Genomic DNA, 50,639 nt, shown 5'->3' with positions numbered 1-50,639 from the left:
CCCCCCCCCTCCCCCCCAACCCATCCACACCCCCCCCCCCCCCCCCCCGGCCCCCCCCCCCCCCCCCCGCGCCCCCCCCCCCCCCCCCCCCCCCCCCCCCCCCGACACTTCAATACCCGCAGCTGCGCTGGCTGCGCATCGATGGCGATACGCAAGGCAGCTGGCGAAGGATTCCTGGCCGCCTGCAACGGCCGGCTGGCGAAGCCCAGCGTCTGCCCTGATTCAGCCGCCACCTGCAGCCGTCGCAAGGCTTTGTCCTCGGCCATCTGCGGCCAGCACAGCACGGCCCCGCAGCTACCCGAACGCAGGCATTGTTCAGTAGCCCACAGCGCATCGCGTTGATCCGCCGCCTGCACCACCTGCAGCTGGCGCAGGTCGATCCCCGCAGCCTGCCAGGCCGGTGCGTACGGAATATGCGGCGGTGCCACCAGCACCACGCGCTCACCGGCCTGGGTCAAGCGGGCCAGCGAGGGCCATAGCAGCTGCAACTCACCCACGCCTTCGGCCGGCAACAGAATCTCGCTCAGTGCGGACTCGGGCCAGCCACCGGTAGGCAGCGCCTCATCCAGCAAGGCATGGCCCGTCGGCTGACGGCTGGGCGGCAGCGGCGCAGGCCGGCCACGCCAGACCCGGCGTTCGTGCAGCAGGCTGTCGAGGGCAACAACCGCGCCCATCAGCCGCGCCGCACCAGTCCACAGAACACACCTTCGATGGCGAAATCCTGATCGTGCTGCACTTCAATCGGCGCATAAGCCGGGTTGCGCGGCAGCAAGCGCAGCCGGGTGCCGCTGCGCGAGAGCCGCTTGATGGTCAGCTCACCGTCCAATCGCGCCACCACCGTCTGCCCGTTGCGCGCATCGCTGCTGCGCCTGACCCCGACCAGATCGCCGTCGAAAATACCGTCGTCGATCATCGAATCGCCCTGCACCCGCAGCAGATAATCCGGATGGGCGGCAAACAGACGTTCATCCAGCGCCAGGGTATCGACCAGTTCGGCATCGGCGCCGATCGGCGTGCCCGCCGCGACCCGGCCAAGGATCGGCACCTGCAGCAGCTCCACACGCGGCGCCAGCCCCGCGGGGCGAATCCCACGCGCCTGCCCGGCAGCCACCTCGATCAGGCCAGCCTCACTCAAGGCCAACACATGTTTGCGCGCCGCCCCGCGCGATGCCAGCCCACAGGCAGCGGCAATCTCGGCCAACGAGGGTGCCTGTCCATGCCCATTCACCTGGTCACGGATATAGCGAAGGATGGCGGCACGGCGCGGGCTGAGGTCAGTCATGGAGTACATTTGTACTCCATCTGCACAAAGCTCGCCAGAGGCTGAGCGCCGCTATTCAGGTGAATACGAAAAACACAGCGCCGCTGCTATCTTTTGCGGCATATGGACCCTAAAACCTCCATAAAATCGCCTCCGTCCCTGCCGCAGGCATTGCGCAGCGTGCCGCTGCGTACGATTGCTCCGGTCACCACGCTGGCCTTGCTGTTCTTCGCGATTTGGCTGTGGTTTGACGACAGGCACCTTGCCGCCGCCGTCGGCGGTCTGTTATCAGCACTGGCCCTGCTGGCCAGTGCATTGATACATCGGCGCAAGCCGCAGTTGGAGATTGGCGGCGTACTACTGAGCCTGGCCACAGTCGGCGGCAGCCTCCTCTCGGTCTGGCAATTGGGCACCGACGCGCTGCCTTGGACCTACCTGACCTTGATGTCCAATTTCTTCATCGTCCGCAACCAGATCGCCACCCCGCTCAATCTGTTGTTGGTTGCAGGTCTGCTGCTCATGCCAAACGTGCTGCTTGGTCACCCTGCACACCTGCAGGCACTGACCGTGATCGTGCTGGTGTTCGGCTTTGGCTACCACTTCTCACGCCGCCTGCAAGGCGACCGCACCCGTCTGGAGATGCTGGCATCACTGGATGCACTGACCGGCGTACCCAACCGGCGTGCTTTGGAAAAATCATTGCAAGCGCATATCGACGGCGTGCGCCATGAACGCTTCCGGCAAGGTCTGGTGGTGATCGATATCGACAACTTCAAAGAAGTCAACGATCACTACGGCCATGGTGCCGGCGATACCGCCCTGTCCGACCTGGCCGCGATCCTGCGTTTTGAACTGCGTGCCAACGATCAGGTATTCCGGTTTGGTGGCGAGGAATTTGTGATTCTTGCCGATACCGGCAGTCATGAAGCGCTGGTCCGTTTTACCGAGCGCCTGCGCAAGGCGGTTTATGAATCGCTGCGTGGACCAGGCGGTCGTATCACCATCTCGGTAGGAGCGGCGATGTATGCCGGTGAGCAGCGTTGGCAGGACTGGTTCGCACGCGCCGATGCCGCGCTGTATGAAGCCAAGGGCAAGGGACGCAACAGCGTGGTGGTGGCGGAATAGCTTTGACTTTGGCTTCGCCCCCTCCCTTGCGCCGCAGGCGTAGGGGAGGGTTGGGGAGGGGTAGCTTTTGCTTTTGCTTTTGTTTCTGCAGTGCATGCAGCCGGCTTTCCCGCGAGCCAAAGCCAGAGCCCCCTCATCCGTGCTGCGCACCACATTCTCCCGCAAGCGGGAGAAGGGAGCGAAAGCAGCAGCTGTCAAAGCCGAAACAATGGCCAAAACAACTGCCCTCCTCCCCCAGCCCTCCCCTACGCCTGCGGCGCAAGGGAGAAAGTAAAAAAGGGCCGCTTGCGCGGCCCTTCCTGTACATCACCAAACAACGGCTTCGATCACGAACGCAGCGGGATCACGCGGATCTCGACGCGACGGTTCTGCGCGCGGCCGGCTTCGGTGCCGTTGTCGGCGATCGGGTAAGCCTTGCCGGCACCCAGGGTTTCGATGCGCTCGCGCTGCACGCCCTGTGCGGTCAGGTAAGCGGCAACCGCATCTGCACGCTCCTTGGAAATACGGTTGTTCACCGCATCGGTACCAATGCTGTCGGTGTGACCGACCACTTCGATCATGGTCTGGTTGTACTCGCTCAAGGTGCTGGCAACGCCATTGAGCGCACCATAGAACTGCGGCTTCAGCGTGGTCTTGTTGAAGTCGAAGGTGATGCCATCGGGCAGGCTCAAGGTGATGTTGTCACCCTCGCGCTGCACGTCGATACCGGTGTTGGCGGTGCGCTCACGCAGTGCGCGCTCCTGACGGTCCTGGTAGTTGCCAACCGCGGCACCACCCAGCGCGCCGATACCGGCGCCCACCATTGCGCGCTGGCGACGCTCGGTGGCATTGCCGCCGCTGAGCAGACCTGCGGCGACACCGATGGCCGAGCCGATCAACGCGCCCTTGCCGGTCTTGTTCTGCTGCTGGGTCTGATTGCCGTACTGGTCCTGCTGCACATACGAGCCACCGGTAGCACAGGCCGAGAGGACGGCTGCCGCCACCAAGCCAACGGAAAGATTACGAACAACAGTAAGGGTGGTCATCTGAGTCTCCTGATAGGCCGGACTGGCCGCGTCGATTTGCCGGGCAAGCATAAACATCGCGAAGCATTACCTGCATGAGCTCATACCCGCACCACGGGTATCCATTCATCTAACTGTCTTGCACGTTAAGCCAGTGTCAGCGACAACGCTGGTACGCGGCCAAGGCCGCATCGCGGCCCTGCGCAAGGTCCACCAAGGGCTGGACCGGGTAGCTTGGCGCATGCGCAGCCAACAGCTGCGGGAACTGCCATGGCGCGAACCGCGCCTTCAGCGGCAATGCTGCCAGCTCAGGGACCCAGCGGCTGATATAGCGCGCATTGGGATCAAATTTCTGCGCCTGCGTCACCGGGTTGAACACGCGGAAATACGGCGCAGCGTCCGCGCCGGTACCGGCGATCCACTGCCAGCCCATGCTGTTGTTGGCAAGATCGGCATCCACCAGTGTGTCCCAGAACCAGCGTGCGCCCTCTTTCCAGTGCATGCGCATGTGCTTGCACAGAAAACTGCCCACCAGCATCCGCACGCGGTTGTGCATGTAGCCAGTCGCCCACAGCTCGCGCATGCCCGCGTCGATGATGGGAATACCGGTACGGCCTTGCTGCCATGCTGCCAGCATCTCCGGCTGCGCCGGCTCCCAGGCAAAACCCTCGAAGCGCGGATTGAGATTGACGTCGCTGGTCTGCGGAAAATGATGCAGCAGATGCCAGGAGAACTCGCGCCACCCCAGCTGGCGGATATAGCCATCGATATCCGCATCACGGCCGGCGCTGCGCATGCCTTCCAGCGTATGGGCGATACGCCACGGTGCGATCTCGCCGAAATGCAGGTGTGGCGACAGCAGCGATGTGCCGGCACGGTCCGGCAAGTCGCGCTGCTCGCGGTAGCCATTGAGTGCGCCTTCGGCAAATACTTCCAGCGCTTCCTGTGCGCCCGCCTCGCCCGGCTGCCAGTGCTCCCAGAAGCCGGCATCCCAGCCCAACCGCGGCTGCAGGCGCAAGGCCTGCAACGGCAGACCCGGCAGTGTGACTGCACTCAAGCTCCGCGGTGCCTCGGACAAGGCAGGCAGCCGCCAGCGGGTCAGCGCGTTGCGCCAGAATGGGGTGAATACCTTGTACGGCCCGCCCTGCAACGTCGCCAATTCCCATGGCTCGAACAGCAGATACCCGTTGTGACTTTCCACCTGCAGTCCCTGCTCGCGCAGGCCACGCTTGATCGCTGCATCACGCGGCTGCGTGGCAGGTTCGTACTTGCGATTCCAGTAAATCGCCTCGGCGCCGCTTTCAGCAATCAACGCCTGCAGCTGCGCCATGCTGTCGCCATTGCGCAGCACCAAGACCGACCCGATGGCGCGCAACTGCGCGTCGAGCTGCTGCAGAGAGTGATACAACCAGGCGTCCGAGGCGGCTCCCGGCGCCCATGCGCCCTCTTCCTGCGGCGCATGGATGTAGACCGGCACTATCTGGTGACCAGCCTCGATCGCGGCCTGCAATGCCGGGTTGTCACGCAGCCGCAGATCACGGCGGAACCAGACAATGGCGATGGACATGCAGCAGCTCCGGCTTATTCGAACGAACCGACCGAATCGTGGCTCAGGTTGTCAAAGCGGGTGTACTCGCCGAAGAACTTCAATTTGCACGAACCGGTGGGACCACCACGGTGCTTGCCGATGATGATCTCGGCCAGGCCCTTGTCCGGCGAATTTTCCTTGTTGTAGTAATCGTCGCGGTAGATGAAGACGATCATGTCCGCATCCTGCTCGATAGCGCCGGATTCGCGAAGGTCGGCCATCACCGGGCGTTTGTCGGTACGGGTTTCCAGCGAGCGGTTGAGCTGCGACAGCGCAATCACCGGCACGTGCAGCTCCTTGGCCAGGCCCTTGAGCGAGCGCGAGATTTCCGAAATTTCGGTCGCGCGGTTCTCGCTGTTGCCCGGCACGCTCATCAGCTGCAGGTAGTCGATGACGATCAGGCCAAGGTCGTGTTCGCGCTTGAGGCGGCGGCACTTGGAACGCAGCACTTCCGGCGACACGCCCGGCGTATCGTCGATGAAGATCTTGGTTTCCTTCAGCATGCGGATGGCGCCGGTGACGCGGCTCCAGTCCTCGTCCTCAAGCTGGCCGGTACGCAGGCGCTGGGCGTTGATGCGGCCATTGGACGAGATCAAACGCATCGCCAGCTGCGATGCCGACATTTCCATCGAGAATACCGCCACGCCCTTCTTCGACTTGATCGCCGCGTATTCGGCGATGTTCAAGGCGAAGGTGGTCTTGCCCATGGCTGGACGCGCGGCCAGGATGATCAGGTCGGTGGGCTGCAGGCCCGCCGTCATCGCATCGAAATCGTTGTAACCGGTCGGCAGGCCGGTGATGTTGCCGCCGTTCTCGAAACGGTTGCGCAGCTCCTCGAACGCATCCTTCAATGCGCCCGGCATGGCCACGAAGTCGGTGCGACCGCGCGCGCCCTGTTCGGCGATTGCGAAGACCGACTTCTCGGCGGTCTGCAGCAGTTCGGCGCTGTCCCGGCCTTCGGGCTGGAAACCATCATTGACGATATCGGTGCCAACCTGGATCAACTGCCGCAGCACCGCCTTGTCGCGCACGATCTCGGCATAGGCGCTGATATTCGCCGCCGACGGCGTGGTGCTGGCCAGTTCGATCAGGTAGGCGCCATCGCCGACCATGTCCAGCTTGCCCTGCGACTCGAACCATTCACCAAGGGTCACCGCATCGAACGGACGATCGCGCTCGGACAGCTCGCGGATCGCGCGGTAGATCAGCTGGTGGTCGCGCCGGTAGAAGTCCTTGTCGGTCAGCGCCTCGTTGACCCGGTCATAGGCCTCGGGCGCCAGCATCAGGCCACCCAGCACGGCCTGCTCGGCTTCTACCGAATGAGGAGGCACGCGCAAGGCATCGATGCGCTGCTCGCTGCGATCAGAGCGGTCATTGCGGTCACCGCGGTCGCGGTCGGAACGGAAACCAGTACGGGCGGACATGAAAAGCGTTATTCCTGCAATAAGGCCGTGCGGCCATGGTAGGTGGGCATTGCCCACCGGGATACGTACAAGTCTGTGGATAACCTGTCCACAACCCAAGCCTGCATGGGCGTGGGGTTGGGCTGGCATACAGAAACAAGCACCCGACGCCATTGCAGCGCCGGGTGCGGATTATCGCATGAGCAGCATCTGCGCCGCCCTGCCGACGGTACCCTCAGGCCTGGTGCTGGCGCTCGATCCAGGCCAGGAACTTGTCGACAAAGCCCTGCAGGAACTGGCGTGTGCCCTCATTGCTGATGCTGCCGTCGGCTTCGATCAACCCGTCCTTGAAGTGCAGGAAGGCCTCCGGTTGCGGCATCACCGCCAGATCGACGAACACCAGCACATTGCGCAGGTGCTGCTGGGCCAGGGCACTGCCAATGGCACCGATCGAGGCGCCAACCACTGCCGCGGGTTTGCCGGCAAAGGCGTTGTCGCCGTAAGGGCGCGAGGCCGTGTCGATGGCATTCTTCAGCACACCGGGAATCGAGCGGTTGTATTCAGGGGTGACGAACAGCACCGCATCGGCGGCACGCACCTGGTTCTTCATGCGTGTGCCCTGCGCCGGGAACTGGCTATCGTGATCCTGGTTGTAGAGCGGGATATCGCCGATCTGGATGTAGTCAAATTTGACCCGATCCCCTGCCAGCTTCTCCAGCGCCAGTGCCAACCGCCGGTTGATGGATTCCTTGCGCAGACTACCGACGAAAACCGCGATCTTGTAATGACTCATGACAACCTCGCTCCGTAGGAAGGACTCAGGCTAGCCAGAATGGGCTTCGCAGCAGGTGAAGGCGAGCCTTGACGAACCACCAGCGCGGGGAATCCAACATCAAAGACGCAGACGACCGGTAAGCCCGCCGTAAGCCAGCCGCACCGTGTCGAAGCCGTACTTCGACTCCAGCCGCTTGATGATGAAATGCCCACGCGCCATGTCCTGGTAGTAGGCAGTGAACATGGTGTTCAAGGTAGCGCCAGCCACCGCGCCGATCACCGGCACTGCCTGCGCGACAAACTTCTCCGATACCACTACGCCAAAGCGCGCGGCGATCTTCTCCACGATCCTGGCCAGCCACTTGCCGGCTTCTTTCGGGCCCAGCCCGAGCAGCACCCCATGACTGCCGCTGACTGCGCTGCCTGCCAATTCGGCCGACAGGTGCCGCATCACCTCGGTGGTGAAACCTCGCGCGAGGTAATAACCGGTCTCACTGGCGTCGTCCTGGCCGGAATTGCCACCCAGTGCGAACACCTCCAGACAAGCCTGCCGGGTCGCCATTTCGTTCAGGTCGAAACCCTCACTGCGTGCGACATCGGCTACCGCGCGCATGATGATGGTGGTCGACAGCGGCAACTCGATCGCCAATGCCGGCAAGCCCCCCGCTCCGCCCAGCGCACCGGAAGCGGCCGCTGCCAGCTTGTGCAAACGCGGCGACGCCGGCTTGCCGGGTTGTTTGTTGTCCATCGTCCACAGCGCCGTCTGCGCTGCCTTGTACAAGGCAGCCTCGGTGACGCCCTGGATGCGCGAGGACACCGCCGTGGGCAGCTTGCGCACGGCGAACTCCAAGGGCCCACCGATCAGGTTGGCCATCTTGGCGGTAAGCGTCGGCGATTCCAGCAAACCCACCGCACGCTCCAGATCAGCCAGGTCCTGCGCGTTGTCGTGCAGACGAAGGGCAATCTCGTTCATTGCGTTCAGCCGGCTTCCGGCAAACCCGCCAGCACGCCCATGAACTGTCGGTAGTGCCGCAGCTCGGCAATGGAATCGTGCACATCACTGAGCGCGGTGTGGCTGGACGTCTTGCTCACCCCGGCAGCGACCGTCGGCGACCAGCGTTTGGACAACTCCTTGATGGTGGAGACGTCCAGGTTGCGGTAATGGAAGTACTTCTCCAGCCGCGGCATCTGCCGGTGCAGGAAGCGCCGATCCTGGCAGATCGAATTGCCGCACATCGGCGAAGCACCCGCCTTGATCCAATCCTGCAGGAAGGCAATGGTCCTGGCTTCGGCCTGGCCCAGCGTGGTGCTGCTGTCCAGCACCCGCTGCCACAGGCCAGAGCGCTGGTGCTGGTTGCGGTTCCACTCGTCCATCGCTTCCAGCGTGGCCAAGGAATGGTTGATGGCGTACTCAGGGCCTTCGGCCAACACGTTGAGCTGGCCGTCGGTGACGACGGTTGCAATCTCGATGATGGAATCGTTGTCCGTATCCAGACCGGTCATTTCCAGGTCTATCCAGATCAACCGATCATTGCCTGCGCTGTTGTCCGCCATGTGCCGCCTCGTGCTTGGGGCCGCCAGTCAAAACACCGGCCGACCAGAATATCGAAGCGCACATGATACCCCCGCCAAAGGTGGGAGCTATGTCAAAGATCGCCGGGAGTGAGCAGCGGGCGACCACGCTTGGCCCGGAAATAATTGGTCAGGCGCAGGCTGGCCTCCTGTGCCAGTACCCCGCCCTGCACCTGCACACGATGGTTGTGGCGCGGGTCGGTGAGCAGATCGAACACGCTGCCACAGGCACCGGTCTTGGGATCGGTCGCAGCGAACACTACCCGCGCGATACGCGCATGCACCAACGCCATCGCGCACATCGCGCAGGGCTCCAGGGTCACGTACAGGGTACTGCCGATCAGACGGTGGTTGCCAAGGGCCTTGCCGGCCTGGCGCATCGCCACGATTTCGGCATGCGCACTTGGATCGTGGCTGGCGATATTGAGGTTCCAGCCCTCACCCAACAGCGCGCCATCGGCGCCTACCAGCACTGCTCCAACCGGGATTTCATCGAACTCACGCTGCGCGCGATCGGCCAGCGCCAGCGCCTGGCGCATCCAATGTTCGTCGCTGAGGGCTGGATCAATCTGGGGCATGCAGGGAATACAAGGATGGAAGCGGCGCAAGGGTAACGCAGATGACTGTCGGCTGCCGCCTTCTGCTCCGCCCCCCAAAGCCAGCTGAAGCCGTGATGCTTTTTACAACAGCCCAAAAGGTGGCGCCCGCGCAAGGCATCTATCCGTGGGAGCGGCGTAAGCCGCGAAGGTGACCTCGTTCGACCCTTGCCGCCAGTGACATCTCATGACCCGCTTGCTTCGCGGTTTACACCGCTCCCACAAAAATCCAATGCCCGCGGCCCGGCATCAGATCCCGCGCACCACAAATGCATGAACGAACCACATTGCGACCAATCACCGCCTGGCCACATCCTCCGAACAAGCAACCTGACTCTACGGAGCCACAACATTCTCGCGTTGCTGTACCGAAACCCGGTTCCTGCCGCCGCGCTTGGATGCGTACAGCATCTCATCGGCAGCCTTCAGCACCGCTCCGATCTCGAAACTGCTCTGCGGCCAGTTGGCAACACCCAGCGAAATCGTGATTGCGCCGACCTTGGCGATCTTCATCTCCTCCACTGCTACCCGCAGACGTTCGGCTACCTGCGTCGCCGTTGCCGTGGTAGTCGAAGGCAGCAGGATCAGGAACTCCTCGCCTCCGACACGCAGCGGCACATCATAGGCACGACAGGCTTCACGCATGCGCTGGGCAAGCTGTTGCAAGGCAGCATCGCCAACGTCATGTCCGTGGCTGTCGTTGATCTTCTTGAAGTGATCGATATCGATCGAGATGACCGAGAACGTATTGCCCTGGCTCTCGAAGTTCGCCAGCGCTTCATCCAGCCGACGCCGGTTGCCCAACTTGGTCAGCGGATCGGTGGTGGTGTCCTCACGCAGCTTGCTGAAGCTCTTGTGGATAGCATCAACACCGATCAACAAGGCCTTCTTGAGTTCGCGTGACTCGAAGTACCACGACTTCACCGAGCGGATATCCTTGGCAGAGGACGGATCTTCCATGTTGCGCGCGCCATCGGCCAACAGACGCAGTGGACGCGAGATCAAGCGCGCGCTCCACAGCACCAGGATCAAGGTCAGGATCGTCGCCGGCAGCGCCCTGTACAGGGTGCTCTGCATCAGCTGGGTCAAGGGCGCAAGCGTGACCTCTTCGGGGCGCTGGGCGACGATGCCCCAGCCAGTCGAGGCTACGGGTGCATAGCCAGCCAGCATTTTCACGCCCTGTGAGTTGACCGTATGGCCTTTGCCCGCCTGGCCGGCCGCGACGCGGTCGACCACAACGTTTTTTTCCACGAAATCACCGATCCGGTCCGGATTGGGGTGATAGATGATGCGTTTCTGCTTGTCGACCACGAACAGGTAGGAACCGTCGACATAGAAATGCTGGCCGAGCAGGCGGTCGAGAATGTTCTCTTTCTGCAGGTAGATCGCGCCACCGACCGCACCCAGATAGCGGCCAGATGTGGACACAATCGGGTGATTGATGAAGACGATGAAATTACCTGTGGCCGACTGGTATGGGGCGCTGATCAGCGGTCGCTTCTCGCGCAGAGCGGTCTTCACCGCTTCGCTGTTGAGCACCCGCCCCTGCAGACCCATGGTTTCAGGCGAGGTCGCCAACACCATACCGCTGGCATCGAAGATGGTGATGGAGTTGAAGCTCTTGCTCATCATGCGCAGGCGCGCTGCTTCCTCTCCCAGCTGGGAGACATCATCCATTTTCATCGCCAGCAGCTGGGCGGTGTAGGCAAGCTGCAGCTGTGATGCCTGCAGGAAGTCCTCGGTGCTCTTGGCCAGCTTGTTGGCGTAGGCGTAGTTGCCGTCCAGCGTGGTATCCATCAGCTGCTGACGCTGCACCGTGTATCCGGCATAGAACGTATTGGCGAACGGCACCAGTGCTCCGATCAACGTGAGCACCAAAATCAGTTTTCGTAAATCCATGGATCCCAACGCGGACGCTTGAAGGTGATACCGCGGCAGACCCACGCATGCCCGGGCGCGCGGCTCCCCCAAGCCGTGTTCATGTTACCAGCGGAACTGTCGCGACCGAGCAATACCGGTGTCACTTCAGCCCGGCTGCCGGGCTGAAACGTTCCCCTGCGCACAGAAAAGCCGCTGGTGACAGCGGCTTTTCTGAATATCTGGCGGGCAAAGTGGGATTCGAACCCACGGAAGGTTTAACCCTTCGCCGGTTTTCAAGACCGGTGCCTTAAACCGCTCGGCCATCTGCCCGTAACGTACTACTGCCCCGGACAAACCTCCGGGGCGCGCATTCTCGCATGCCTGCGGGCGTTTTTGTTCAACCCGCTTCGATTGCCAACGATCCGGCCATCGAGGCGCGGATCTTCTCCTTGGCCCGCTCGCAGGCACCGCCACAGTGCAGGCGCGAGGCTTCCAGCTCGGTCGGCAGGTGTTCGGCCAGGAAGTCGATGAACACCCGCACCGCCGGCAGCAAGCCCCGTCGCGAGGCAAACACGGCATGGCAGATGCCCTGCGGCAACGACCAGTCCGGCAGTACAACCTCCAGCTCGCCATTGCGCACGGCTTCGGCGCATACGGTTTCTGGCAGCATGGTGATACCGAAACCATCCTTGACCATGGCCTGCAGCAACGGGAAATCAAAGCCAGCCACACGCGGTTGCAGCTCCACCCGCCGCACCTCGCCGCCCGGCCCATGCAGCTCCCAGCGCTGCCGCGCTTCATCTTCGCTGATGCTCAAGGTGACGTGATTGCCCAGGTCTTCCGGCGAGGCCGGCCGCCCTGCCCGGTCCAGATAGGCCGGGCTGGCCACCAGCAGTTCCTGTACCTGGCCGAAGCTGCGCATCACCAGGCTGCCGTCATCATCCAGACGCGAACGAACCCGCAGGGCCACGTCGTAACCTTCGTTGATGATGTCGACACGGCGGTTGCTGATGTTCAGCTGCAGCCGCACTTTCGGGTATTGCTCGAGGAACTTCGGCAGCAGTTTCGGCAACTGCATCTGCGCCAGCGACACCGGCACGCTGGCGCGTACCAGCCCGCGAGGTTCGGCGCTGAGCCGGTCCACCACTTCACGCGCTGCCTGCGCTTCGGCCAGCATGGTCTGCGCATGCCGATGCACGCTCATGCCGACATCAGTAACTGCAAAACGGCGCGTTGAGCGCTGCAGCAGGCGAACACCGAGATCGGTCTCAAGCTGGCTGATGCGTCGGCTCAGACGTGATTTGGGGATGCCCAATGCGCGCTCGGCAGCTGCAAAGCCGCCGTGGTCGACCACCATGGCGAAGTAGTAGAGGTCGTTGAGGTCCTGCATGGATTGAGCCCACTATTAGAACGAACCTGCAAATTTAATCACCTTTGTCCTGTATTTACAAATCAGGCCCTAAACAGTCCTGATTGAAGGTTCAGGGTGCTGATTGCCAAGCGCTGCAGACGCCCATTCATTTTTGAAGGGCGCAGCGTCCGGGAGCGGCGTGCTTTTTTTGTGGGAGCGGCGTCAGCCGCGAAGCTGACAAGCCGTGCGGCCAGGGATTTCCTCGCGATTTCAGCCCCCGGCTTCGCGGTTTACACCGCTCCCACAAGGTGGAGCCGCTTTGCGGCATTGGGGCGTGGGCACTTGAAGCGCTATCGGGAAGGCCTCTGCCGAGCATGGCTCGGCACTACAGAGGCACCAGCAGCTTGCCTTTGTGGGAGCGGCGTCAGCCGCGAAGCCCGGAATCTTTGCGATTGCGGGCTTTGCTGCAATTCCAGCTGATCGAGCTTCGCGGTTTACACCGCTCCCACAAGAATCAGGGGTTTTGTAGGCAGGAGCGTCGAAGCGTTATCGGGCAGGCCGCTGCCGGGCATGGCTCGGCACTACACAGCCCACGCTCAGGCGATGCGTTCAGCGCCACCCATGTACGGGCGCAGCACTTCAGGAATGGTGATCGAGCCGTCGGCGTTCTGGTAGTTCTCCATCACCGCGATCATCGCCCGGCCCACCGCCACGCCCGAGCCGTTGAGGGTGTGCACCAGCTCCGGCTTGCCATTGGGGTTGCGCCAGCGTGCCTGCATGCGGCGCGCCTGGAAGTCGCCACAGTTCGAGCACGAGGAGATCTCCCGGTAGGTCTGCTGCGACGGCAGCCAGACTTCCAGATCGTAGGTCTTGATCGCCGAGAAGCCCATGTCACCGGTGCACAGCAACACCTTGCGGTACGGCAGGCCCAACTTCTGCAGCACGGCTTCGGCGCAACCGGTCATGCGCTGGTGCTCGGCATCGCTGTCTTCGGCGGTGCAGATGCTGACCAGTTCCACCTTCTCGAACTGATGCTGGCGGATCATGCCGCGGACATCGCGGCCACCGCTGCCGGCTTCGGAGCGGAAGCACATCGAGTGCGCGGTCATGCGCAGCGGCAGACGCTCGGCGTCGATGATCTCGTCGCGGACGATGTTGGTCAGCGGCACTTCCGAGGTCGGGATCAGGTAGCGCGTGGATTCGCCCAACGCGGTCTTGAACAGGTCTTCCTCGAACTTGGGCAGCTGACCGGTGCCACGCAGCGAGTCGGCGTTGACCAGCACCGGCACATTGGTTTCTTCGTAGCCATGCTCGTTGCTGTGCAGGTTGAGCATGAACTGGCCCAGCGCACGGTGCAGGCGCGCGATCGAACCACGCAGCACGGTGAAGCGCGCGCCGGACAGCTTGGCTGCGGTTTCCGCATCCAGACCGTTGTTGCGGGCACCCAGCTCAACATGGTCGAGCACCGGGAAATCGAATTCGCGCGGGGTACCCCAGCGCAGCTGCTCGACGTTGTCGCTCTCATCCTTGCCGGCCGGCACATCGGCGGCGGGCAGGTTCGGGATACCCATCGACAGGGTTTCGATCTGCTCACGCAGCACATCGAGCTGGGCCTCGGAGCTCTTCAGCTCATCAGCGAACGCGGCCACTTCGGCCATGATCGCCGACACGTCCTCGCCCTTGGCCTTGGCATGGCCGATCGACTTGGAACGGCTGTTGCGCAGGCTCTGCAGTTCCTGGGTACGCACCTGGATGCGCTTGCGGTCAGCCTCCAGCGATTCGAAGGCGGCCACATCCAGCACGTAGCCGCGCGTACTGCGCAGGCGTTCGGCAAGTTCGGCGGGCTGCTGGCGAAGAAGGGCTGGATCAAGCATGGCTGGGCACTGTGTACGGGTGTGAGTTGTAGATTATCGCGCGAACTGCGCCTGTCTGCCGCGTGATTCACCTTTCCTGTGCAAGAATCGACCTGATCCACACGGTCAAGACCATGTCCGCCCCAAGCTCCCGCTCCGACCAGAACTTCACTTTTCACCTGCCCCGCAGCAGCTTGAAGATAGCCGGCATCGCCTTCGGCGTTGGCGTACTGCTGTTTCTGGTGGTCTGGCTCAATGCCCGCCGCGACAATGAACTCTACCGTGCCGATCCGGCCCAGCCGCAGGCCAACAGCGCCGTACTGGCGCCATTGCCGGCGCCACTGCCCGCCGGCGCCGGTGCCAGCGACATGCCCGATGCGCGCCCGGAACCCGTGGAAGAAACCCCGGAACTGGTGGAGACCGCGCCAGCCCCGCCACCGCAACCCATCGCCGAAGCCGCACCCGTCGATACCGCGCCCGCAGCGCCAGCGCCTGCCACCGCCCCCAGCGATCAGCCTGTGCCCCTGCCCGGCCAGAGCCCTGCCCCGGAATACCCTGCTGCGGCCTTGCGCCGTGGTGAAAGCGGCACGGTGATCGTGCATGTGGATGTCGATGCCAGCGGCGCGCCCCTGGATGTGCGGTTGATCCAGCGCAGCGGCTCGCGCGATCTGGATCGCGCCGCCCAGGAAGCGGTACGCAACTGGCGTTTCCAGCCGGCGCAAAGCAATGGCCAGCCCATGCAGGGCAGCCTGGAAATCCCCTTCGACTTCAAACCGACGCCCTAAACTGAACCCAGGCTCCCCGAGGGGGCCGGTTCATGCAAAAAGTCATTCGCCGTTTGGGAGTGCAGGACCAGACTTGCTGCGTAGACGTTACGCAGAGCCAACATGTCGATGTCCAGCATCCCCCACCAGCACAGCTCAACCCACCAACCAGCTTCCGCACGCCCGCATGGCGTTGCCGCAGCTTGGCTGTGGGGTCTGCTTGCGCTGGCGGTAGTGAGCATCTTCAGCCTGTTGGGCTACCACACCCTGCAGACGCCTGCGGCTGCTGGGCCGGTATCCATCACCACGGCCGATACCACCTCGGTGGTCAGCGTTGCCGGCAATCGTGACGCTGAGCCGCTGGCCAGCAATCCAACCCCGGATTACCCCGCTGCCGCGCTGAATGCCGGCGTCGAAGGCGATGTGATCGTGCGCCTGCAGGTGGATGCCAACGGCAAGGTCAGCCAAGCCGCGGTGATCGGACACGAGGGCGGCATTGACCCAGCCCTGGATCAGGCTGCCATCGCAGCGCTGCAGCAATGGCGCTTCCAGCCCGCGATGCGGGACGGACGCGCCATCAACAGCGTGGTGCAGGTGCCGGTGGAGTTCAGGACCGGGCGCTGAGTCCGAAGCCGGCACCACTGGCCAGGCTGTCGAAGCCCGGGAACGAAGTCGCCACATTGGCGACATCATTGATGCGCACTTCGCCGGTGCTCAGTTGGCCAGCAATGGCGAAGGCCATCGAGATACGGTGGTCGCCATGGCTTTCGATGGTACCGCTACCCAGTGGGCCACCGAAAATGGTCGCGCCATCGTCGGTTTCATCCACGCGCAGGCCCAGATCACGCAGTCCGGTCGCCATCGCCGCAAGACGATCAGACTCCTTCACCCGCAGCTCGGCCGCGCCGCGTACCACAGTCTGGCCTTCGGCGGCGGCGGCGGCCACGAACAAGGCCGGGAATTCGTCGATCATGTCCGGCACCAGCGCCTCCGGAATTTCCGCACCCTTCAGTTGGGCGTAGCGCACGACCAGGTCGGCGACCTGCTCGCCGCCGTGCTCGGCGTGGTTTTCTTCGCTGATGTCCGCACCCATCAATCGCAGCGCCGCCAGCAGGCCGGTGCGACGCGGGTTCAAGCCAACCGAACGCAGGCGCACTTCGGAGCCGGGAATGATGCTGGCGGCAACAATGAAGAATGCCGAGGACGAGAAATCTGCCGGCACCGAAATATCGGTCGCGCGCAGGCGCTGGCCACCGCGCAGACGCGCCTTGCCCGGCTCGAACTCGATCTCCACGCCGAACGCGCGCAGCATGCGCTCGGTGTAGTCACGGGTCGGATGCGGCTCGACCACCGAGGTTTCGCCCTGCGCATACAGGCCGGCCAACAGCACCGCCGATTTCACCTGCGCACTGGCCACCGGCAGTTCGTAATCGATGCCCTGCAGCGACTGCCCGCCATGAATGTGCAGCGGCGGCGTGCCATCTTCCTGGGTGTCGATGCGTGCGCCCATCTGCGCCAGCGGCCCGGTCACCCGACGCATCGGCCGCTTGGACAAGGACGCGTCGCCGACCAGCGTGGTGTCGAACGGCTGCGCGGCCAACAGGCCTGCCAGCAGGCGCATGCCGGTACCGGCATTGCCGCAGTCCAACTCGCCCTGCGGCGCCTTCAAGCCATCCACGCCGACGCCGTGGACGATTCTCTGTGACGCCGACGGGGTTTCAAAACGCACGCCCATCTGCTCGAAGATGTGCGCGGTGGCGCGGGTGTCCTCGCCTTCCAGAAAACCATCGATATGCGATACACCATCGGCCAGCGCGGCGAACATCACCGAACGGTGCGACACCGACTTGTCGCCAGGAATGGCGAGCGTGCCCTGCAGGGCGGAACCTTTGCGTGCAATCCAGTAGGGCTGGGAACTCATGCGGTCTCTCTAGTATTCAGTGCGCCAGGAGCGCGTCAGCAAACCCTTCTCCCTCCGGGAGAAGGTGCCCGAAGGGCGGATGAGGGTGCGGGAGCACATGGCTGCAGCGAATTGAAGACTCTCGGCCAGCCAACCCTCACCCCAACCCCTCTCCCGCCGGGAGAGGGGCTCGAAACTCACGGCACAGCGACCGGATAGGAGCCGAGCACCTTGATCTGCGCCGAATGCGCCTTCAATTCGGCCAGCGCGGCCTGCATCGATTCGTCTTCGATATGGCCGGCCAGGTCGATGAAGAAGCCGTATTCCCACTTGGCCTGATGCGACGGCCGCGACTCGATGCGGTTCATGCTGATGCCGTGGCGGGCGAACGGGCTGAGTACATCGAACAGCGCGCCCGGCTTGTCGTGGATGAAGACCAGCACCGAAGTGCGGTCATGGCCCGAGGAAGGGAACAGCTGGCGGCCAATCACCAGGAAACGCGTGGTGTTGTCGGCGTCGTTCTGGATTGGCTTGGTCACCACCTTCTTCAAGCCATAGACATGCCCCGCACTCTCGCCACCAATCGCCGCCGCGTCTTCCGCGTTGCGGGCGCGACGGGCACCTTCGGAGTTGCTGGAAACCGGCACCTTTTCGGTCTTGGGCAGGTTCGCCCGCAACCACGCCGAGGTCTGCATGAAGGCCTGCGGATGCGCGTAGATGCGCTCGATGTCTTCAATCCGGCCGGTGCGTGACAGCAGGTACTGCTGTACGCGCAACTCGACTTCACCGCAGATCTTGAGGTTGGAGGTCAGGAACATGTCCAGGGTGATCTGGATCGTGCCCTGCCCGGAATTCTCCACCGGCACCACGCCAAAATCGGCGTTGCCGTTTTCCACTTCCTGGAAGATCTCTTCGATATTGGCCAAGGGCAGGCCCAGTGCCGAACGGCCAAAGTGCTTGTGCGCAGCCTGCTGGGTGAACGAGCCTTCAGGGCCGAGATAGCCGATCTTCAACGGCTCCTGCTGGGCCAGGCAGGCCGACATGATTTCGCGGTACACATGCACCAGCACTTCGTCGCTGAGCGGACCCTCGTTGCGATCGACCACCATCCGCAACACCTGTGCTTCGCGCTCCGGTCGGTAGTAGTCAACGGCTGCCGCGAGCTTGCCCTTGGCCTTGCCTACCTGATGGGCGAAGTTTGCCCGCTCGGCAATCAAGGCCTGGATGCTGCGGTCGATCTGGTCGATCTTGGCGCGCACATCCGACAGTACCGGCTTGGCGACGGCCAGGGTCTCGGTGACCGTTTTCTTGCTGGCGGCGGTCTTCTTGGCCGCAGCAGGCTTGCTCGCAGCTTTCTTGGCGGCAGGTTTGGCTGCGGTGGCCGGCTTGGCCTTGCTGGCGGTCTTGCTTGGCTTGGTCGCCATGGAATCGTCTACCTGTTACTGGCCGGCGCAGTGCGCACGGCGGGATTGGTTCAACCGTTGCGCTGCTGGAAGTCACGCATGAATGCTGCCAGCGCCTGTGCCCCTTCCAGCGGCATGGCGTTGTACAGCGAAGCACGGATGCCGCCGACCGCCTTGTGGCCCTTCAGCGCCAGCAGGCCGGCAGCCTTGGACTCGCTGACAAAGCGGGCATTGAGCTCTTCACTGGGCAGGAAGAACGGGATGTTCATCCGCGAACGCACGGCCGCAGCCACTTCGTTGCGATAAAAGCCGCCAGAGCCATCAATGGCGTCATACACCGCCGAGGACTTGGCAAGGCTGAGCTTGGCAAAGGCTTCCACACCGCCCTGGGCGAGCATCCACTTGAACATCAATCCAGCCAGGTACCAGTTCCAGGTCGGCGGCGTGTTCAACATCGAATCACGTGCGACATGCGAGCGGTAGTCGAAGATATCGGCACGCGGCTGGCCGGCACGCTCCAGCAGGTCACGGCGGATGATGACCACGGCAATGCCTACCGGGCCCAGGTTCTTCTGTGCGCCGGCATAGATCACGCCGTAGCGCGACACATCGATCGGTTCTGAAGCAATCGAGGAGCTGAAGTCGGCGATCAACGGCACGCCACCCACATCCGGTACATCGCGGAACTCGATGCCGTGAATGGTTTCGTTGGCGGTGATATGCACATAGGCCGCGTCGTCCGACAGCTGCCATTGCGAGCGCGCCGGGATATCACGGTAGCCACTGGCCTCACCGCTCGCAGCGATGTTCACGTCGACATAGGGTTGGGCCTGCTTGACCGCGGTCTTGCCCCAGTGGCCACTGACCACGTAGTCCACGCGTTGGCCCGGGCTGGCGAAGTTCAACGGCAGCAATGCCTGCTGGGTGGTCGCGCCGCCACCAAGGAACAGCACGGCGTAGTCGTCGGGAATCCCGATCAGGCGGCGCAGATCAGCCTCGGCCTCGGCGGCCACGGCCATGAAATCGGCGCTGCGATGACTGATCTCGACAATGGACGCGCCTACGCCATTCCATTCCAACATCTCCGCCTGCGCCTGGCGCAGGACCGATTCCGGCAATGTCGCAGGGCCGGCACTGAAATTGAATGCGCGCGTCATGTCACACCTGTTGAGCAGAATCCCTAGTATGCCGCAGCGCAGCAGCCTTGGGTCATCTGGAAAAGGTTGCATCTGCACCCATTCCGGGCCGTGGTTTCAACCCTGTACGGACATCGGCTTCACGGCTGCTGAAGCCAGGGCTCAGCGTGCGCCAAACAACAGCAAGGCACTGATGGCCGCACCGAGCAGCAAGGCGCTGAGCAGCAGCCACGGCCAGCGCCGCGGCAGCCTGGGCTTTGCCGGTGCCAGCGTGGATGGCTTGCGTGCAACCGGCTCGTCATCGTCCTCGAGCGGGAATGCCACGCTCGCCGAGACCGGGCCCAGCGGAATCTCCAGCACAAAGCGGTGGTTGCCTTCGAACACTACCTGGTCGCCAGCCTGCAGCCAGCAATGGCGCGTGCCTACACCGTTGACCTGGCTTCCGTCGGCCGAGCCCAGATCGCGCAGCAGCACCTTGTCGCCGTGCCGCTCGAACCGGGCATGACGCTCGGCGAAGGCCGGGTCGTCAATGAGAATGTCGCTGGCCGGATCACTGCCGACCACGCGCGCCTTGTCCAAGGTAAAGCTGCGTCCGTGATGGCGCCCGCCTACCCCGCGCAACAGCACCCGCAGGTCTTCGCCACCATCATTCGGGGCTTCCGGCGGATGCGGCTCCTGCTCGCAGTCGCCACGCAGCAGCATTTCGGCACCATCGGCATAGACCGAATCACCAGCCCGCAGCAGCGCCATGCGCCGCACCGGTCGGCCATTGACGTGGATACCGCGGCCACCATTGGCAACCTGCAGCCAGACCCCGCGTTGGTCGGTACAGAATTGGGCCAGCAGCAACGGGCCGACACTGCCGTCGCCCAAGCGGACTTGCCCCGAAGCATGGCGCACAATGCGCTGGACACCCGGCATCAATGTCTGATCCGGCTGCTGACGGTTACTGAAATGGACTTGCAGAGTGCGCACCGGCAGCAGACTAGCAGGTCATCCGGTCATGCAGAAGGTGTACGTGAGGCTTGGACTACGTCGCGCAGGTCCGCACAATGGCGCATCTTTCTTACAAACAGCAGTCCAGGCCACACGCCATGTCAAATATTGATATCCAGCACCCGCATTCCCTGTCCGATGACAAGGCGCGCACCGCCATTGCCGAAGTCGCCGAGAAGCTGCAGGAACGCTTCGACGTGGTCACCCGCTGGGACGGCCCTGTGCTGCACTTCAACCGTTCCGGCGTGGACGGTGCCATCGAGCTGTTGCCGGGGGCTGTGCGGGTCAAAGCCGAACTGGGCTTCCTGCTGTCGGCAATGAAGGGCATGGTGGAATCCGAAATTCAACGCGTGCTGACTGACAAGCTCGGCTGAGCTGGCACCGTCACACAACTCAGGCCGCCAAGCCGTTACGGTGTGGCTGAACTCTTCAACCCCGCATAGGAGCATCGTCATGACCACCTACGAGCAACGCCCGGAAGACGAAGACGACAGTGCTGGCGCGCAAGGCCAGGCCGAGCGCTTGACCAGGAAGGTGACCGAGTCGGCCCAACAGGTCTGGTTGGCCGGCCTGGGCGCACTGTCGCGGGCACAGGCCGAGGGCAGCAAACTGTTCGACACCCTGGTCAAGGAAGGCCAGAACACCGAAGCCCGCTCCCGCGAGCAGTCGCGCAATGGCGAAAGCCTGCGCGACACCGTGGAGAACACCTTGGGCCAGGCCCGTGAGCGCGCCGCCGACACCTGGGACAAGGTCGAAAAATCGTTCGAAGACCGGGTACACAGCGTGTTGCGGCGCATGGATATCCCCTCGCGCTCGGATATCGAGGCGCTGAACGATCGTCTGGACGCCCTCAACCGCCGCCTTACCCGCGCCGAGAGCCGTGCCGCGCACGACGGGCAACAAGCTGAAGATCAGTAATGTTGCAAAGCAGCAATGCTTGCGTAAGAATCAACCTACCCGCCAGCAGTACCGCGCCGTAAGTCTCCCTCCCCTCACGGCATCGGATGGCGGGTTTTTCATGCCTGCGATTTGCCCAGGCGGCCTGCCTCCGGCTTTCAACCCTGCCAGCAAGCGATAATCCGCTGCTCATCGGGCCGCCCTCACGGCATCAGGCGGCCGCAATCGCTGGAGGCAAGCATGCAAACCCCGCACCCGGACACTGATTCCGGCACCCAGACCCGTCACGCCCTGCACGGCCAGTACCCGCGGGCCGAGAGCGTGGATGACTTCCGCCACAATCTGGCGCTGGTCCACGAGCGCATCGCCGCAGCCTGCAGGCGCGTCGGCCGCGATCCGGCCAGCGTGCGCCTGCTGCCGGTCAGCAAAACCATCGATGAAGCCCATGTGCGCCTGGCCTATCAGGCCGGCTGCCGCCTGTTGGGCGAGAACAAGGTGCAGGAGGCCCACCACAAATGGGAGGCCATGCAGGATCTGGGCGACCTGCGCTGGTCGGTGATCGGCCATCTGCAGACCAACAAAGCCAAACTGGTGGCCCGTTTCGCCACCGAATTCCAGGCCTTGGACAGTCTGCGACTGGCCGAAACGCTGGAGCGTCGCCTGCAGGCCGAAGGCCGCTCGCTGGACGTGTTCGTGCAGGTAAACAGCTCCAACGAGGCCAGCAAGTACGGGCTGGCGCCCGAAGCGGTCGCCGGTTTCCTGCAGGCTTTGCCGCGCTCCGGCGCGTTGCGGGTGCGCGGCCTGATGACCTTGGCCCTGTTCTCCGCCGAACCTGCGCAGGTGCGGACCTGTTTCGTGCGCCTGCGTGAGTTGCGCGATCGATTGCGCCAGCATGCGCCAGCCCACATTGGGCTGGATGAGCTGTCGATGGGCATGTCCGGCGACTTCGAGATCGCCATCGAGGAAGGCGCCAGCGTGGTCCGGGTCGGCCAGGCCATTTTTGGCGCACGCGCGATACCAGACAGCCATTACTGGCCGACGGCCAAACCCGCCGATTAATTCACCGTTTCAGCTCAAAAAAGCGAAGTCAGCCTGCTCTTACGGTCGTCAGGGAAGATAGACTGGGCCCCATCTCTAGGCTTTCAGGTATGTCGATGTTTTCGTGGATTCTGGCCCTGTTGCTCGCGTTGCTCTTGTGGGGTCTGGCTTCTGCATACCTGTGGTTGGTCGCCCGCCGTCGAACCGAGCGCCAGCATGGCCTGGCCGCACTGGCTGGCATGCGCTGGCGCGAGTTTTCCCGCATCGTGCATCAGGCCATGGCCGAGCAGCGCGACCTGCACCCGCTGACCGATGCCGAAGACAACGACCGCGGCACCAGCAGCGATTTCCTGCTGCAACGCGACGGCCAGCGCTGGTTGGTCTCGTGCAAGCATGGCCGCGCCTATCGGTTCGATGCCGGTGCAATCCATGAGCTGGCATCGGCGATCAGCCTCACTGGCGCCGCTGGCGGCCTGCTGATCACCGAAGGTCATGTTGAGCGCGACGGCCTGGCCGAGGCGGAGAAGCACTCGATCGAAGTCATCGATGCGCGTCAGTTGTGGGAGCTGCTCAAGCCCTACATGCCCACCGAAGCGCACGAAACGGTCACCGGCATCGCCCGCCGCGAAGCGGTCCGCCACACTGGCATTGCCGGATTGGCGGCGGCCACCCTGGGCCTGCTGGCCGGCATGGGCTACATGACCATGCAAGGAGATTCCCCAGCAGCTGCACCGATCACCACGGCACCGCAGGTTGCCACCGAACCAACTGCCGAACCGGCAGCTGCAGCCGAGCCTGCGGCTGAACCCAGCAAAGCCAAGCCTGCCGCCGCCGCAGCGAGCGCCCCCCACCCGGGCGACCTTGTGCAGGACCCGGACGCCGCCACCTTGCTGCGCTACCAGCAATCCGTTTCAAAAGCCTTGGCCGGCACTTCCGGCGTGGTCAGCGGCATCTGGTTGACCCGCTCCACCCTGTCGGTGGAACGCAGTGGCGATGACGCCCAGGTGTGGCCGCTGATCTGCCAACAGCTGCAGCGCTACCCAGCGCTGCGCACCACCCGCGTGCAGCTCAACCCGCGCCCCGGCGTGGATGAGCCGGTGCGCTGGCGGCAGTGCAGCACCATCTGAGAGTCAGCAGCTTCCAGCCAGGCCATCGGCCCGGCTGGAGATTGAATCAGACGGATTGAAACAGACGCGCCGAATCAGCGTGCGCCCGGCGCGAAACGGGCAATCAGATCGTAGGCGTCGCCGAGGAACATCTGCCGCACCCAGGTGATGGGCAGCTCGCCGCGCCAGGTCTGGCGGTCGATGACCAGGCAGGCCGTGCCCACCGGCACCTGCAGCAATGCAGCTTCATCGGCAGTTGCGGCCACCGCACTGATGCGGTGCTGGCCGCGCGTCCATGACACGTTCTGCAGCAGCCAGCTGCCCGGCGCATGGATGGAGAAATCCACCTTCAAGGTTTCCGGCACCGCTTCGGGGTTGATCAAGCGGCGCTCCAACGCCAGCGGCTTGCCGTCGGCCAGATGCAGGCAACGCAACGCCAACAGCTTGCCCTCACCGACCAAGAGCAGCTCTTCGGCGGAACTTTCCCTGGCCTTGCGGTGCGCACGCTCCAGCAACTGGAAGCCATATTCGTGACCGCGGTCGGTGACCGCCACCTTGATGTCGGGGATTTCCAGTGCCACCTGCTCCAGGTGCGGCGGCTGGCGGGCGACGAAGGAACCGGCGCGACGGCGCCGTTCGATCATGCCGCTTTCGGCCAACGCGGTGAGCACCTTGTTCACCGTCATCCGCGAGCAGCCGTACTGCTCCATCAACTCGTGTTCAAACGGGATACGGAAGCCAGGCTCCCATTCGCCGCTGAGAATGCGGCCTTCGATGTCACTGCGGATGCGGTGATTGAGGGTGGGAGCTTTCTTGCCCTTCACTCGGGTTTCCTGAAAGAGGCGCTGTCTGGCCGATGACCGACCTTAGCCCAGTATCCGCGCAAGCGCGGTACGGTAACGCGCGCTGATCGCATCACGGTTCACGTGGCGACCATCGCGGACCAAGGCCCGACCGTTACGCCAGACGCTGCGCAGGGCGCCATTACGTGCGGCGAACAGCCAGCTGTCAAGCAAGGTGTCGCCGCTACGCTTGAGCAGGGCTGGATGCTGGGCATCGAGTTCCAGCAGGTCGGCGGCGGCGCCCACACTCAGGCCGGCCTGCACGCCCAATGCCTGTGCGCCACCCTCGCCTGCCTGCTGGTAGAGCCAGCGGCCACTGGACAGCTCGCCTGGTGAGAGAACATTGCGTCCGCGCAGCTGCAGGCGCTGGCCATATTCAAGCAGGCGCAGTTCTTCCGCTGCGTCGATCAGCACGTTGGAGTCGGAGCCAACGCCGAAGCGTCCGCCAAGCTGTATGAAGTCACGCATCGGGAACAGGCCATCACCCAGGTTGGCTTCGGTGATCGGGCACAGCCCAACCACTGCACCACTGCCCGCCATCAACCGCACTTCATCGCTGTTGACGTGGGTGGCGTGCACCAGACACCAACGCGCATCGACGGCGGCATTGGCATACAGCCATTCGACCGGCCGCTGGCCGCTCCAGGCCAGGCAGGCGTCCACTTCGCGGGTCTGCTCGGCAATATGGATATGGATCGGGCCAGGCGCCAGCGCGACCAGCGCCTGCAATTCCTGCGGGGTACTGGCGCGCAGGCTGTGCGGGGCCAGGCCCAGCACCGCATCTGGTGTATCTGCAAGCGCCCGTTTGCAGCCCTCCAACAAGTGCGCAAAACCATCGATATCATGCAGAAAGCGCCGCTGCGCCAACGTTGGCGCGGCGCCGCCAAAGTCGCTGTGCGCATAGAACACCGGCAGCAGGGTCAGACCCAGGCCAGTCTCATCCGCCGCCGCCGCAACCCGTACCGACATTTCGGCGTGGTCGGCGTAACGACTACCGTTTTCAGTGTGGTGCAGATAGTGGAACTCACCGACGCGGGTGAAACCACTTTCCAGCATTTCCATATAGGCCTGCGCGGCGATGGCCTGGAAGGTGTCCGGATCCAGCCGGTCCAGGAAGCGATACATCAGCTCGCGCCAGCTCCAGAAGCTGTCGCCCGAGCGTCCACCAACTTCGGTGAGCCCGGCCATCGCCCGTTGGAAGGCATGGCTGTGCAGATTGCCTAGGCCCGGCACCACCACGTCCAGACGCTGCGATTGGCCGTCCCAGGTTTCGCCGGCAACCACTGCGGTGATACGGCCGGCGACGCTGTCGATGCGCACATCCTGCGCCCAGCCCTGCGGCAACAAGGCCTGGGCGGCGTGGAAACGAACCGTTGAGGCTGGCTTGATCGTTGTCACTGGACACTCTCCGATGGTCGCCGTTATTGTATATACAAATAGGCACGGAGAGCGACATGCGCTGCGACACGCTATGGCACAACGCCAACCTGATGACCCTGGACGACGCCTCGGGCGGACTGGGCAGCATCCGCGACGGTGTTGTCGCCGCCCGCGATGGCCGCATCCTGCATGTCGGCCCGGCAGCGGATGCACCCGCATTTGAAGCCGATACCCGCATCGACTGCAATGGCCGCTGGATCAGCCCGGGCTTGATCGACTGCCATACCCATCTGGTCTATGCCGGCAATCGCGCAGGTGAATTCGAGCAGCGCCTGCAGGGTGTGACCTACGCACAGATTGCCAAGGCCGGTGGCGGCATCGTTTCCACCGTCAGCGCCACCCGCAATGCCGATGACGCCGCCTTGATCCAGGCCAGCCTGCCACGCCTGGATGCGATGCTGGCCGAAGGCATCACCACCATCGAGATCAAATCCGGCTACGGCCTGAGCCTGGCTGACGAACGCAAGCAACTGCGGGTGGCGCGCGAGCTGGGCGTGCTGCGCAAGGTAGAGATCGTGCCGACGTTCCTTGGTGCGCATGCTGTGCCACCGGGCCACGAGGCACAGGCTTACATCAACGAAGTCTGCGCAGTGATGATCCCGGCAATCGCAGCCGAAAGCCTGGCCGAAGCGGTCGATATCTTCTGCGAGAACATCGCGTTCTCGCCGGCGCAGGCGCAACAGGTTTTCGACGCTGCCAAACAGCATGGCCTGGCAATCAAGATCCACGCCGAACAGTTGTCCAACCAACACGGTGCGGAACTGGCTGCACATAATGGCGCGCTGTCCGCGGACCACATAGAACATCTGGACGAGGCCGGCATCGCCGCGATGCGCGCCGCGGGCACGGTCGCCGTGCTGTTGCCCGGCGCCTATTACTTCACCCGCGAGACCGTGTTGCCACCGATACAGGCCCTGCGCGAAGCGGGCGTACCGATGGCCCTGGCCACCGACTGCAACCCGGGCACCTCACCGCTGACCAGCCCCTTGCTGACGATGAACATGGGCGCAACCCTGTTCCGCATGACCGTTGCCGAATGCATTGCCGGCTTTACCCGTGAAGCTGCGCGCGCACTGGGCCGTGCCAACCGTGTTGGCAAGCTGGCTGCCGGCATGGACTGCGACCTCGCGATCTGGGACATCGACGCCCCCGCCGACCTGGTTTACCGGATCGGCTTCAACCCTTTGCATGCCCGCGTCTGGCGCGGGCAAACCGTCTGAATCACGCCCGTTGAATCTCAAACTTTGAATCTCGCACTGCTGGAGCACGCATGAGCACTACCTTGACCCTCCTCCCCGGCCACGTTCCGTTGGCGCAATGGCGTCAGATCTATCGCGGTGCCAACGTGCGCCTGGATGAATCGGCCCAAGCCGCGGTACTGCGCAGTGCACAGGTGGTGGATGCCATCGTCGCCAAGGGCGAGCCGGTCTACGGCATCAATACCGGCTTCGGCAAGCTGGCCAGTGTCCGCATTGAACGCGAAGACCTGGAGACCCTGCAGCGCAATATCGTGCTGTCGCATGCCGCCGGTGTAGGCGAGCCGATGCCCGCCAACGTGGTGCGCCTGATGATGGCGCTGAAGCTGACCAGCCTGGCCCAGGGCGCCTCGGGCATTCGCCCGCAAACCTTGGCACTGCTGGAAGCGATGCTGCAGAAGGATGTGGTGCCGGTGGTGCCCTGCCAGGGCTCGGTTGGCGCCTCCGGCGATCTGGCGCCGCTGTCGCATCTGGCCAGCGTGATGATTGGTGTTGGTGAAGCCTTTGTCGGTGGTGTTCGCATGTCGGCCGACGCCGCCTTCGAGCAGGCCGGACTGAAGCCGTTGGTACTGGGCGCGAAAGAAGGTCTGGCGCTGCTCAACGGCACCCAGTACTCCACCGCCTATGCACTGGCTGGGTTGTTCGAGATTGAAGTGGTGTTCCAGGCCGCACTGGTTACCGGTGCGTTGTCGGTGGAAGCCGCCAAGGGCTCGGATACCCCATTTGACCCACGCATCCACAGCATCCGTGGTCAGCGCGGGCAGATTGCCACCGCCGCGGTGTTGCGCGAACTGATGCAACGCTCGGCGATCCGCGAATCGCACCGCGACAACGACGTGCGCGTGCAGGACCCGTACTGCCTGCGCTGCCAGCCGCAGGTGATGGGCGCCGCACTGGACGTGATGCGTCAGGCAGCCACCACCCTGGAAATCGAGGCCAATGGCGTCTCCGACAACCCACTGGTGTTCACCGACACCGGTGAAGCACTGAGCGGCGGCAACTTCCATGCCGAGCCGGTGGCATTCGCAGCAGACATGCTGGCGATGGCCATCTGCGAGATCGGCTCGATCAGCGAGCGCCGCACCGCCATGTTGGTAGACCCGGCGCTGTCCGGCCTGCCGGCCTTCCTGACCCCGAAGCCGGGCCTGAACTCCGGCTTCATGATTCCGCAGGTCACCGCCGCTGCACTGGTCTCCGAGAACAAGCAGCGCGCCTACCCGGCCAGCGTTGACTCGATCCCGACCTCGGCCAACCAGGAAGACCATGTATCGATGGCTGCGCATGGTGCGCGTCGTTTGATCGCCATGGCCGAGAACGCTGCCAACGTCATTGGTATCGAACTGCTCGCCGCGGGCCAGGGCTGTGACTTCCACGCACCGCTGCGTTCGAGTCCGGCGTTGGAGCAGGTGCGTTCGACCTTGCGCGCGCAGGTACCGACCTTGGTGGATGACCGTTACTTCCACCCGGACATGGTTGCTGCGACTGCATTGGTGCGCGCTGCTGCGCTGACGGCTGGGTTGGGTGTGCAGTTGCCGGGTGTTGATGTGACTGACAAGGCCTGATCGAAGCGTATGCAGAGCTGGCCGCATGCCGTGTTGCCATCCCTTCTCCCGCGAGCGGGAGAAGGTGGCACAAAGCGCCGGATGAGGGGAGCGTTTGGCCTTCACCGTGCAAAACATCCACTTCTGCCCTTCACGCATCTTCCCCCGCCAGCAAGGGAAGAACCAAACCCGTCCTGCCCCAGGAATCCCCATGACGAACGCCCCTGACTGGCTGCAGATCCACCACGGTCACGCTCCACTGATCGTCAGCTTCCCGCATACCGGCACCGAGCTTCCTGCCTCACGCGTCGGCCACTTCGTGTCACCGTGGCTGGCACGCCGTGATGCCGACTGGTGGGTGCACGAGCTCTATGCCTTCGCCAAGGCAATGGGCGCCACGACGGTACGCACCGCCATCTCGCGCTCGCTGATCGACGTCAATCGCGACCCATCCGGTGTCTCCCTGTACCCAGGGCAGAACACCACCGGCCTGTGTCCGCTCACCACCTTCGACAACCAGCCGCTGTACCGCGCCGGGCATGAGCCCGATGACGCGGAGATCCAGTATCGGCGCGAAACCTGGTTCGATCCCTACCACGCTGCACTGGCCGGCGAGATCGCACGTCTGCGCGCACAGCACGAAACCGTCGTCGTCTACGACGCGCACTCGATCCGCTCGCTGATTCCGCATCTGTTCGATGGCGAACTGCCCCAGTTCAATATCGGCAGCGCCGGCCCCAGCGGCGCGCCGGATACCTCCTGCGACAACGCGCTGACCGACGTGGTCGAGAACCTATGCGCCATGAGCGGCATGAGCCACGTGCGCAACGGCCGCTTCAAGGGTGGCTGGATCACCCGCCACTACAGCAACACCGCCAACGGCGTGCACACCCTGCAGATGGAGCTCGGTTGCCGCGGCTACATGCACGAACCCGCACCCGAGGACGTGGACGAGCACAGCTGGCCCACGCCCTACGACCCCGAACACGCAAGCCCCGTCCGCAACACCTTGCAGCAAGTGCTCGGCGCTTGTCTGGAATTTGCTACCAGGAGAAATGCATGACCCGTCACGACCCCTCCCGCAACCCGCGCGCACCTCGCGGCAACACGCTCAACTGCAAATCCTGGCAGACCGAAGCGCCGTTCCGCATGCTGCAGAACAACCTCGATGCCGAGGTCGCCGAAGACCCGACCTCGCTGGTGGTCTACGGTGGCATCGGCCGCGCCGCCCGCGATTGGGAAAGCTACGACAGGATTCTTGAAACCCTGAAGCGGCTGGACGACAACCAGACCCTGCTGGTGCAATCCGGCAAGCCGGTCGGTGTGTTCCCCACCCATCCGGATGCACCGCGGGTGTTGATCGCCAACTCCAACCTGGTGCCGCATTGGGCCAACTGGGAGCACTTCAACGAGCTCGATAGGAAGGGCTTGATGATGTACGGGCAGATGACCGCCGGCAGCTGGATCTACATCGGCAGCCAGGGCATCGTCCAGGGCACTTACGAAACCTTCGTCGAGATGGGCCGCCAGCATTACGGCGGCAGCCTGAAAGGCAAGTGGATCCTCACTGCTGGCCTCGGTGGCATGGGTGGCGCGCAGCCGCTGGCCGCGTCGCTGGCCGGCGCCAGCAGCCTGACCATCGAATGCCGCCAGAGCAGCATCGACTTCCGCCTGCGCACCCGTTACGTCGACGAACAGGCCACCGACATCGACGACGCCTTGGCACGCATCGCCAAGTACACGGCGAGCGGTGAAGCCAAGTCGATTGCCCTGCTCGGCAATGCTGCCGAGATCCTGCCGGAACTGGTACGCCGCGGCGTGCGTCCGGACTGCGTCACCGACCAGACCAGCGCCCACGACCCGGTGCACGGCTACCTGCCGATCGGCTGGAGCGTCGAGCAATGGCTGGCCGAGCAGCAGGCCAATCCGGAGAAGGTGCGCGATGCCGCCAAGGCCGCGATGCGCGTGCACGTCGAAGCGATGCTTGCCTTCCATGCTGCCGGCATTCCAACCGTCGACTACGGCAACAACATCCGCCAGATGGCCTTCGACGAAGGTTTGAAGAATGCCTTCGATTTCCCAGGCTTCGTGCCAGCGTATGTGCGTCCGCTTTTCTGTCGCGGCATCGGCCCGTTCCGCTGGGTTGCACTGAGCGGCGACCCGGAGGACATCTACAAGACCGACGCCAAGGTCAAGGAAATCATCGCCGATGATCCCAACCTGCATCGCTGGCTGGACATGGCGCGTGAGCGCATCAGTTTCCAGGGCCTGCCAGCGCGTATCTGCTGGGTCGGCCTGGGCCTTCGCCACAAGCTTGGCCTGGCCTTCAACGAAATGGTACGCAATGGCGAACTCAGCGCACCGGTGGTGATTGGCCGTGACCATCTGGACAGCGGCAGCGTCGCCTCGCCCAACCGCGAAACCGAATCGATGAAGGATGGCTCTGACGCGGTTTCCGATTGGCCACTGCTGAACGCCATGCTCAATGTCGCCGGTGGCGCCACCTGGGTAAGCCTGCACCACGGCGGCGGCGTTGGCATGGGCTACTCGCAGCACTCCGGCGTGGTCATCGTCTGCGACGGCAGCGAAGCTGCCGACCAGCGCATCGCACGCGTGCTGTGGAACGACCCCGGCACCGGCGTGATGCGCCATGCCGATGCCGGCTACGACATCGCCATCGATTGCGCCAAGGAAAAGGGATTGGATCTGCCCGGCATTCTTGGCTGAGTGGATTTTTCCGTCGTGATGACAACGGGCGGGCCTAGGCCTGCCTGTTGTCCATCCAGCGCTGCGGTCCAATCAACTTCAGCATCCCCGCAGCCCTGGCTACCGCGTCGGCTTCAAGCACGCTTTCATGCATCGTTGATTCCACGCTGCGCTGGCGTGCAAGTTGCTACGTTCCACCGGAACCCACCGTTCTTCAGACGATGGCGAATAGGCAGACCAGCAGCATACCAACAAGCACCAAGAGGCTCACGCCGAATGCAGCCGAGCGTGCCAGCTTCTGGTTTGCATAGTAAGAAAGCATGTGCGCGGTGCGGCAAGCGATATACAACCAGGCCAGCGAATTCAGCCATAGCGGGTTTGCCGCGATGAAAATGCCCGCAACCGCCAAAGCGATGAATGCAGCAACACTCTCATTTGTATTGGCGTGTGCACGGGCAGCGCGGAAGTAGAACTTGGAAAAATCCGCCGGCATTGGCGTTCCTGATTCGTGCTTGGCACGTAGTGCAGCGACGTCCGCAACAATCAGCTGGAAAAGTATCAGTCCCGCAACGGCCATGAGTGCGGCAATCGTTGCATGGTATTCAGCGATAGCGACGAGCACCATTCCTCCTAGTAGGCTGGATGCCTGAGTCAGACCGTGCCGCTTTGCGCCACGACGGAGGGTAAACGCTATCACTTGGGTTCCGCATGAACAATTGACTCGAATCTGCTTTACATCACTCTGTAATCTTGAATATCCATCGAGCAGCATTGTTGGATGTTCCAAAGCGATGCAGCAGCCGCGTTTGAAAACGCGCGAAATCAAACGGAGGTGCAGTGCTCCACGATCAGCTGGATGGCCTTGCCACCACGGTAGTCGTCACTCACCAGCCGGTAAGCGATCTGCACATGCTGCGCGGGTGTCGTCCCGGTCCAGCCACTGAAGTAAATCGCGTTGATACGTGTGGCAGTGCCAGACTGACGTAGCACAAACTTCAGATGGCGCTCCTTGAGCACGCGCCATTCAAGCACTTCGAATGCACCATCAAACAGCGGCTCGGCGAAGCCCTGGCCGAACGGGCCAGCCAAGCGCAAGGCCTCGGCGTGCTGGAAGTCCAACTCCGCAGGGGACAACTCACCATCGCTGAGCAGTTGCTGCTGCAACAAGGCAGGGTCCAGGCTGCGCTGCACCTGCTGCTCGAACGCCGCCTTGAACGCATCCAGATTCGCCAAGGGCAAACTCAGCCCGGCAGCCATCGCATGGCCACCAAACTTCTCCATCAACCCCGGATGATTGGCATTGACCGCAGCCAAGGCGTCACGAATATGGAAACCGCTGATCGAACGCGCCGAACCACGCAATACATCAGCACCGGGCTCGGCCGGCGCGAACGCAATCACCGGTCGATGCAGCCTGTCCTTCATCTTTGAAGCGACCAGGCCGACCACGCCCGGATGCCATTCGGCATCGAACAGGCAAGCCGCAACCGGGCGCTGCATGGCGTCATCCAGCAGTGCGCGGGCGACGGCACGCTCGGCATCGTCGGTCATGATCTGCTGTACCGCGCGGCGTTCTGCGTTGATCTCTTCCAGCAGCGTGGCGATATGCCGCGCCTGTGCAGGGTCTTCGGTCAGCAACAACTCGATGCCCAACGCCATGTCTTCCAGGCGCCCTGCCGCATTGAGGCGTGGCGCAACCGCGTAGCCGATGTCGCTGGCACTGAGCCGGCGCGGGTCGCGGCCGCTTACCTCGATCAAGGCCTGCAGGCCGACGCTGGCCTTGCCGGCACGCAAGCGGCGCAGACCGGCAGAAACCAGGGCACGATTATTGTCGTCCAGCGCCACCAGATCGGCGACGGTACCAACTGCGACCAGGTCCAACAACGTGAGCAGATCAGGTTCGGGCTGCGCGCCAAACACCGCCAGTTCGCGCAGATGACGGCGCAACGCCATCAGCACATAGAAAATAACCCCAACACCGGCCAGCGCTTTGCTGGGGAATGCGTCACCGTCCACGTTCGGGTCGACAATCGCGTCGGCTGGCGGCAACTGTTCACCGGGTAGATGGTGGTCAGTCACCAACACCTGCCACCCCAGGGCCTTTGCCGCACGTACGCCGGCATGGCAGGCAATGCCGTGGTCGACCGTGACCAGCATATCCGGCTTCAGTGCGGCAAGTTCCTCAACCAGGGACGGCGACAGACCGTAGCCATGCACCATCCTGTTCGGCACCGCATGCACGACGTCGCGCGCGCCCAGCATGCGCAAGCCGCGCACGCCCACTGCACAAGCCGTGGCCCCGTCACAGTCGAAATCACCGACGATCAGAATGCGCTTGTCGTTGGCGATGGCATCAGCCAACAACTGCACGGCGGCCTGCATACCGCCCAGCAGCTCCGGCGCGTGCAACTGCGCCAGTCGCGGCTGTGCCTGCTCGGGTGTGGTCGCACCTCGTGCGGCATAGATACGGCGCAGCAGCGGTAGCGTCTCATCGTTCCAGCCGTCGACCGCGACCATCTCGCGACGAACGATCTTCAAACTGTCACTCATCAGCAAGCGTCATGATCGGTTTCTTCCACAGGAACCAGCGCTGCCCGCGGGTGATGCGATAGCCAGTGCCGTCTTCGAAATCCAGCTGCAACTCGCTGAGTTCGCCACGCTTGAGCGCATCGAGCAAGGGTGCGATCGCATCCCGCGCAAGCTGCTGCAGCGAGCGCAGCTGGCGAAGATCGACCAGTGCATCAACGCTCTGTTCGCCGCCCAGGCGCACGCCAGCCAGCGCAGCCAAGCCTTGCACCAGCGCATCGCGGCTGCGCACCTGTGCGTGTGCGGTATGCACGGTTTGCGGCAGCATGCCTGCACCCCAGAACCACAGCGAGTTCACTGCTCGTTGGCCTTGTGCCACGCGCTGTTCATTCCATGGATGCTGGTGCAGCACCACCTGCGCTTCGGTCAACAGGGCGCGCCAGCGGCGTCCGTTCTCACCGTTGGGCAGATGCGAAAACAAATCGTCGCCGAGAACCACGTCCGGTTCTGCGAACTCGGGCAGCGGCGTGTCGGCAGGCAACCGCAGATACCAACGCGACGGCGTCGGCGCATCCAGCTGGTAGCCAAAGCCTGCGAACAAAGGCTGCAGCGCAGGCAGCAAGGCGTCCACGTCGGCCTGCTCAAGGCGCAGGGTCTCGGCCGCCGCCATCAGTCGCGCGCCCTGCATGTCAGGCACGATATTGGCCGGATCGGCGCGCAGCCAGAAGCCCTCGGCGGCATCGCCGGCGTCAGTCTGGCGGGTCAAGGCGGCAGCCGACCAGTCGGCCGGCTGCACGCTGAAGTGACGGCGCAGCTGCGCCGATTCACCGGCCGTACCAAGCGAACGCTCGGCACGGCCCAGGGCCGCAGCCACCTGCGCCGGCAGTTCGCCTGCCGGAAAACGGCTGCGCGCGGGCAGCAGCAGTGTGGCCTTGGCCATCGTCAGTCGAGGTATTCGACGCTGACGATTTCGTACTCGCGCTGGCCAGCCGGCGCGTCGATGGCGATGGCATCGCCCTCGTTCTTGCCGATCAGGGCGCGCGCCACCGGCGAGGAAATGGCGATCAAGCCCAGCTTGATGTCCGCTTCCAGGTCACCGACGATCTGGTAACGCTTCTCTTCGTCGCTTTCGACGTCAGCCAAGGTCACCGTTGCGCCGAACACCACCTTGCTGCCGGCGTTGAGCTTGCTGATGTCGATGACTTCCGAGTGCGACAGCTCGCCTTCCAGCTGCTTGATGCGGCCTTCGATGAAGCCCTGCTCTTCGCGTGCGGCGTGGTACTCGGCGTTTTCCTTCAGGTCACCGTGCTCGCGTGCTTCGGCGATGGCGGCAATGACCTTGGGGCGCTTTTCCGACTTCAGGTGATCCAGTTCGTCACGCAGGCGCTTGGCGCCCTTCATCGTGATGGGGGCTCTCATGCATTCAACTCCTTGTGCAGTTCCTGCAGCGACAACACCGGACCGGTGCCACGGAACTCCAGTGACTGCACCAGCGCCTTGGCGCCAGCAACGGTGGTGGAGTACGTGATGCGGTTCTGCAGTGCCTCGCGGCGGATCGAGAACGAGTCGTTGATCGCAGCACGGCCTTCGGTCGTGTTGACGATGTAGACGATCTCGCCGTTCTTGATGCTGTCCACGATGTGCGGACGGCCTTCAACCACCTTGTTGACCACGTCACAGGTGTAACCGTGCTGCTGCAACCAGGCAGCGGTGCCGCGGGTAGCCACCAGCGAATAGCCACGTTCGACCAGGCCCTGCACCGCCGGCATCACGCGCTGCTTGTCAGCGTCACGCACCGAGATGAAGACCTTGCCGACCGGCGGGGTCTTGATGCTGCCGGCTTCCTGCGCACGTGCGAACGCTGCGCTGAAGGTACGGCCTACACCCATCACTTCACCGGTGGAGCGCATCTCCGGCCCGAGGATCGGATCGACGCCCTGGAACTTGGCGAACGGGAAGATCGCTTCCTTCACCGAGTAGTAGTCCGGCACGATTTCCTTGGTCGCGCCCTGCTCGGCCAGCGTCTTGCCGGCCATACAGCGGGCGGCGATCTTGGCCAGCGCCATGCCGGTGGCCTTGGACACGAACGGCACGGTGCGCGAGGCACGCGGGTTCACTTCCAGCAGGTAGATCACGTCCTTGCCATCGGCATCGGCCTGGATCGCGAACTGGGTGTTCATCAGGCCGACGACCTGCAGTGCCTTGGCCAGCTCGGTGACCTGGCGACGCAGCTCGGCCTGGGTTTCAGCCGACAGCGAGTACGGCGGCAGCGAGCAGGACGAGTCACCGGAGTGCACGCCGGCTTCTTCGATGTGTTCCATCACGCCGCCAATCAGGACCTTGCCGTCCTTGTCGCAGATGATGTCGACGTCGGCTTCGACCGCGGCATCGAGGAAGTGGTCCAGCAGCACCGGCGAATCGTTGGACACCTTGACCGCGTCGCGCACGTAGCGGGCCAGGTCGGCTTCGCTGTAGACGATTTCCATTGCACGGCCGCCAAGCACGTAGCTCGGGCGCACCACCAGCGGGTAGCCGATTTCACGGGCCAGCAGCAGGGCTTCCTGGTCGTTGCGGGCGATGCGGTTCGGCGGCTGCTTCAGGCCGAGCTTCTCGACCAGCTGCTGGAAGCGCTCACGGTCTTCGGCCAGGTCGATGGAGTCCGGCGAGGTGCCGATCACCGGCACGCCATTGGCTTCCAGTGCACGCGCCAGCTTCAGCGGGGTCTGGCCGCCGTACTGCACGATCACGCCCTTGGGCTGTTCCAGCTCGACGATCTCCAGCACGTCTTCCAGTGTCAGCGGCTCGAAGTACAGGCGGTCGGAGGTGTCGTAGTCGGTCGAAACGGTTTCCGGGTTGCAGTTGACCATGATGGTCTCAAAACCATCCTCGCGCAGGGCGAGCGCGGCGTGCACGCAGCAGTAGTCGAACTCGATGCCCTGGCCGATGCGGTTCGGGCCACCGCCCAGGATCATGATCTTGTCGCGGTTGCTCGGCGCGGCCTCGCACTCGTCCTCGTAGGTCGAGTACAGGTAGGCGGTGCCGGTGGCGAACTCGCCGGCGCAGGAGTCAACGCGCTTGTAGACCGGACGCACCTTGTGGGCGCGACGCAGTGCGCGGATAGCCGCTTCGTTGGTGCCGGTCAGTTGCGCCAGGCGAGCGTCGGAGAAACCAGCACGCTTGAGCTTGCGCAGGCGCGCAGCGTCCAGCGAATCGATGCCTTCGGCGTAGACCTGCTTTTCGTCAGCGATGATCTCTTCGATCTGGTCGAGGAACCACGGGTCGATGTGCGACAGTCCGTAGATTTCTTCCACGCTCATGCCGGTGCGGAAGGCATCGCCCACGTAGAACAGACGCTCCGGGCCAGGGGCCTTGAGCTCACGCTTCATGGTTGCGATGTCGTCTTCGTTGTTCAGATCCAGCTCGGTCGGATCCAGCCCGATCTTGCCGGTTTCCAGACCACGCAGGGCCTTCTGCAGCGATTCCTTGAAGGTGCGGCCCATCGCCATCACCTCGCCCACCGACTTCATCTGGGTGGTCAGGCGGGCGTCGGCGGCCGGGAACTTCTCGAAGGCAAAGCGCGGAATCTTGGTGACGACGTAATCGATCGACGGCTCGAACGAGGCCGGGGTCAGGCCGCCGGTGATTTCGTTCTTCAATTCGTCCAGGGTATAGCCGACCGCCAGCTTGGCGGCGACCTTGGCGATCGGGAAGCCGGTGGCCTTGGAGGCCAGTGCCGAGGAACGCGACACGCGCGGGTTCATTTCGATCACCACCACGCGGCCGGTGGTCGGGCTGATGCCGAACTGCACGTTGGAGCCGCCGGTGTCCACGCCGATCTTGCGCAGCACGGCGATGGAGGCATCGCGCAGGCGCTGGTATTCCTTGTCGGTCAGGGTCTGTGCCGGTGCCACGGTGATGGAGTCACCGGTGTGCACGCCCATCGGATCGAGGTTCTCGATCGAGCAGACGATGATGCAGTTGTCCGCGGTGTCGCGAACCACTTCCATTTCGAATTCCTTCCAGCCCAGCACCGATTCTTCGACCAGCACTTCGGTGGTCGGCGACAGTTCCAGGCCGCGGCCAACGATCTCGATCAGCTCTTCGCGGTTGTAGGCGATGCCGCCGCCGCTGCCGCCTAGGGTGAAGGACGGACGGATGATGGTCGGGTAGCCAACGCGGGTCTGGATTTCCAGCGCTTCTTCCAGCGTGTGGGCAACGGCTGCAGTCGGGCATTCCAGACCGATCTCGCCCATCGCCACGCGGAACAGCTCGCGGTCTTCGGCCATGCGGATGGCTTCGCGCTTGGCACCGATCAGCTCGACGTTGTACTTTTCCAGCACGCCGTGGTCAGCCAGGTCCAGCGCGCAGTTCAGCGCGGTCTGGCCACCCATGGTCGGCAGCAGCGCGTCGGGGCGCTCCTTGTCGATGATCTTCTCGACCGTCTGCCAGTTGATCGGCTCGATGTAGACGGCATCGGCCATCTCCGGGTCGGTCATGATCGTGGCCGGGTTGGAGTTCACCAACACCACGCGGTAACCCTCGTCACGCAGCGCCTTGCACGCCTGCGCGCCGGAGTAGTCGAACTCACAGGCTTGGCCGATGACGATCGGGCCGGCGCCGATGATCAGGATGGTTTTTAGGTCGGTGCGCTTTGGCATTTTCTTCTCTAAGTCAGTACAGCGTGTCTGGGGGAAGTGATCGCACGCTGTCGATCAGGAAAACTCTTCTGGATCAATCGTGACACCGCATTGGCTCTGGATGCGCTCGCTCATGCGCAGCGGCAGGCCATCGGGCATCTCGCCCAGCTCCGCAAGCACGGCACCCAAGGCTTCATAGGAGCCGCTGGCCATGAACTCGCCTACCTGCTTGCGCTCCAGCTCGCTGGGCTCGCCCTCGAACTCGGCGGGCAAGGCGGTGCCGTACATCATCTGACGCTGGGTCGCGACCATGCGCTTGCCGCCCTGGCTTGAATAGAACGCCTGCCAGCGCTTGAGGTGCTGCTGGCCGTCGTTGCCAACATTGGCGACCAGGCGATCCACCAGTGCTTCATTCAGGACCTCGCCGATCGGCGTGGCCAGGCACTCGCGTTGTGCTGCCGGAATCTGCTGGAAGAGCGTGACATTGGCCAACATGGATGTGGCCGCGTCATTGCCCATGCGCTCGAAGCCGGTCAGCGGCAGCAGATCGCGGATCTCCTGCGCGGTCACTGGCGCCGCGCTGGCCACCGAGGTGACCAGCAGCGCCGGCAACATCAGCCAGCGCGCCTTGCTCACGCCTTGGCCCCTTCCATCAGGGTGATGAAGCGGTCGAACAACTGTGCCACGTCACGCGGACCCGGCGAAGCTTCCGGGTGGCCCTGGAAGGAGAACGCCGGCGCATCTGTCAGCGCGATGCCCTGGATGGTCTGGTCGAACAGCGAGCGGTGGGTGACCCGCACATTGGCAGGCAGCACGCTTTCGTCGATGGCGAAGCCGTGGTTCTGCGAGGTGATCATCACCCGGCCGTCGTCGATATCCTGCACCGGGTGGTTGGCACCGTGGTGACCGTGGCCCATCTTCATGGTCTTGGCGCCTGCGGCCAGGCCGAGCAGCTGGTGGCCCAGGCAGATACCGAAGGTCGGGATCTTCTGCTCGACGAAGGTCTTGATCGCGCTGATGGCGTAATCGCAGGGTTCCGGGTCGCCCGGGCCGTTGGACAGGAACACACCGTCCGGCTTCAGCGCCAGCACTTCGGCAGCGGGCGTCTGGGCAGGCACCACGGTCAACTCGCAACCGCGTTCGGCCAGCATGCGCAGGATGTTGGTCTTGACGCCGAAGTCGTAGGCCACAACCTTGAACTTCGGTTCGGCGCGCACGAATTCGTTGCGGTCCAGGTCCAGCTGGCCTTCGGTCCAGCCATAGGGCTTGTCGGTGCTGACCACCTTGGCCAGATCCATGCCCTTCAGGCCGGGGAACTTGCGCGCGGCTTCCAGCGCCTTCTCGACATCGATGTCGGGCCCAGCCATCAGCGCGCCGTTCTGGGCGCCGCGCTCACGCAGGATGCGGGTCAGCTTGCGGGTATCGATGCCGGAGATGGCCACCACGCCGCGCTGGATCAACCAATCCTGCAGCGACACCTGGTTGCGCCAGTTGCTCGGACGGCGCGGCACATCGCGCACGATCAGGCCCGATGCCCATACCTTGGAGGCTTCATCGTCCTGGTCGTTCATACCGGTGTTGCCGATATGCGGATACGTCAGGGTGATCATCTGCCGGGCGTAGGACGGATCGGTCAGCATTTCCTGGTAACCGGTCATGGCGGTGTTGAACACCACCTCACCCACGGATAGGCCGGGCGCGCCTACGGATTCGCCCTCGAATACGGTGCCGTCTTCGAGCACGAGAATTGCGGCTTGGGTCACGGGAATCTCACTTTGGCTACCGGGGGACTCCGAAGCCACGCCTGCGTTCACGGTCAAAAACCGGTTGCAAAAAAGCGCGGACGGCGGTCTGGGAACCGGTCCGGCTAACGTGTTTCGGCGAGCCGGAATTGTAAAGGCAAGGGGGCACCAACGCCAGCGCCCCGTGCGCTTTCCTTCAGCTGTTCAGTGGTTACAAAAGCCACATTCCGGAAGGAATGTGCTCCGCATTCAGCTATTTCAGGCCTGCTCGGACGTCCCGACCAGATCCCGCACCCGGTACTGGCCCGGACTGCGTTGGCGCAGTTGTTTGGCTGCATGCAGCGCCCCGCGCGCAAAAATGTCGCGATTGGTAGCCCGGTGCACCAGCTCCACCCGCTCGCCCAGCCCGGTGAACTGGACGAAGTGCTCGCCGATGATGTCGCCAGCGCGCAGACTGGCGTAGCGCGGCTCGGCGCCACCATGCTGGGCCGATTCCCCCAGCGTCAACGCGGTACCGGAAGGCGCATCCTTCTTGTGCACGTGATGGGATTCGACGATATCGCAATCCCAGCCCGGCAACGCCGCCGCCGCCCGCTCCACCAGCTCGGCCAGCACCGCCACGCCGAGGCTGAAGTTGGTCGCCCAAACCAGAGGAATACTGGCCGCCGCAGCGGCGAGCGCGCCTTGTTGCGACTCGCTGATGCCGGTCGTGCCCGATACCAGGCCAACACCGCGTTCCACGCACAGCGCCAGCACCGGGTCAAAACCTTCGGGCAAACTGAAATCTATCGCCACATCAAACGCTGGCGCGCCGGCCAGCTCGGAGGCGGCGAAATGCGGGATGCCGTCGATCACGCGCTGGATCGGCGGCTTGCGCACCACCGCAGCAACCACCTGCAAAGAGGAATCTTCTGCCGCAAGACGCAGCAGGGCCTGACCCATGCGCCCGGAGGCGCCGTGGATCAACAAACGGGTGGGGGTCGTATTCATGCCCGCACGCTAACGCTTCAATGGCCCGGCGCACAAGCGCACCGCGCGCTTACATCCTGCCGACGTGGGTAATCGCACGGCTGCCGGTCATATAGGTACGCCAGCGACTGCGCTCCACGGTGTCGCGGCCGCGGCTCACCATGCGGATACCCGCCATTTCAACAATCGCCGAAACCTCGACCTCGGCCGAACGGCCATCACTGGCAATGCTGATGCTGTTCACCTTCTGCTCGTAACGCAGCGGCATGCGATCACCGAAGGCGTCCCGGAACTGACGCAGCTGACCCATGCTCTCGGCCAGGGAAGCGCAGTACTGCGCCCTGTCATAGCGCTGCTCGGACTGATCGGTTTCGGTCTTGGTCACCGTGGTCTGCACATAGTCTTTCGACAACATCTCGCACAGCGGCTTGTCATCGCCTGCTGCAAGCGCCTGGTCGGCGCGCAGGTACAGCGCGCGCACCTGGGACTCGGTGATCTTGTTGCCGCCACGCAGATAGATCGATCCACCTACGGCCAACACCACGACCAACATCACAACGCCAATCAATGACTTCATGTCTTTCCCCTGGTTGCTTCCTGCAATCGACGCAGTGTACAGCCGAAATGCTTCGTTCTACATGGAACCCCTGCCCGCGCCGCTACCAGTTTGGTGACAACACCAAATTGCCCAATGCCGCTTGCCAGGACTGTAGCCCGGGCAAGCGCCACGCACCGGGGCAAGTGTCCAATGGTCTTTCGGACTGCCTGCCGATGCTCCGGTGCCAGCTGAGGTTGCTCGAGCTTCGCGGCTTACGCCGCTCCTACAAAAGGCGCGCGCTGTTTTCGACATGAAACAACGCCGGGTTTCCCCGGCGTTGTTGTATTGCTCAATGCTGCTTGGGCTCGCTTGGCCCGCAGCTGTTGCAGCCACCACAGGCGCCGGCGCCACTGGCCGCCGGCAGCGCCAGGCGCCGCCCCCAGGCCTGCAGTCGCGGCGAACGCTGCGGCTTCACCAGCCACAGCGCCAACACCCCACGCAGCTTGCGCAATACACCGGGGAACTGCTTCTTCAGCACCACCCAGGCACTGACCAGCACCGCCACGGCGATGATCAGGTATTGCAGCAGCAGGCTCGTGTCCATCAGCCAGCTCCCAATGCCACCGCCACCTGATAGGTGACAAAGGCCGCCAGATAGGCCGCGCCGAACAGGTAGACCGTGGCGAAAGCCATCTGCTTCCACGAGTTGGTCTCGCGTTTGATCGTGGCCAAAGTGGAGATGCACATCGGCGCGTAGATGAACCACACCATCAGCGACAAGCCCGTCGCCAGGGTCCAACCATCGCTGATCACCGGCGTCAGCGCCTGGATGGCGGCATCGTCATCGGCGGCCGAGAGCGCATAGATGGTGGCCAGCGAAGACACCGCGACTTCACGCGCACCCATGCCGGGGATCAAGGCAATACATATCTGCCAGTTGAAGCCCAACGGCGCGAAGATCACCGCCATCGCGTGGCCGATCTGGCCGGCGAAGCTGTAATCAATTGCCGGCATGGTCGCGTTCTCCGGCGCTCCCGGGTAGGACAGCAGGAACCACAGCAGGATGGTCAGCGACAGGATGATGCCGCCCACGCGCTTGAGGAAGATCATCGCGCGCTCGTACAGACCAACCAGCAGGTCACGCGGATTGGGCAGGCGGTAGGACGGCAGCTCCAGCATCAAGGGATGCTCGCTCTTGTCGCGACGGAATTTCTTCATCGTCCACGACATCACCAGCGCACTGAGGATACCGGCCACATACAGGGCAAACAGCACCAGACCCTGCTGGTTGAACACGCCCCACACGGTCTTGGCCGGAATGAAGGCACCAATCAGCAAGGCATACACCGGCAGGCGCGCCGAACAGGTCATCAGCGGCGCCACCAGAATCGTAGCCAGGCGATCGCGCGGGTCCTGGATCGAACGGGTCGACATGATGCCCGGCACCGCGCAAGCGAAACTCGACAGCAGCGGGATGAACGAACGCCCGGACAGACCAGCCGAAGCCATCATCCGATCCAGCAGGAAGGCAGCGCGCGGCAGATAGCCGGACTCTTCCAACGCCAGAATGAAGGCGAACAGGATCAGGATCTGCGGCAGGAACACCAGCACGCCGCCGACACCGGCGATGATGCCGTCCACCAGCAGGCTGCTGAGCGGCCCTTCTGGCAGCTTCTCAGCCACTACAGGTCCCAGCCAAGCGAAGGCTGCCTCGATGCCATCCATCAATGGCGTGGCCCAGGCGTACACCGCCTGGAAGATCAGGAACATCACAACGGCCAGGGTCAGCAGGCCGTACACCGGGTGCAGCAACCAGCGGTCCAGCGCGTCATCCACCCTGGCGGTCGGCGCCGGCATGCGCACCGCCGAGGCCAGGATGTCGCGCACCTGCACGTGGTAGTCCGCACCGGGTTCGGCCGCATGCACCGGCATGGTGTCGAGCTTTGGCATCAGCGTATCGATGCGTTCGACCAGCGCGCGCGCGCCGTTGTGGCGCACCGCGACGGTTTCCACCACCGGCACACCCAAGGCTTTCTCAAGTGCCGGCACGTCGATCTCGATGCCGCGCTTGCGGGCTGCATCGACCATGTTCAGCGCCACCACCATCGGCTTGCCCAGTTCGCGCACTTCCAGCGCAAAGCGCAGGTGCAGGCGAAGGTTGGTGGCGTCGATCACGCAGATCAGCGCATCCGGAGCGGCTTCGCCCGGGTAGAAGCCCCTGCACAGGTCACGGGTAATGGCCTCGTCCAGGCTGGCCGGGTGCAGGCTGTAGGCACCCGGCAGATCCAGCACCGCGTATTCCTGCCCGGACGGCCCGCGCATGCGGCCTTCCTTACGCTCGACGGTGACGCCGGTGTAGTTGGCCACCTTCTGGCGGCTGCCGGTCAGCTGGTTGAACAACGCGGTCTTGCCGCTGTTCGGGTTGCCTACCAGCGCCAGCCGGGCGATCGCCGTACTCATGCCTTTGCTCCTTCAGCGCTGATCTGGACCCGCGCGGCCTCGCTACGACGCAGCGCAAAACGGGTGAAACCGACCTGGAACAGCAGCGGCTCACCGCCGACCGGGCCACGCGCAACCAAACGAACTTCTTCTCCGTTCACAAAACCCAGCTCGCGCAGACGGCGCGCGATCGCATCGTTTGCATGCAGGTCCTGAACGCTTTCAACGCGCGCTGAAGCATGCAGCGGCAAATCTGACAACGTCACTGAATGGGCGCCTATGTAGAGTTGATAAGAATGGTTATCAATTCTAGCATCGCCGCGCTGCGTCATGGCGTCCCACCCCTGCACCGCTATGATTCGTCGGATTACCGTTCAAACAGGCATTACCAATGAGCGATGCACTGCTCGTGCAGCATCAGGGCGCGGTGGCGACCCTTTCCATGAACCGGCCGGACCTGCACAACGCCTTCGATGCGGCGCTGATCCAGTCATTGACCGACACCTTGTCCAACCTGGGCGCAGACCCGGACGTGCGGGCAGTGGTACTGGCAAGTACCGGCCCCTCCTTCTCGGCCGGAGCCGACCTGCAGTGGATGCGCTCCATGGCCAGCGCCAGCCAGGAAGAGAACCGTATCGACTCGCTGGCGCTGGCAAAACTGATGCGCACCCTGGATGAGCTGCCCAAACCAACCATCGCCCGCGTGCAAGGGGCAGCCTTTGGTGGCGGGGTTGGCCTGGTGGCCTGTTGCGATATCGCCATTGCGGCCGAGAGTGCGCGCTTTGGCCTGACCGAAAGCCGGCTCGGCCTGCTGCCCGCAGTGATTTCGCCGTATGTGATCACCGCGATCGGCCCGCGCCAGGCACGGCGCTGGTTTGCCACCGGTGAGCACTTCGACGCCAGCACCGCGCAACAGATCGGCCTGGTCCATCAGGTGGTGGCTGCCGATGCATTGGATGCCGCCGTGCAGACCCAGCTCAATCTGCTGGGCAAGGCCGGTCCGGTTGCCGCCGCATCCGCCAAGGTATTGGTCCGCGAGGTCCATGCCGCGTTGGGGGATCGCGATGGCCTGGACCGCGCCAATGCCGGCCTGATCGCCGCCCTGCGCGCCTCCGATGAAGGTCGCGAAGGACTGACCGCCTTCCTTGAGAAGCGCCCTCCCCGCTGGACCGCGCAGTAATCTGCGCTCCAGCCCTACCCGCGCCCTCCTCCAGCCAAAGACCGCTCCATGAATGATTTCGTCCGTATCGTCGAGGTAGGCCCGCGTGATGGCCTGCAGAATGAAAAGCAGCAGGTCGCCACTGCCGACAAGATCGAATTGATCGACCGGCTCTCGGCCACCGGCCTGCGCAGCATCGAGGCCACCAGCTTTGTCAGCCCGAAATGGGTGCCGCAGCTGGCCGACGCCGCCGAGGTGTTTACCGGCATCCAGCGCAAGCCCGGCGTCAGCTACCCGGTACTGGTACCCAACGAACAGGGTTATGAACGTGCCCTGGCGGTAGGCGTCACCGAAGTCGCCGTGTTCACCGCGGCCTCCGAGCAGTTCAACCGCACCAATACCAATGCCGGCATTGATGAATCGCTGCAGCGCTTCGAACCCATCCTGGCCCGCGCCAAGGCTGACGGTGTGCGGGTGCGCGGCTATGTCTCCACGGTATTGGGCTGCCCCTACCAGGGCGAAGTGCCGTTGGCCGACGTGGTCCGCGTGGCTGCTCGCCTGCACGCCATGGGCTGTTATGAAATATCACTGGGCGACACCATCGGCGTCGGCACCCCACTCAAGGCCCGTGCGATGTTGCGGGCGGTGGCGGCGGAACTGCCCCTCGCCGACCTGGCCGTGCATTTCCACGACACCTACGGCCAGGCCCTGGCCAATATCGCCAGCTGCCTGGAAGAAGGCGTGCGCGTGGTGGATTCGGCCGTGGCCGGCACCGGTGGCTGCCCCTACGCGCGCGGTGCCAGTGGTAATGTCGCCAGCGAAGATGTTATTTACATGCTGCACGGCATGGGGATGCGTACCGGCGTGGATCTGCCGGCGCTGGCCGCTACGGGGAACTGGCTCGCAGAACGACTGGGCCGGCAGACAGGCAGCAAGACAGGAAGGGCATTGACAGTGTCATGACCGGAACCAGCCAGCTTGGAGTATCTGACGACGGCGATCACCGCGCAGCGCATGTCGACGCGCTTGCTGGACTGGAACAAGCACTGCTACAACCATTGCCATTGGGCCTGCAGCAGGCATTGCTTGCTGCACGTTCGGCCTTGACCGAGGCCATGGCCGAGCGGCGGGTGGCACAACGCCGCTACGCCGCGCTGTTCAATGCGGTACCCGACCCGGTCAGCATTCTCAGTGCCACCGGGGTGGTGTTGGATGTCAACAGCGCCGGGGTTCGCGCCTATGGCCGTACCCGCGAGGAGATCGTTGGCCAGCCAATCGAGCTGCTCAACCCCGACTTGCCGGCCGACCATCTTGAGCCGGTCTGGGAAACCCTCAATCGTGGCGAAACCTATGTGGTGGAAGTCACCAACATGCGCGGCGACGGCAGCCGCTTTCCGGTGGAGGTGCATTCGGCCACCATCGAGCATGACGATGCGCACTGCATCGTCGCCGTTGCCCGCGACCTGAGCCGGCGCTGGCAGGCCGAAACCCGCTACCGCCTGCTGCTGGAGTCCATCGACAAAGGCGTGATGCTGTTCGACCGCCACCTGGGCATCATTTCCGCCAATCCCGCCGCACACCGCATTTTCAACCTTGGCAGCGTTGCCCCGGCCAAGGTGCCCTTGCACAGCGATGAATGGATCAGCGTCGACGAACACGGTCGTCGGCTGCGACCCGAGCAGTGGCCGGTAACCCGCTCCTTCGCCGAAGGCAGGACCATTCCCAGCACCATCATCGGCCTGTACCACCGCCCCAATGGACGGATGATCTGGATCTCGATCACCACCGTGCCGGTGTTCTCGGCTGGCTGCGACCTGCCCGACCACGTGTTTTCCCTGTTCAGTGACATCACCGAACTCAAGCGCGACCACGCCCTGTTCGACCGTGCCCAATCGCTGGCGCATATCGGCGGTTGGGAGTGGGATCGCGGCCAGCAGCGGCTTTACCTCACCGGTGAAGCACAGCGCATCCTGGGCCAGCAATCGGCACCCACCGACCTGGAACAACTGCTGGCCTGCCTGAGCAGCCTGTCGCGCCAACAGCTGCGCGATGCGCTGGAGCGCGTGATCGAGCAGCGCACCGGCTTCGAGCTGGAGCTGCAGGGCCAACGCGCCAGCGGCCACAGCTTCTGGATCCGGATGATTGGCGAAGTGGAGCTCGGCGACCTGGCCTCCACGCGTATCGCCGGGACCCTGCAGGACATCACCGAGCCCAAGCACGCCGAGCAGACCCTCAAGAACCAGGCCCGCACCGATCCGCTGACCGGCATCATGAATCGCGATGCTGCCCTTACCGACCTGGAAGCCCGGCTGAGCAATCCCTCACACGCCGAGGTCGCCGTGCTCTACATCGATCTGGATCGGTTCAAGACCGTCAATGATGTGCTCGGCCACAACGCCGGCGACCTGCTGCTGATCGAAGCCACCCGCCGCATCGCCGATGCAATCGGCACCGAAGGCCTGCTTGCGCGCTTTGGCGGCGATGAGTTCGTGGTCACCTGCGACGCCCGCGAGCTGCCAAACCGACCGGAAAAGCTGGCCGAAGCCATCACCCGCGCCTTCGTCCCGCCATTCCAGTTCGGCAAGGACGAGTTCCCGGTCACCACCAGCATTGGCATCGCCCGCGCCCCCAAGGACGGTGTGCGCCCGCAGCAGCTGATCCAGAACGCCGATCTGGCCATGTACGAATGCAAGCGCCGCGACCGCAATGGCTGGCAGCAGTTCTCGCCTGAACTGGCGCGCCGGCAACGGGACCGCCTGCAGATCGAACGGCGCCTGCGCAAGGCGCTGGACCGCGACGAGTTCCGGCTGGTCTACCAGCCACAGGTGGATCTGCGCAGCGGCCAGGTCGTCGCCTGCGAAGCACTGATCCGCTGGCGCAGTCGCCAGTTGGGCGAATTGCGCCCGGACATCTTCATCAGCCACGCCGAGAACACCGGCGACATCGTCCGCATCGGCGAATGGGTGCTGCACCAGGCCTGCCGGCAGATCCGCGAATGGCAGCGCGAAGGCCTGGGCATGATGCGGGTAGCGATCAACGTCTCCTACCGACAGTTCAGTGGCGACCGCCTGGCGCGCCAGGTGCGCGAGGTACTGGAGCACTACAGCATGCCCGGCAGCGCATTGGAACTGGAATTCACCGAGCGGGTATTGATCGAAGACGCCCCCGCCACGCTGCGTACCTTCGCCGAACTGCGCGCCATGGGCGTGGTGCTCACCATCGACGATTTTGGCGAGGGCTATAGTGCGCTCAACTACCTGCGTACCTTGCCCATCCACGGCCTCAAGCTCAGCCAGCTGTTCATCAGTGGTGTACCCGGCAATCCTTCCGACGTGGCTGTCTGCGAGGCGGTCTGCGGCATCGCCCGCAGCCTCGGGCTGGGGCTGGTGGCCGAGGGCATCGAGTCCGAGGCCCAGCGCCAGTTCCTGCTGGAGCTGGGGGTACCGGTCGGCCAGGGCTTCCTGTTCGCCCCCGGCCTGTCGCCGCCTGACTTCAGCCGACAACTGACCAGGGCTGACGCGGCTGGCCCGGTACCACAGGTCTGATCACCCCAATCAGGCGCGGATCGGCATCGGCTAGAATCGGCGGATCACTCAGCAGGATTGTTCCAATGCAGCTGTCTTCCGTTCGTGCCGTCATCACCGGCGGCGTCTCCGGGCTTGGTCTCGGTGTCGCCCAGTTCCTGGTTGCCAATGGCGGCAAGGTCGCCCTGTTCGACCTCAATGATGAAAAGGGCGCCGCTGCGGTCGCCGACCTGGGCGCCGACAATGCCCGTTACTTCACCACCAATGTCACCGACGAAGCTGGTGTGGCCGCCAACCTGGCTGCCGCGCGTGAGTTCCTGGGCGGCTTGAACGTGGTGATGAACTGCGCCGGCATCCTCGGTGCCGGCCGCGTACTCGGCCGCGAAGCAGCGATGCCGCTGGCCAACTTCCAGAGTACGGTGATGGTCAACCTGGTCGGCAGCTTCAACGTCGCCAAGGCCGGCGCCGAGCTGATGCAGCACAACGAGGCCAACGCCGACGGCGAGCGCGGCGTGATCATCAACACCGCCTCAGTGGCTGCCTATGAAGGCCAGATCGGCCAGGCTGCCTATTCCGCCTCCAAGGGCGGCGTGGTCGGCATGACCCTGCCGATGGCACGCGAGCTGTCGCGCTTCGGCATCCGCGTACTCACCATCGCTCCGGGCGTGTTCTGGACCCCGATGGTCGACGGCATGCCGCAGAACGTGCAGGAATCGCTGGCCGCTTCCATCCCGTTCCCGTCGCGCCTGGGCCAGCCGGCCGATTTCGCCAGCCTGGTCGGCCACATCATTGGCAATACCTACCTCAACGGTGAGACTATTCGCCTCGACGGTGCCGTACGTTTGGCACCGAAGTGACTCCGGAGCGGGGCTTGGGAATTCGGGACGGCGCGAAAGTGCTGCCCGATCAACCCAGGACCCGCTTCTGGTTTTGCGAATCTCCCATCCCGATTCCCTGATACCAGCGCTCAACCCATGAAAGCCAACGACATCAAGAAAGGCAACGTCGTCGAGTACAACAACGGCGTCTACCAGATCCGCGACATCGAGCGCAGCTCCCCACAGGGCCGTGGCGGCAACGTCCGCTTCCGCTTCATCATGTACAGCGTGCCGGGCGGCAACAAGCTCGATGCCAGCTTCGATGCCGACGACAACCTGCCGGAAGTCGAGCTGCTGCGTCGCCAGTCCACCTTTTCCTACATGGACGGCGATGCCTTCGTGTTCATGGATGACGAGGACTACACCCCGTACACGCTGGACGCCGAGGTCATCGGCGACGACGCCGGCTACATCACCGAAGGCCTGACCGGCATCTACGTGCAGGTGATCGACGACCAGCCGGTTGCCGTGCAGATGCCGCAGCACGTGACCCTGGAAGTGATCGAGACCCCGCCGGAACTGAAGGGCGGCACCGCCACCAAGCGCCCGAAGCCAGCCAAGCTGAGCACCGGCCTGGAAATCATGGTGCCGGAGTACATCGTCAACGGCGAACGCATCCTGGTGAACACCACCACCGGCGAGTTCGGCGGCCGCGCTGATTGATTGACTGCAGCCTCCCGCCAAACGGCGGGGGGCTGTGCACGGCTTTTTGTAGGAGCGGGGGGATCCCCGCAACGGGGAGGGGGTGAGATAGTTGTATGCACAAAAAAACCCCCGGGGGTACCAAAACCACCAAAACCCGGGGAGCCCCGCCC

The 50,639-nt window shown here is 63.8% G+C and carries 45 protein-coding genes, 1 tRNA gene and 1 pseudogene; 16 read left to right on the top strand and 31 right to left on the bottom strand.

Annotation, left to right across the window (positions count from 1 at the left end; genetic code table 11):
- Positions 1–95 precede the first annotated feature (95 nt).
- Positions 96–674, bottom strand: a pseudogene (imuA, locus tag ACVOL0_RS08245) (translesion DNA synthesis-associated protein ImuA); the annotation flags it as partial.
- Positions 674–1,282: a transcriptional repressor LexA gene (gene lexA / locus ACVOL0_RS08240; RefSeq protein WP_481548668.1), complete on the bottom strand. Its 609-nt coding sequence runs from the start codon at positions 1,280–1,282 to the stop codon at positions 674–676. The pseudogene imuA and the gene lexA, both read right to left, overlap by 1 nt.
- A gap of 159 nt (positions 1,283–1,441) precedes the next feature.
- On the opposite strand from lexA, the gene ACVOL0_RS08235 reads away from it, so the two are divergent.
- Positions 1,442–2,386 carry a GGDEF domain-containing protein gene (locus tag ACVOL0_RS08235; protein WP_481548667.1) on the top strand — a complete coding sequence of 315 codons (945 nt, stop codon included), beginning with the start codon at positions 1,442–1,444 and terminating at the stop codon, positions 2,384–2,386.
- Positions 2,387–2,712: 326 nt separating this feature from the next.
- Here ACVOL0_RS08235 and ACVOL0_RS08230 read toward each other — a convergent pair whose 3' ends face one another.
- The 11 genes from ACVOL0_RS08230 to serS all read right to left on the bottom strand — a co-directional run bounded on the left by ACVOL0_RS08230 (position 2,713) and on the right by serS (position 14,408).
- Positions 2,713–3,411 (bottom strand): YiaD family glycine zipper/OmpA-like lipoprotein, encoded by a 699-nt coding sequence (locus ACVOL0_RS08230; RefSeq protein ID WP_481548666.1) that lies wholly within the window; start codon positions 3,409–3,411, stop codon positions 2,713–2,715.
- Between the two features lie 136 nt (positions 3,412–3,547).
- Positions 3,548–4,957 (bottom strand): cryptochrome/photolyase family protein, encoded by a 1,410-nt coding sequence (locus ACVOL0_RS08225; RefSeq protein WP_481548665.1) that lies wholly within the window; start codon positions 4,955–4,957, stop codon positions 3,548–3,550.
- Positions 4,958–4,971: 14 nt separating this feature from the next.
- Positions 4,972–6,402, bottom strand: a complete 1,431-nt coding sequence (locus ACVOL0_RS08220; protein WP_481548664.1) for a replicative DNA helicase — start codon at positions 6,400–6,402, stop codon at positions 4,972–4,974.
- Positions 6,403–6,616: 214 nt separating this feature from the next.
- Complete coding sequence (locus ACVOL0_RS08215) at positions 6,617–7,174, bottom strand: NADPH-dependent FMN reductase (protein WP_481548663.1); 558 nt, start codon at positions 7,172–7,174, stop codon at positions 6,617–6,619.
- 99 nt (positions 7,175–7,273) lie between these two features.
- Positions 7,274–8,128, bottom strand: coding sequence for an EcsC family protein (locus ACVOL0_RS08210; protein WP_481514749.1), 855 nt, complete (start codon positions 8,126–8,128; stop codon positions 7,274–7,276).
- Positions 8,129–8,133: 5 nt separating this feature from the next.
- Positions 8,134–8,709 carry an oligoribonuclease gene (gene orn, locus ACVOL0_RS08205; RefSeq protein WP_481548662.1) on the bottom strand — a complete coding sequence of 192 codons (576 nt, stop codon included), beginning with the start codon at positions 8,707–8,709 and terminating at the stop codon, positions 8,134–8,136.
- Between the two features lie 92 nt (positions 8,710–8,801).
- Positions 8,802–9,305: a tRNA adenosine(34) deaminase TadA gene (tadA, locus tag ACVOL0_RS08200; RefSeq protein ID WP_481548661.1), complete on the bottom strand. Its 504-nt coding sequence runs from the start codon at positions 9,303–9,305 to the stop codon at positions 8,802–8,804.
- Between the two features lie 354 nt (positions 9,306–9,659).
- Positions 9,660–11,198: a sensor domain-containing diguanylate cyclase gene (locus ACVOL0_RS08195; protein ID WP_481548660.1), complete on the bottom strand. Its 1,539-nt coding sequence runs from the start codon at positions 11,196–11,198 to the stop codon at positions 9,660–9,662.
- A 225-nt stretch (positions 11,199–11,423) separates the two neighbouring features.
- A tRNA-Ser gene (locus tag ACVOL0_RS08190) sits at positions 11,424–11,513 on the bottom strand.
- 67 nt (positions 11,514–11,580) lie between these two features.
- Positions 11,581–12,573, bottom strand: a complete 993-nt coding sequence (locus ACVOL0_RS08185) for a LysR family transcriptional regulator (RefSeq protein ID WP_282267030.1) — start codon at positions 12,571–12,573, stop codon at positions 11,581–11,583.
- A gap of 557 nt (positions 12,574–13,130) precedes the next feature.
- Complete coding sequence (gene serS, locus ACVOL0_RS08180) at positions 13,131–14,408, bottom strand: serine--tRNA ligase (protein WP_481548659.1); 1,278 nt, start codon at positions 14,406–14,408, stop codon at positions 13,131–13,133.
- A gap of 113 nt (positions 14,409–14,521) precedes the next feature.
- Between serS and ACVOL0_RS08175 the strand changes: the two genes are divergently transcribed.
- Positions 14,522–15,172 (top strand): energy transducer TonB, encoded by a 651-nt coding sequence (locus tag ACVOL0_RS08175; protein WP_481548658.1) that lies wholly within the window; start codon positions 14,522–14,524, stop codon positions 15,170–15,172.
- Between the two features lie 102 nt (positions 15,173–15,274).
- Positions 15,275–15,775 (top strand): energy transducer TonB, encoded by a 501-nt coding sequence (locus ACVOL0_RS08170; RefSeq protein WP_481548657.1) that lies wholly within the window; start codon positions 15,275–15,277, stop codon positions 15,773–15,775.
- On the opposite strand, the gene aroA is transcribed toward ACVOL0_RS08170, so the two are convergent.
- The 4 genes from aroA to ACVOL0_RS08150 form a co-directional block, all read right to left on the bottom strand.
- Positions 15,759–17,072 (bottom strand): 3-phosphoshikimate 1-carboxyvinyltransferase, encoded by a 1,314-nt coding sequence (aroA, locus tag ACVOL0_RS08165; RefSeq protein WP_481548656.1) that lies wholly within the window; start codon positions 17,070–17,072, stop codon positions 15,759–15,761. The genes ACVOL0_RS08170 and aroA overlap by 17 nt on opposite strands.
- A 176-nt stretch (positions 17,073–17,248) precedes the next feature.
- Complete coding sequence (gene pheA / locus ACVOL0_RS08160; RefSeq protein WP_481548655.1) at positions 17,249–18,475, bottom strand: prephenate dehydratase; 1,227 nt, start codon at positions 18,473–18,475, stop codon at positions 17,249–17,251.
- 50 nt (positions 18,476–18,525) lie between these two features.
- Positions 18,526–19,611 (bottom strand): 3-phosphoserine/phosphohydroxythreonine transaminase, encoded by a 1,086-nt coding sequence (gene serC / locus ACVOL0_RS08155; RefSeq protein WP_481548654.1) that lies wholly within the window; start codon positions 19,609–19,611, stop codon positions 18,526–18,528.
- A 141-nt stretch (positions 19,612–19,752) separates the two neighbouring features.
- Positions 19,753–20,565 (bottom strand): FHA domain-containing protein, encoded by an 813-nt coding sequence (locus ACVOL0_RS08150; RefSeq protein WP_481548653.1) that lies wholly within the window; start codon positions 20,563–20,565, stop codon positions 19,753–19,755.
- Positions 20,566–20,684: 119 nt separating this feature from the next.
- Between ACVOL0_RS08150 and ACVOL0_RS08145 the strand changes: the two genes are divergently transcribed.
- The 4 genes from ACVOL0_RS08145 (at position 20,685) to ACVOL0_RS08130 (ending at position 23,648) form a co-directional block, all read left to right on the top strand.
- Entirely contained in the window at positions 20,685–20,960 is a 276-nt protein-coding gene (locus ACVOL0_RS08145) for a polyhydroxyalkanoic acid system family protein (protein WP_481511312.1), read from the top strand.
- Positions 20,961–21,039: 79 nt separating this feature from the next.
- Complete coding sequence (locus ACVOL0_RS08140) at positions 21,040–21,504, top strand: phasin family protein (protein ID WP_481548652.1); 465 nt, start codon at positions 21,040–21,042, stop codon at positions 21,502–21,504.
- A 219-nt stretch (positions 21,505–21,723) separates the two neighbouring features.
- Positions 21,724–22,542, top strand: coding sequence for a YggS family pyridoxal phosphate-dependent enzyme (locus ACVOL0_RS08135; RefSeq protein WP_481548651.1), 819 nt, complete (start codon positions 21,724–21,726; stop codon positions 22,540–22,542).
- A 95-nt stretch (positions 22,543–22,637) separates the two neighbouring features.
- The gene (locus ACVOL0_RS08130) at positions 22,638–23,648 is read left to right on the top strand and encodes a restriction endonuclease (protein ID WP_481548671.1); all 1,011 of its coding nucleotides are present in this window, start codon (positions 22,638–22,640) and stop codon (positions 23,646–23,648) included.
- 74 nt (positions 23,649–23,722) lie between these two features.
- Here ACVOL0_RS08130 and hutC read toward each other — a convergent pair whose 3' ends face one another.
- Both hutC and ACVOL0_RS08120 read right to left on the bottom strand, forming a co-directional pair.
- Positions 23,723–24,451, bottom strand: a complete 729-nt coding sequence (gene hutC, locus ACVOL0_RS08125) for a histidine utilization repressor (protein WP_481548650.1) — start codon at positions 24,449–24,451, stop codon at positions 23,723–23,725.
- Positions 24,452–24,493: 42 nt separating this feature from the next.
- The gene (locus ACVOL0_RS08120; protein WP_481548670.1) at positions 24,494–25,858 is read right to left on the bottom strand and encodes a formimidoylglutamate deiminase; all 1,365 of its coding nucleotides are present in this window, start codon (positions 25,856–25,858) and stop codon (positions 24,494–24,496) included.
- A 65-nt stretch (positions 25,859–25,923) separates the two neighbouring features.
- Here ACVOL0_RS08120 and hutI point away from each other — a divergent pair, with 65 nt between their 5' ends.
- The 4 genes from hutI to hutU all read left to right on the top strand — a co-directional run bounded on the left by hutI (position 25,924) and on the right by hutU (position 31,433).
- The gene (gene hutI, locus ACVOL0_RS08115; RefSeq protein ID WP_481548649.1) at positions 25,924–27,129 is read left to right on the top strand and encodes an imidazolonepropionase; all 1,206 of its coding nucleotides are present in this window, start codon (positions 25,924–25,926) and stop codon (positions 27,127–27,129) included.
- Positions 27,130–27,179: 50 nt separating this feature from the next.
- Complete coding sequence (gene hutH / locus ACVOL0_RS08110; protein ID WP_481548648.1) at positions 27,180–28,727, top strand: histidine ammonia-lyase; 1,548 nt, start codon at positions 27,180–27,182, stop codon at positions 28,725–28,727.
- A gap of 190 nt (positions 28,728–28,917) precedes the next feature.
- The gene (gene hutG / locus ACVOL0_RS08105; RefSeq protein ID WP_481548647.1) at positions 28,918–29,769 is read left to right on the top strand and encodes an N-formylglutamate deformylase; all 852 of its coding nucleotides are present in this window, start codon (positions 28,918–28,920) and stop codon (positions 29,767–29,769) included.
- On the top strand, positions 29,766–31,433 hold the full coding sequence (gene hutU, locus ACVOL0_RS08100; protein ID WP_481548646.1) for a urocanate hydratase: 1,668 nt from the start codon (positions 29,766–29,768) through the stop codon (positions 31,431–31,433). The genes hutG and hutU overlap by 4 nt, the downstream gene beginning before the upstream one ends.
- Before the next feature lie 193 nt (positions 31,434–31,626).
- On the opposite strand, the gene ACVOL0_RS08095 is transcribed toward hutU, so the two are convergent.
- From ACVOL0_RS08095 to ACVOL0_RS08040, 12 genes are all read right to left on the bottom strand, one after another.
- Positions 31,627–32,034, bottom strand: coding sequence for an MAPEG family protein (locus ACVOL0_RS08095; RefSeq protein WP_481548645.1), 408 nt, complete (start codon positions 32,032–32,034; stop codon positions 31,627–31,629).
- 200 nt (positions 32,035–32,234) lie between these two features.
- The gene (gene recJ / locus ACVOL0_RS08090) at positions 32,235–33,962 is read right to left on the bottom strand and encodes a single-stranded-DNA-specific exonuclease RecJ (protein WP_481548644.1); all 1,728 of its coding nucleotides are present in this window, start codon (positions 33,960–33,962) and stop codon (positions 32,235–32,237) included.
- Positions 33,955–34,878, bottom strand: coding sequence for a phosphoglycerate mutase (locus tag ACVOL0_RS08085; protein ID WP_481548643.1), 924 nt, complete (start codon positions 34,876–34,878; stop codon positions 33,955–33,957). Before ACVOL0_RS08085 ends, recJ begins: the two co-directional genes overlap by 8 nt.
- Before the next feature lie 2 nt (positions 34,879–34,880).
- The gene (gene greA, locus ACVOL0_RS08080) at positions 34,881–35,345 is read right to left on the bottom strand and encodes a transcription elongation factor GreA (protein ID WP_481509415.1); all 465 of its coding nucleotides are present in this window, start codon (positions 35,343–35,345) and stop codon (positions 34,881–34,883) included.
- Positions 35,346–35,353: 8 nt separating this feature from the next.
- Complete coding sequence (gene carB / locus ACVOL0_RS08075; RefSeq protein ID WP_481548642.1) at positions 35,354–38,596, bottom strand: carbamoyl-phosphate synthase large subunit; 3,243 nt, start codon at positions 38,594–38,596, stop codon at positions 35,354–35,356.
- A gap of 54 nt (positions 38,597–38,650) precedes the next feature.
- Positions 38,651–39,211, bottom strand: a complete 561-nt coding sequence (locus ACVOL0_RS08070) for a DUF2059 domain-containing protein (RefSeq protein ID WP_481548641.1) — start codon at positions 39,209–39,211, stop codon at positions 38,651–38,653.
- The gene (carA, locus tag ACVOL0_RS08065) at positions 39,208–40,338 is read right to left on the bottom strand and encodes a glutamine-hydrolyzing carbamoyl-phosphate synthase small subunit (protein WP_481548640.1); all 1,131 of its coding nucleotides are present in this window, start codon (positions 40,336–40,338) and stop codon (positions 39,208–39,210) included. The genes ACVOL0_RS08070 and carA overlap by 4 nt, the downstream gene beginning before the upstream one ends.
- 237 nt (positions 40,339–40,575) lie before the next feature.
- Positions 40,576–41,307 carry a 4-hydroxy-tetrahydrodipicolinate reductase gene (dapB, locus tag ACVOL0_RS08060; RefSeq protein WP_481548639.1) on the bottom strand — a complete coding sequence of 244 codons (732 nt, stop codon included), beginning with the start codon at positions 41,305–41,307 and terminating at the stop codon, positions 40,576–40,578.
- A 49-nt stretch (positions 41,308–41,356) separates the two neighbouring features.
- Positions 41,357–41,863, bottom strand: coding sequence for a hypothetical protein (locus ACVOL0_RS08055; protein ID WP_481548638.1), 507 nt, complete (start codon positions 41,861–41,863; stop codon positions 41,357–41,359).
- 310 nt (positions 41,864–42,173) lie between these two features.
- The gene (locus ACVOL0_RS08050) at positions 42,174–42,428 is read right to left on the bottom strand and encodes a DUF6587 family protein (RefSeq protein ID WP_481548637.1); all 255 of its coding nucleotides are present in this window, start codon (positions 42,426–42,428) and stop codon (positions 42,174–42,176) included.
- Positions 42,428–44,284, bottom strand: a complete 1,857-nt coding sequence (gene feoB / locus ACVOL0_RS08045; RefSeq protein WP_481548636.1) for a ferrous iron transport protein B — start codon at positions 44,282–44,284, stop codon at positions 42,428–42,430. Before feoB ends, ACVOL0_RS08050 begins: the two co-directional genes overlap by 1 nt.
- The gene (locus tag ACVOL0_RS08040; RefSeq protein WP_481548669.1) at positions 44,281–44,529 is read right to left on the bottom strand and encodes a FeoA family protein; all 249 of its coding nucleotides are present in this window, start codon (positions 44,527–44,529) and stop codon (positions 44,281–44,283) included. The genes feoB and ACVOL0_RS08040 overlap by 4 nt, the downstream gene beginning before the upstream one ends.
- 125 nt (positions 44,530–44,654) lie before the next feature.
- On the opposite strand from ACVOL0_RS08040, the gene ACVOL0_RS08035 reads away from it, so the two are divergent.
- From ACVOL0_RS08035 to yeiP, 5 genes are all read left to right on the top strand, one after another.
- A complete protein-coding gene (locus ACVOL0_RS08035) occupies positions 44,655–45,443 on the top strand; it encodes an enoyl-CoA hydratase-related protein (protein ID WP_481548635.1) in 789 nt (262 codons plus the stop codon).
- A 48-nt stretch (positions 45,444–45,491) separates the two neighbouring features.
- Complete coding sequence (locus tag ACVOL0_RS08030; protein ID WP_481548634.1) at positions 45,492–46,385, top strand: hydroxymethylglutaryl-CoA lyase; 894 nt, start codon at positions 45,492–45,494, stop codon at positions 46,383–46,385.
- Positions 46,382–48,967, top strand: a complete 2,586-nt coding sequence (locus ACVOL0_RS08025; RefSeq protein ID WP_481548633.1) for a sensor domain-containing protein — start codon at positions 46,382–46,384, stop codon at positions 48,965–48,967. The genes ACVOL0_RS08030 and ACVOL0_RS08025 overlap by 4 nt, the downstream gene beginning before the upstream one ends.
- Before the next feature lie 65 nt (positions 48,968–49,032).
- Positions 49,033–49,803 (top strand): SDR family NAD(P)-dependent oxidoreductase, encoded by a 771-nt coding sequence (locus ACVOL0_RS08020; RefSeq protein ID WP_481548632.1) that lies wholly within the window; start codon positions 49,033–49,035, stop codon positions 49,801–49,803.
- Positions 49,804–49,920: 117 nt separating this feature from the next.
- A complete protein-coding gene (yeiP, locus tag ACVOL0_RS08015; RefSeq protein WP_282270790.1) occupies positions 49,921–50,487 on the top strand; it encodes an elongation factor P-like protein YeiP in 567 nt (188 codons plus the stop codon).
- The last annotated feature ends 152 nt before the right edge of the window (positions 50,488–50,639 follow it).

This window comes from Stenotrophomonas sp. STEN021 (assembly GCF_056760175.1).
This window is presented reverse-complemented; position numbering and strand designations above follow the sequence as displayed.

What these genes read in the sequence shown, in the direction of transcription:
- ACVOL0_RS08145 (WP_481511312.1), top strand. Translation starts at nt 20,685, where the DNA reads ATGTCAAATATTGATATCCAGCACCCGCATTCCCTGTCCGATGACAAG.
- ACVOL0_RS08030 (WP_481548634.1), top strand. Translation starts at nt 45,492, where the DNA reads ATGAATGATTTCGTCCGTATCGTCGAGGTAGGCCCGCGTGATGGCCTG.
- ACVOL0_RS08055 (WP_481548638.1), bottom strand. Translation starts at nt 41,863, where the DNA reads ATGAAGTCATTGATTGGCGTTGTGATGTTGGTCGTGGTGTTGGCCGTA.
- dapB (WP_481548639.1), bottom strand. Translation starts at nt 41,307, where the DNA reads ATGAATACGACCCCCACCCGTTTGTTGATCCACGGCGCCTCCGGGCGC.
- hutI (WP_481548649.1), top strand. Translation starts at nt 25,924, where the DNA reads ATGCGCTGCGACACGCTATGGCACAACGCCAACCTGATGACCCTGGAC.
- serC (WP_481548654.1), bottom strand. Translation starts at nt 19,611, where the DNA reads ATGACGCGCGCATTCAATTTCAGTGCCGGCCCTGCGACATTGCCGGAA.
- serS (WP_481548659.1), bottom strand. Translation starts at nt 14,408, where the DNA reads ATGCTTGATCCAGCCCTTCTTCGCCAGCAGCCCGCCGAACTTGCCGAA.
- hutU (WP_481548646.1), top strand. Translation starts at nt 29,766, where the DNA reads ATGACCCGTCACGACCCCTCCCGCAACCCGCGCGCACCTCGCGGCAAC.
- tadA (WP_481548661.1), bottom strand. Translation starts at nt 9,305, where the DNA reads ATGCCCCAGATTGATCCAGCCCTCAGCGACGAACATTGGATGCGCCAG.
- ACVOL0_RS08085 (WP_481548643.1), bottom strand. Translation starts at nt 34,878, where the DNA reads ATGGCCAAGGCCACACTGCTGCTGCCCGCGCGCAGCCGTTTTCCGGCA.
- ACVOL0_RS08025 (WP_481548633.1), top strand. Translation starts at nt 46,382, where the DNA reads ATGACCGGAACCAGCCAGCTTGGAGTATCTGACGACGGCGATCACCGC.
- ACVOL0_RS08035 (WP_481548635.1), top strand. Translation starts at nt 44,655, where the DNA reads ATGAGCGATGCACTGCTCGTGCAGCATCAGGGCGCGGTGGCGACCCTT.
- ACVOL0_RS08225 (WP_481548665.1), bottom strand. Translation starts at nt 4,957, where the DNA reads ATGTCCATCGCCATTGTCTGGTTCCGCCGTGATCTGCGGCTGCGTGAC.
- ACVOL0_RS08220 (WP_481548664.1), bottom strand. Translation starts at nt 6,402, where the DNA reads ATGTCCGCCCGTACTGGTTTCCGTTCCGACCGCGACCGCGGTGACCGC.
- feoB (WP_481548636.1), bottom strand. Translation starts at nt 44,284, where the DNA reads ATGAGTACGGCGATCGCCCGGCTGGCGCTGGTAGGCAACCCGAACAGC.
- ACVOL0_RS08020 (WP_481548632.1), top strand. Translation starts at nt 49,033, where the DNA reads ATGCAGCTGTCTTCCGTTCGTGCCGTCATCACCGGCGGCGTCTCCGGG.
- lexA (WP_481548668.1), bottom strand. Translation starts at nt 1,282, where the DNA reads ATGACTGACCTCAGCCCGCGCCGTGCCGCCATCCTTCGCTATATCCGT.
- ACVOL0_RS08140 (WP_481548652.1), top strand. Translation starts at nt 21,040, where the DNA reads ATGACCACCTACGAGCAACGCCCGGAAGACGAAGACGACAGTGCTGGC.
- ACVOL0_RS08135 (WP_481548651.1), top strand. Translation starts at nt 21,724, where the DNA reads ATGCAAACCCCGCACCCGGACACTGATTCCGGCACCCAGACCCGTCAC.
- orn (WP_481548662.1), bottom strand. Translation starts at nt 8,709, where the DNA reads ATGGCGGACAACAGCGCAGGCAATGATCGGTTGATCTGGATAGACCTG.
- ACVOL0_RS08130 (WP_481548671.1), top strand. Translation starts at nt 22,638, where the DNA reads ATGTTTTCGTGGATTCTGGCCCTGTTGCTCGCGTTGCTCTTGTGGGGT.
- hutH (WP_481548648.1), top strand. Translation starts at nt 27,180, where the DNA reads ATGAGCACTACCTTGACCCTCCTCCCCGGCCACGTTCCGTTGGCGCAA.
- ACVOL0_RS08210 (WP_481514749.1), bottom strand. Translation starts at nt 8,128, where the DNA reads ATGAACGAGATTGCCCTTCGTCTGCACGACAACGCGCAGGACCTGGCT.
- ACVOL0_RS08050 (WP_481548637.1), bottom strand. Translation starts at nt 42,428, where the DNA reads ATGGACACGAGCCTGCTGCTGCAATACCTGATCATCGCCGTGGCGGTG.
- ACVOL0_RS08175 (WP_481548658.1), top strand. Translation starts at nt 14,522, where the DNA reads ATGTCCGCCCCAAGCTCCCGCTCCGACCAGAACTTCACTTTTCACCTG.
- ACVOL0_RS08185 (WP_282267030.1), bottom strand. Translation starts at nt 12,573, where the DNA reads ATGCAGGACCTCAACGACCTCTACTACTTCGCCATGGTGGTCGACCAC.
- ACVOL0_RS08215 (WP_481548663.1), bottom strand. Translation starts at nt 7,174, where the DNA reads ATGAGTCATTACAAGATCGCGGTTTTCGTCGGTAGTCTGCGCAAGGAA.
- ACVOL0_RS08230 (WP_481548666.1), bottom strand. Translation starts at nt 3,411, where the DNA reads ATGACCACCCTTACTGTTGTTCGTAATCTTTCCGTTGGCTTGGTGGCG.
- carB (WP_481548642.1), bottom strand. Translation starts at nt 38,596, where the DNA reads ATGCCAAAGCGCACCGACCTAAAAACCATCCTGATCATCGGCGCCGGC.
- yeiP (WP_282270790.1), top strand. Translation starts at nt 49,921, where the DNA reads ATGAAAGCCAACGACATCAAGAAAGGCAACGTCGTCGAGTACAACAAC.
- aroA (WP_481548656.1), bottom strand. Translation starts at nt 17,072, where the DNA reads ATGAGTTCCCAGCCCTACTGGATTGCACGCAAAGGTTCCGCCCTGCAG.
- recJ (WP_481548644.1), bottom strand. Translation starts at nt 33,962, where the DNA reads ATGAGTGACAGTTTGAAGATCGTTCGTCGCGAGATGGTCGCGGTCGAC.
- hutG (WP_481548647.1), top strand. Translation starts at nt 28,918, where the DNA reads ATGACGAACGCCCCTGACTGGCTGCAGATCCACCACGGTCACGCTCCA.
- pheA (WP_481548655.1), bottom strand. Translation starts at nt 18,475, where the DNA reads ATGGCGACCAAGCCAAGCAAGACCGCCAGCAAGGCCAAGCCGGCCACC.
- ACVOL0_RS08170 (WP_481548657.1), top strand. Translation starts at nt 15,275, where the DNA reads ATGTCGATGTCCAGCATCCCCCACCAGCACAGCTCAACCCACCAACCA.